The organism is Paenibacillus sp. 01T47 (genome assembly GCF_056398245.1).
In genome coordinates, this window is record NZ_JBFTPA010000029.1 from 1 (window position 1) to 46,091 (window position 46,091).

At 44.3% G+C, this 46,091-nt stretch carries 45 protein-coding genes and 12 tRNA genes; 11 read left to right on the forward strand and 46 right to left on the reverse strand.

Going from position 1 to position 46,091, the window contains the following annotated elements:
• Positions 1–190 precede the first annotated feature (190 nt).
• The 3 genes from AC1DOV_RS31470 to AC1DOV_RS31480 form a co-directional block, all read right to left on the reverse strand.
• On the reverse strand, positions 191–1,042 hold the full coding sequence (locus AC1DOV_RS31470; RefSeq protein WP_477551940.1) for an alpha/beta hydrolase: 852 nt from the start codon (positions 1,040–1,042) through the stop codon (positions 191–193).
• Positions 1,043–1,320: 278 nt separating this feature from the next.
• A complete protein-coding gene (abc-f, locus tag AC1DOV_RS31475; RefSeq protein WP_477551918.1) occupies positions 1,321–3,237 on the reverse strand; it encodes a ribosomal protection-like ABC-F family protein in 1,917 nt (638 codons plus the stop codon).
• 106 nt (positions 3,238–3,343) lie between these two features.
• Positions 3,344–3,487 (reverse strand): hypothetical protein, encoded by a 144-nt coding sequence (locus AC1DOV_RS31480; RefSeq protein ID WP_179089924.1) that lies wholly within the window; start codon positions 3,485–3,487, stop codon positions 3,344–3,346.
• A 173-nt stretch (positions 3,488–3,660) separates the two neighbouring features.
• On the opposite strand from AC1DOV_RS31480, the gene AC1DOV_RS31485 reads away from it, so the two are divergent.
• On the forward strand, positions 3,661–4,044 hold the full coding sequence (locus AC1DOV_RS31485; protein ID WP_477551919.1) for an NUDIX domain-containing protein: 384 nt from the start codon (positions 3,661–3,663) through the stop codon (positions 4,042–4,044).
• A 40-nt stretch (positions 4,045–4,084) separates the two neighbouring features.
• Positions 4,085–4,579, forward strand: a complete 495-nt coding sequence (locus tag AC1DOV_RS31490) for a hypothetical protein (RefSeq protein ID WP_477551920.1) — start codon at positions 4,085–4,087, stop codon at positions 4,577–4,579.
• 23 nt (positions 4,580–4,602) lie between these two features.
• On the opposite strand, the gene AC1DOV_RS31495 is transcribed toward AC1DOV_RS31490, so the two are convergent.
• On the reverse strand, positions 4,603–5,073 hold the full coding sequence (locus AC1DOV_RS31495; protein WP_477551921.1) for a GNAT family N-acetyltransferase: 471 nt from the start codon (positions 5,071–5,073) through the stop codon (positions 4,603–4,605).
• Positions 5,074–5,186: 113 nt separating this feature from the next.
• On the opposite strand from AC1DOV_RS31495, the gene AC1DOV_RS31500 reads away from it, so the two are divergent.
• Positions 5,187–5,723, forward strand: a complete 537-nt coding sequence (locus AC1DOV_RS31500) for a superoxide dismutase family protein (RefSeq protein WP_477551922.1) — start codon at positions 5,187–5,189, stop codon at positions 5,721–5,723.
• A 69-nt stretch (positions 5,724–5,792) separates the two neighbouring features.
• Here AC1DOV_RS31500 and AC1DOV_RS31505 read toward each other — a convergent pair whose 3' ends face one another.
• Both AC1DOV_RS31505 and AC1DOV_RS31510 read right to left on the reverse strand, forming a co-directional pair.
• Positions 5,793–6,617 carry a TrmH family RNA methyltransferase gene (locus tag AC1DOV_RS31505; protein WP_477511583.1) on the reverse strand — a complete coding sequence of 275 codons (825 nt, stop codon included), beginning with the start codon at positions 6,615–6,617 and terminating at the stop codon, positions 5,793–5,795.
• Positions 6,618–6,625: 8 nt separating this feature from the next.
• On the reverse strand, positions 6,626–7,348 hold the full coding sequence (locus AC1DOV_RS31510; protein WP_076271060.1) for a potassium channel family protein: 723 nt from the start codon (positions 7,346–7,348) through the stop codon (positions 6,626–6,628).
• Between the two features lie 79 nt (positions 7,349–7,427).
• On the opposite strand from AC1DOV_RS31510, the gene sspI reads away from it, so the two are divergent.
• Positions 7,428–7,661 carry a small acid-soluble spore protein SspI gene (gene sspI / locus AC1DOV_RS31515; protein WP_477551923.1) on the forward strand — a complete coding sequence of 78 codons (234 nt, stop codon included), beginning with the start codon at positions 7,428–7,430 and terminating at the stop codon, positions 7,659–7,661.
• On the opposite strand, the gene AC1DOV_RS31520 is transcribed toward sspI, so the two are convergent.
• Both AC1DOV_RS31520 and AC1DOV_RS31525 read right to left on the reverse strand, forming a co-directional pair.
• On the reverse strand, positions 7,655–8,860 hold the full coding sequence (locus AC1DOV_RS31520; protein ID WP_477551924.1) for an alpha-D-ribose 1-methylphosphonate 5-triphosphate diphosphatase: 1,206 nt from the start codon (positions 8,858–8,860) through the stop codon (positions 7,655–7,657). The genes sspI and AC1DOV_RS31520 overlap by 7 nt on opposite strands.
• Before the next feature lie 233 nt (positions 8,861–9,093).
• Positions 9,094–9,651, reverse strand: a complete 558-nt coding sequence (locus AC1DOV_RS31525) for a GbsR/MarR family transcriptional regulator (protein ID WP_477551925.1) — start codon at positions 9,649–9,651, stop codon at positions 9,094–9,096.
• Between the two features lie 240 nt (positions 9,652–9,891).
• Here AC1DOV_RS31525 and AC1DOV_RS31530 point away from each other — a divergent pair, with 240 nt between their 5' ends.
• From AC1DOV_RS31530 to AC1DOV_RS31540, 3 genes are all read left to right on the forward strand, one after another.
• On the forward strand, positions 9,892–11,100 hold the full coding sequence (locus AC1DOV_RS31530; protein ID WP_441879374.1) for a quaternary amine ABC transporter ATP-binding protein: 1,209 nt from the start codon (positions 9,892–9,894) through the stop codon (positions 11,098–11,100).
• Positions 11,087–11,923: an ABC transporter permease gene (locus tag AC1DOV_RS31535; RefSeq protein WP_076270998.1), complete on the forward strand. Its 837-nt coding sequence runs from the start codon at positions 11,087–11,089 to the stop codon at positions 11,921–11,923. The genes AC1DOV_RS31530 and AC1DOV_RS31535 overlap by 14 nt, the downstream gene beginning before the upstream one ends.
• A gap of 183 nt (positions 11,924–12,106) precedes the next feature.
• Positions 12,107–12,973: a glycine betaine ABC transporter substrate-binding protein gene (locus tag AC1DOV_RS31540; RefSeq protein ID WP_477551926.1), complete on the forward strand. Its 867-nt coding sequence runs from the start codon at positions 12,107–12,109 to the stop codon at positions 12,971–12,973.
• A gap of 512 nt (positions 12,974–13,485) precedes the next feature.
• On the opposite strand, the gene AC1DOV_RS31545 is transcribed toward AC1DOV_RS31540, so the two are convergent.
• The 8 genes from AC1DOV_RS31545 to AC1DOV_RS31580 all read right to left on the reverse strand — a co-directional run bounded on the left by AC1DOV_RS31545 (position 13,486) and on the right by AC1DOV_RS31580 (position 23,304).
• On the reverse strand, positions 13,486–14,586 hold the full coding sequence (locus tag AC1DOV_RS31545; RefSeq protein ID WP_477551927.1) for a Gfo/Idh/MocA family protein: 1,101 nt from the start codon (positions 14,584–14,586) through the stop codon (positions 13,486–13,488).
• Positions 14,587–14,633: 47 nt separating this feature from the next.
• Positions 14,634–15,356: a ThuA domain-containing protein gene (locus AC1DOV_RS31550; protein ID WP_076270996.1), complete on the reverse strand. Its 723-nt coding sequence runs from the start codon at positions 15,354–15,356 to the stop codon at positions 14,634–14,636.
• Between the two features lie 60 nt (positions 15,357–15,416).
• Positions 15,417–16,580, reverse strand: coding sequence for a Gfo/Idh/MocA family protein (locus AC1DOV_RS31555; protein ID WP_441879379.1), 1,164 nt, complete (start codon positions 16,578–16,580; stop codon positions 15,417–15,419).
• A 104-nt stretch (positions 16,581–16,684) separates the two neighbouring features.
• Positions 16,685–17,719 (reverse strand): LacI family DNA-binding transcriptional regulator, encoded by a 1,035-nt coding sequence (locus tag AC1DOV_RS31560; protein ID WP_477551928.1) that lies wholly within the window; start codon positions 17,717–17,719, stop codon positions 16,685–16,687.
• 195 nt (positions 17,720–17,914) lie between these two features.
• On the reverse strand, positions 17,915–18,982 hold the full coding sequence (locus AC1DOV_RS31565) for an undecaprenyldiphospho-muramoylpentapeptide beta-N-acetylglucosaminyltransferase (protein WP_477551929.1): 1,068 nt from the start codon (positions 18,980–18,982) through the stop codon (positions 17,915–17,917).
• Positions 18,983–19,141: 159 nt separating this feature from the next.
• Positions 19,142–20,728, reverse strand: coding sequence for a peptide chain release factor 3 (locus AC1DOV_RS31570; RefSeq protein ID WP_477551930.1), 1,587 nt, complete (start codon positions 20,726–20,728; stop codon positions 19,142–19,144).
• A 39-nt stretch (positions 20,729–20,767) separates the two neighbouring features.
• Positions 20,768–22,324: a glucose-6-phosphate dehydrogenase gene (zwf, locus tag AC1DOV_RS31575; protein ID WP_477551931.1), complete on the reverse strand. Its 1,557-nt coding sequence runs from the start codon at positions 22,322–22,324 to the stop codon at positions 20,768–20,770.
• Between the two features lie 140 nt (positions 22,325–22,464).
• Positions 22,465–23,304: a YwmB family TATA-box binding protein gene (locus AC1DOV_RS31580; RefSeq protein WP_477551932.1), complete on the reverse strand. Its 840-nt coding sequence runs from the start codon at positions 23,302–23,304 to the stop codon at positions 22,465–22,467.
• A 180-nt stretch (positions 23,305–23,484) separates the two neighbouring features.
• On the opposite strand from AC1DOV_RS31580, the gene AC1DOV_RS31585 reads away from it, so the two are divergent.
• Together AC1DOV_RS31585 and AC1DOV_RS31590 are read left to right on the forward strand one after the other, a co-directional pair.
• Entirely contained in the window at positions 23,485–23,853 is a 369-nt protein-coding gene (locus AC1DOV_RS31585) for a hypothetical protein (protein WP_477551933.1), read from the forward strand.
• Positions 23,854–23,992: 139 nt separating this feature from the next.
• A complete protein-coding gene (locus tag AC1DOV_RS31590) occupies positions 23,993–24,769 on the forward strand; it encodes a hypothetical protein (RefSeq protein ID WP_477551934.1) in 777 nt (258 codons plus the stop codon).
• Between the two features lie 135 nt (positions 24,770–24,904).
• On the opposite strand, the gene AC1DOV_RS31595 is transcribed toward AC1DOV_RS31590, so the two are convergent.
• Positions 24,905–26,368, reverse strand: coding sequence for a molybdopterin molybdotransferase MoeA (locus AC1DOV_RS31595; protein ID WP_477551935.1), 1,464 nt, complete (start codon positions 26,366–26,368; stop codon positions 24,905–24,907).
• A gap of 121 nt (positions 26,369–26,489) precedes the next feature.
• On the opposite strand from AC1DOV_RS31595, the gene mobB reads away from it, so the two are divergent.
• Positions 26,490–26,990: a molybdopterin-guanine dinucleotide biosynthesis protein B gene (gene mobB, locus AC1DOV_RS31600; RefSeq protein ID WP_441879397.1), complete on the forward strand. Its 501-nt coding sequence runs from the start codon at positions 26,490–26,492 to the stop codon at positions 26,988–26,990.
• 8 nt (positions 26,991–26,998) lie between these two features.
• On the opposite strand, the gene AC1DOV_RS31605 is transcribed toward mobB, so the two are convergent.
• From AC1DOV_RS31605 to AC1DOV_RS31630, 6 genes are all read right to left on the reverse strand, one after another.
• Positions 26,999–27,649, reverse strand: coding sequence for a response regulator (locus AC1DOV_RS31605; RefSeq protein WP_477551941.1), 651 nt, complete (start codon positions 27,647–27,649; stop codon positions 26,999–27,001).
• Between the two features lie 80 nt (positions 27,650–27,729).
• On the reverse strand, positions 27,730–28,716 hold the full coding sequence (locus tag AC1DOV_RS31610) for a sensor histidine kinase (RefSeq protein WP_076270986.1): 987 nt from the start codon (positions 28,714–28,716) through the stop codon (positions 27,730–27,732).
• Between the two features lie 101 nt (positions 28,717–28,817).
• Positions 28,818–29,525 carry a PspA/IM30 family protein gene (locus AC1DOV_RS31615; protein ID WP_076270985.1) on the reverse strand — a complete coding sequence of 236 codons (708 nt, stop codon included), beginning with the start codon at positions 29,523–29,525 and terminating at the stop codon, positions 28,818–28,820.
• A gap of 1 nt (position 29,526) precedes the next feature.
• A complete protein-coding gene (locus tag AC1DOV_RS31620; protein WP_477551936.1) occupies positions 29,527–30,006 on the reverse strand; it encodes a PspC domain-containing protein in 480 nt (159 codons plus the stop codon).
• Entirely contained in the window at positions 29,994–30,680 is a 687-nt protein-coding gene (locus tag AC1DOV_RS31625; protein WP_441879403.1) for a PspA/IM30 family protein, read from the reverse strand. Before AC1DOV_RS31625 ends, AC1DOV_RS31620 begins: the two co-directional genes overlap by 13 nt.
• Before the next feature lie 75 nt (positions 30,681–30,755).
• Positions 30,756–31,052 (reverse strand): LiaF transmembrane domain-containing protein, encoded by a 297-nt coding sequence (locus AC1DOV_RS31630; RefSeq protein ID WP_076271055.1) that lies wholly within the window; start codon positions 31,050–31,052, stop codon positions 30,756–30,758.
• Between the two features lie 262 nt (positions 31,053–31,314).
• On the opposite strand from AC1DOV_RS31630, the gene AC1DOV_RS31635 reads away from it, so the two are divergent.
• Positions 31,315–31,863 (forward strand): C40 family peptidase, encoded by a 549-nt coding sequence (locus AC1DOV_RS31635; RefSeq protein WP_076270982.1) that lies wholly within the window; start codon positions 31,315–31,317, stop codon positions 31,861–31,863.
• A 75-nt stretch (positions 31,864–31,938) separates the two neighbouring features.
• Here AC1DOV_RS31635 and AC1DOV_RS31640 read toward each other — a convergent pair whose 3' ends face one another.
• The 23 genes from AC1DOV_RS31640 to AC1DOV_RS31750 all read right to left on the reverse strand — a co-directional run bounded on the left by AC1DOV_RS31640 (position 31,939) and on the right by AC1DOV_RS31750 (position 45,921).
• Positions 31,939–33,522: an ABC transporter substrate-binding protein gene (locus AC1DOV_RS31640; protein WP_477511594.1), complete on the reverse strand. Its 1,584-nt coding sequence runs from the start codon at positions 33,520–33,522 to the stop codon at positions 31,939–31,941.
• 134 nt (positions 33,523–33,656) lie between these two features.
• Positions 33,657–35,204, reverse strand: a complete 1,548-nt coding sequence (locus AC1DOV_RS31645; protein ID WP_339207456.1) for an ABC transporter substrate-binding protein — start codon at positions 35,202–35,204, stop codon at positions 33,657–33,659.
• Positions 35,205–35,290: 86 nt separating this feature from the next.
• Entirely contained in the window at positions 35,291–36,229 is a 939-nt protein-coding gene (locus AC1DOV_RS31650; RefSeq protein ID WP_076270979.1) for a carbohydrate ABC transporter permease, read from the reverse strand.
• A 50-nt stretch (positions 36,230–36,279) separates the two neighbouring features.
• A complete protein-coding gene (locus AC1DOV_RS31655; protein WP_076271054.1) occupies positions 36,280–37,203 on the reverse strand; it encodes an ABC transporter permease in 924 nt (307 codons plus the stop codon).
• A 174-nt stretch (positions 37,204–37,377) separates the two neighbouring features.
• Positions 37,378–38,991, reverse strand: coding sequence for a helix-turn-helix domain-containing protein (locus AC1DOV_RS31660; RefSeq protein WP_477511596.1), 1,614 nt, complete (start codon positions 38,989–38,991; stop codon positions 37,378–37,380).
• Positions 38,984–40,735 carry a sensor histidine kinase gene (locus AC1DOV_RS31665; RefSeq protein WP_477511597.1) on the reverse strand — a complete coding sequence of 584 codons (1,752 nt, stop codon included), beginning with the start codon at positions 40,733–40,735 and terminating at the stop codon, positions 38,984–38,986. The genes AC1DOV_RS31660 and AC1DOV_RS31665 overlap by 8 nt, the downstream gene beginning before the upstream one ends.
• 165 nt (positions 40,736–40,900) lie before the next feature.
• A complete protein-coding gene (locus AC1DOV_RS31670) occupies positions 40,901–41,656 on the reverse strand; it encodes a hypothetical protein (protein WP_477511598.1) in 756 nt (251 codons plus the stop codon).
• On the reverse strand, positions 41,653–42,351 hold the full coding sequence (locus AC1DOV_RS31675; RefSeq protein WP_477551937.1) for an ABC transporter ATP-binding protein: 699 nt from the start codon (positions 42,349–42,351) through the stop codon (positions 41,653–41,655). Before AC1DOV_RS31675 ends, AC1DOV_RS31670 begins: the two co-directional genes overlap by 4 nt.
• 7 nt (positions 42,352–42,358) lie before the next feature.
• A complete protein-coding gene (locus tag AC1DOV_RS31680) occupies positions 42,359–42,739 on the reverse strand; it encodes a GntR family transcriptional regulator (protein ID WP_339207450.1) in 381 nt (126 codons plus the stop codon).
• Positions 42,740–42,784: 45 nt separating this feature from the next.
• Positions 42,785–43,540 (reverse strand): ABC transporter permease, encoded by a 756-nt coding sequence (locus AC1DOV_RS31685; RefSeq protein ID WP_477551938.1) that lies wholly within the window; start codon positions 43,538–43,540, stop codon positions 42,785–42,787.
• Positions 43,533–44,489 carry an ABC transporter ATP-binding protein gene (locus AC1DOV_RS31690; RefSeq protein ID WP_477551939.1) on the reverse strand — a complete coding sequence of 319 codons (957 nt, stop codon included), beginning with the start codon at positions 44,487–44,489 and terminating at the stop codon, positions 43,533–43,535. The genes AC1DOV_RS31685 and AC1DOV_RS31690 overlap by 8 nt, the downstream gene beginning before the upstream one ends.
• Before the next feature lie 158 nt (positions 44,490–44,647).
• Positions 44,648–44,729, reverse strand: a tRNA-Leu gene (locus AC1DOV_RS31695).
• Between the two features lie 13 nt (positions 44,730–44,742).
• Positions 44,743–44,819: transfer RNA gene (locus tag AC1DOV_RS31700), tRNA-Arg, on the reverse strand.
• A gap of 27 nt (positions 44,820–44,846) precedes the next feature.
• Positions 44,847–44,920: transfer RNA gene (locus AC1DOV_RS31705), tRNA-Cys, on the reverse strand.
• A 7-nt stretch (positions 44,921–44,927) separates the two neighbouring features.
• Positions 44,928–45,002, reverse strand: a tRNA-Gly gene (locus tag AC1DOV_RS31710).
• A gap of 116 nt (positions 45,003–45,118) precedes the next feature.
• Positions 45,119–45,194: transfer RNA gene (locus AC1DOV_RS31715), tRNA-Thr, on the reverse strand.
• A 31-nt stretch (positions 45,195–45,225) separates the two neighbouring features.
• Positions 45,226–45,301 (reverse strand) — tRNA-Phe (locus AC1DOV_RS31720).
• Positions 45,302–45,317: 16 nt separating this feature from the next.
• Positions 45,318–45,394, reverse strand: a tRNA-Asp gene (locus tag AC1DOV_RS31725).
• 38 nt (positions 45,395–45,432) lie between these two features.
• A tRNA-Met gene (locus AC1DOV_RS31730) sits at positions 45,433–45,509 on the reverse strand.
• Positions 45,510–45,527: 18 nt separating this feature from the next.
• Positions 45,528–45,603, reverse strand: a tRNA-Val gene (locus AC1DOV_RS31735).
• 68 nt (positions 45,604–45,671) lie between these two features.
• Positions 45,672–45,746: transfer RNA gene (locus tag AC1DOV_RS31740), tRNA-Glu, on the reverse strand.
• Between the two features lie 4 nt (positions 45,747–45,750).
• Positions 45,751–45,841 (reverse strand) — tRNA-Ser (locus AC1DOV_RS31745).
• Positions 45,842–45,845: 4 nt separating this feature from the next.
• Positions 45,846–45,921: transfer RNA gene (locus tag AC1DOV_RS31750), tRNA-Asn, on the reverse strand.
• Positions 45,922–46,091: the final 170 nt, after the last annotated feature.

Sequence of the window (46,091 nt, forward strand, 5' to 3'; positions counted from 1 at the left end):
ATACGATATGATTTCGCAACCGTATTAAGGCTTTCCACTCCATTTAAATAACGCGTGACTGCTTGTATTTTTGTATCTGGACTGAATTTTTTCATAGAAAAACTGCACCTCCAATGTTAGATGGTGTCTAACAATTGGGGTGCAGTTCATATCGGTTGGCTTTTTCAAAATCAAGTCCTGTACAGCTATCTTAAAATCCAGCATAAAACATTAAATATTGATCTGTATTCGCTTTCCAATAATTACGATCATGGCCGCCAGATGAGGTATGAAATTGTACATCAATGCCCTTTGCTTTAAGCTTTGCATATAATTGATCGGTAGAATTAATAACATGCATCATATCTTTATTACCATAATCCAAATAAACCTTTAGATTTTTCAATTCCAGCTGATCTACAAGATAAAGCGGATCTGTCTGCTTTCTCATTTCTTCATCTTTGAATAACCAGCCTAACTTCTCTGTAGAGTCCATAAACATGGCTGGACTATGTCCACCACTTTTGCTGAATAAATCCGGGTGCGTAAATGCTAAAAACAACGCTGCAAAACCGCCCATAGAGAGTCCTCCAATATATCGACCTTCTCTATCGGCGATCGTACTGTAATGGGAATCCACATAACCGATCAAATCCTTGGTCAAGTAATCCTCATATCGCCCGTATTGACGTCCATCCTTGGAATACGTTTGATCAGCGTAATTCGTACCGTAACTGTTGTCATACTGAGGCATAACTATAATTAATGGCTTGATTTTCTGGAGCTTGATCAATTGAGTCGCCTTATCGGACAAGCTCATATCTTTATTCCACGTTTTCTCATTACCTCCTCGACCATGCAGCAAATAAAGGACAGGATAGTCAACGGTTTCCGTATATCCAGCAGGTAAATAAACTTGCAGTTTCATATCTTTATGTAATGCTTCACTATTCATCGTCATTTTTTCCACACGCGCTGCTGGAAGAGCTTTCGAGGACAATGCTTTATTTTCGCTAGTGGCTGCAGTACAGCCGGAATTCGTTAAAACACTGCACAATATCATACTCACAAGTAATATATTCGAGATAAACCTTCTTTCCTTTATTACCATTTTCCACCTACTTATCCTTATTTATATAGCAAAATAATCATACAACCCGTAACTTTGATTAACAATACGTCTAGCGACTATAATCGTGAACGCAGCTAGCTGCACATAGAAAAAGAAATAACCCAAGGGAGATTCTCGTAAAATGGTGTACTACAACCATTACAAAACAAGAATCACACCATGGGTTACACATAACAGCATGTTATATTAGCATAACGGCATTTTATGAATTATAGTTCCAACCATACTTCCATTAGCTGATCCAGCTGCTTTTGGCGCTCCTCCTGCATATTCCAAATGGATTCAAGCGCAGCTGGATCACCCATTGCCGCGATTTGCTCCATTTCCATATTGCCCTCTAGCAGACTAGCTTCAAGCCTCGCGATCTCTTGTTCCAGCTGTTCCTTCGTACGCTCCACTCTTCCACCATGTTTCGGCTTGGTATGCTCAGCTAATTGCCTCGGATCTCGCACAACATGATCTGTTTTAACGGTAACATTGTTCTCGTTCGTTTTATAAGGCTTCCGCTTCGACTTAAAGTCATCGTAATTGCCCAAGTAAGTGTGAATGGCTCCCTCATTAAGCTCCCAAACTCGTTCAGCCAGCCGATTGATAAAATATCGATCATGCGAGATCGCCAGCACCGTTCCATCATAGTTTTCCAATGCTTCCTCCAGCGCCTCGCGGGAGCTGACATCAAGATGATTCGTTGGTTCATCCAGCAGCAATAAATTCGGTTTTTTGCGAATAAGCAGCGCGAGGCGAAGTCGTGACCATTCCCCGCCTGACAGCAAATGAAGTGGTTTAAATACATCCGTTCCATAAAACAAATAGCTGGCCAGTATATTCCTTGCCTCGCCTTCCTCTAAACCGCCCTCCGTTTTAAAAAATTCAAGTACGCTGAGCTGCTTATCGTCAACCTTCTCTTCTTGAGCCAAATAGCCGATATGAAGACGGGCTCCTAGGACTAGCTGTCCATCATCTGGCTGAAGCTCGCCAAGCAGCATCTTAAACAACGTCGTTTTGCCTGAGCCATTGTCCCCGACCAGCACAACCTTCTCACCATAGAATAAGCTGCCCTCAGCTTTATCCAAAATAACCCGATCACCGAATTGTTTAGTTACATTCTCAAAGGTAATCGCCTTACGTCCAGAGCGATCAAGCGCTGTAAGCTCGAAATCAGCGGTCTTCGGATCAAGAACCGGTCGTTTAATCATTTCCAACTTTTCCAAAGCTTTGCGCATGGAAGCGGCGCGTTTAAAAAACTTCTCATTGTCGCCGATACGCCCCCATTCCTCCAAGCGCTTAATCGTTTCCTTCATCTTCTTTATCTGTTTCTGCTGCTCTTGAAAATTCGCAAACTGCTGCAAGAGAAGCTCCTCTTTCTCCTTCACATATCCGCTATAGTTTGTAAGAAAGGTTTGTGCTGTACCATCCTCAAGCTCAATTATTTTGGAGCACACCTCATCAAGAAAATAACGATCATGCGATACGATGACACATGCGCCATCATACTGCTGAATAAATTGCTCCAGCCACTCCATCCCCCGCAAATCCAGATGATTCGTAGGTTCATCAAGCAGCAGCAAAGCCGGTCGGACAATCAACTGGGAGGCAAGTGCAATCCGCGTTTTCTCACCGCCGGACAGGCTGCCAAAGCTTCGTGAATAAACAGCTCGGTCGATACGCAAGCCCGTTGCGACCTGCTCAATTGCCGTATCCATCTCATAACCGCCGCTTCTCTCGAACCTTTCCTGAGCCAGCGAGTATGTTTTCAGCAAACGCTCTAAAGCAGCTGAATCAGCAAGCATTTGCGGACTCGACATCTCTATTTCCATCTGCGTCATCTGATGCTTGCACGCCATTAAGTCTTGATAGCCATAAGCCAAAACTTCATACACGGTCAGCTTATCAAATTCGGCAGGTGTCTGCGGCAAATATCCGATTACCAGCTCCTTCTGTACTGTAAGCATTCCCTCATCTACCTGATCATGACCTGAAATTAGGCGAAGCAATGTCGATTTTCCGCTTCCGTTGCGGCCAATCAACCCGATCTTTTCGCCTGCTTGTATTTGCAGCGTAAGTCCATCAAATATCAGATTCGCGGCGTGGTATTTCTTTATTTCCTGTATATTAACAATAATCATGTGAAGAGCCTCCTGTTAGATGAAGACCCTGACTCTTAAACACAACAAAAAAAGAGCCGCAGCAACAAGCCTGCGACCCTTCGGATGGTAAAGCTATCCGTAGTGGTTAAAGTAGGCGTCTTCTCGCGAATGGTTTAATCGTATGAGCATAATTGGACAGACCTCTCCCGTTCGCGGAAAATGTATGAACAATGCCAGCCATAGCAATCGGCAGCTGGCTAATACGGTTATTGACCATTTCGTGATTCACCTACTTCACCTCCCTTTCATTCATTCCTTTTAAAATAACATAAGGGCAAGTATTCTTGCAATAGCCAAACCAAATTTTGTATTTACAAGGAGTAAGCGTACATGATGTCGAAGATGACATTGTGAAGGAGGCTTATATATGGATAGATTTACACATCTTGGGGTTACGGCATCTTGAAGAAAGACGATAAAGTATTGCTCATCAAAAAAGGCAGAGGGCCGCATACAGGGAAGTGGGATTTCCCAGGAGGGTCGATTGAATTTGGAGAAGAGCCTTATCAAACACTCATTAGAGAGTTTGAAGAAGAGACAGGAATTTCAGCGTTAACTGGCACCATCAAAACGACATTGTCATATACGCTGATCTGGCCCTTTAAAGCGGATAAATTAGAAGAGATGCATCATATCGGCATTATTTATGATGTAAAACTAGTAGATGATACATTTAATTTAAGAACGGATGGCGATGGTCAAGACTCGTTAGGCGCAAAGTGGATTCCTATGCGTGATTTAATAGATATGCCCGTAACTCCGTTTGTAAAAAATATATTTGGCTAGCCGTACATTCCTTATTATTAAACGGAAAGGTGGTATTCAAGTGGAGCTTTATTTTAAAGGCAACTTCTTTAATGCTGGAGAAACAACGATTATGGATGCAAATGGAGCCTCTGCTGGAACTATAGACTTACAAAGCATGTTCAGTGCGATGCTTTCTGTTTATGAATCCGACCTTAGACTCCTCTACAGTGGAAAATTCCGTCTTTTCTCTAGTAAATGGGAAGTTCGTGACGCCGCAGATTCAATCATTGGTGTGCTGAGAACCAGATTTACTTTTTTCAGCAAACGATATGAATACGACGCTGGGGAGCGTGGTCTTTTTCAAATTGAATCTCCTGCCTTCTCTTATGTTTATTCGATCATGGATACGTCAGGGAAAGAGGTTGCTTCCTTTGAAAAAACGAGCACTTGGCTCCAGTCGGGAGCCTTCCGTCTCCACAATCTCTCAACCGTGCTTAATAGCTATGAGCTTATTGCAGTCGTGATGGGTGTTCATAGCATTCAGAAGGCTGCGACAAACGCAGCAGCTACATAGTATTCTTCTTCGTATGAGTAGTTTTACAGCTTTTTGATCATTTTAAAATTGTTTAATTTCACACCTCTCCGTTCCACAACTTGTGACTCGACTTCCCGGTATTCATGACGTTCAAAAAATGGTTTTGCTGTTATGCTCGCATCTGTTTTTATCTCATTTACCCCTAGTCGACCAGCTTCAGCTTCAATTTTTTTCAATAGGGCTGAAGCTACGCCTCTTCTCTGATAATCCTTATGGACATACATTCGATCCAGTTCCCCTCCATATGTCATATCAGCAAATCCTACAATTTGACCGCTGTTCTCAGCGATAAAAGTAATATTTCGAACCATGGATTCCTTCCAAGCTTCGATTTTTTGGTCTGTCTCATCTAGTGGAGCCCAAGCGTTAAGCTGATCTTTTGAATAATGTTGTTTGTTTACTTCATGCACCGTTTCATAGAATAGGGAAACAACCTCACTAATATCCTCTTCAAGGAACCTTCTAATATTCATACTCATTCCTCCAGCTGGATTTTTATGTATAAAAGTAATCGTTTTGCACACTATAAACATATTGCCGTTTTCTATGCGGTCAAAAACAAAAACATGATGAATGGGAGAATACGATGAGAAAAATATCTATGTTAGTCTGTTTGCTATTCCTGACCCAAACATTTGGAATTGTATTAGCACATCCAACTCCAAATGCTGAACCTGCTGGAGTACTTGTCACTATAATTAACAGCGAAGGCCAACATATTGGATCCGCTCAGCTCACCCAAAAAGCTGACAAAGTATATTTGCACATTGAAGCGGAGAAGCTTCCTCCAGGCAAGCATGGTATTCACTTTCACAGCGTGGGCAAATGTGATACTCCTGATTTCAAAACAGCTGAAGCTCATTTCAATCCAGTGAATAAGCAGCATGGCTTTAACAATCCAAAAGGCTACCATAACGGAGACCTCCCCAATATTACGGTAGATGCCGACGGCAAAGTAAAGGCTGATATCGTAAGCAGCGATGTGACGCTCTTGAAAGGCAAACCAAATTCCTTATTAAAGGACGGCGGCACATCCATTATCATCCATGAAAAAGAAGATGATTATGTTACCGATCCATCCGGAAATTCTGGCAATCGTATCGCTTGCGGAGTTATCCAATAAGCTAGCGTGAAAAACGAGAGGCTGTCACAAGGAAATAACCTTGTAACAGCCTTTTTTTGATCTCGATATTTATTTGTTGTAAGCCCGCTGACGCAAGCTTTCGTACAGCAAAACCGTTGCTGCCATCGCTACATTTAACGACTCTGCTTGTCCAACCATCGGAATAATGACCGTTTCATCCATGAGTGCGCGAACTTCAGGAGACAGCCCTTCTGATTCGCTGCCCATCAGCAGCCATGTTGACTGTGTCCAGTCGTAGCCATAGCAGGTATGCTCTGCTTGTAGGCTTGTCCCAATAAGCTTCATGCCTTTTTCTTTCGCTTCGGGCAGAAGTTCTTTTAAATCCGCTTCTATAATAGGCAGATGGAATAAAGAACCCATTGTAGATCTTACGGTTTTCGGATTGTAGAGGTCCACGCAGCCTTTGCCCAAAATAACAGCATCTGCGCCAACCGCATCCGCGCTGCGGATGATCGTTCCCGCATTTCCAGGATCTCGTACGCCGTCAAGCACAACGACAAGCCCGTTTTTGCGATATAATGCCTCTTTATGTACGGACAGCTTTGACAAAATAGCAAATACAGGCGGAGGCGTATCCGTTCCTGTGCATTTTGACATGACCGATCGTGAAGCTTGAACCCACTCCAAACCGAGTGTTGCCTCCGTATCATTCGTTTCTCGCTCCAGCTTAAGCTCTGCGGGAATACCACGTTCTGCATCATAAACAATCGTCGTTACTTTAGCTGTACCTCTCAGCGCTTCCAATACGAGATGAACGCCTTCAATCAGAAATTGGCCGCTGCGATCACGGTATTTTTTGTCTAGCAGCGATGCCCACTGCTTGACTCTGTCATTTTGTACAGATGATAGCAAAGAATCAAAATTTTCATTCATCGTTTGATTTAACCTTCCGAATATGCAATTTCTAAATTTGTTAGATCTGAGTTTTTACCTACAATAACAAGAATATCATCCCTGCCAATTAAATCGTCCGCATATGGAGCGATGTTCATGGTAGAGCCTGTTTTGATAGCCATAACATTACATTTATACTTCGCCCTAATATCGAGCTTCTTCAAGCTTTGTCCAATCATTGGCTCGGGAGCTTTAATTTCAATGATGCTGTAATCGTCTGATATCTCGATATAATCAAGAATGTTAGGCGACACAAGATGATGTGCAACGCGCAGCCCCATATCCCGTTCGGGGAAAACGACCTTATCGGCACCAATTTTGCCTACAACTTTACCATGAAGCTCGTTTTGAGCTTTGACGATTAACGTTTTTACTCCTAAATCCTTCAAAATGAGCGTCGTCAAAATGCTTGACTGAATGTCTTGTCCTATGGCAACGACGACAACATCAAAATTCCGAATACCGAGCGCTCGAAGCGCTTCCTCATCCGTTGAATCAGCGGATACTGCATGAGTTACAAAATTAACGACTTCTTGTACTCGCTGTTCGTTCGAGTCAATAGCTAATACCTCAAAGCCCATATCTGTCAAAGCTTTTGCAATGCTGGAGCCAAAACGCCCCATTCCAATTACTGCGTATTGCTTCTTTGCCATCGATACATAATCCTCCTTACGCGGATGATTGCTGCAGTTATTTAGACAGTATACCATAGCTTGCTCATTCGGATGAAAGAAGCATGCACTGGACATAGTAAATAAGTAAATCCCAATGGGCAGGAGGCTGTTTAGTTTGAAAGAAATTGATCTGCGTCAAGCAATCGTTATGCGTGTGCAGGATAACTCTGCGAAAGATCTATCAGAAGTCATTGAAGACTCAATTGGCTCGGATGAGCGTGCTTTGCCGGGGCTTGGTGTACTTTTTGAGATGATCTGGCAGCAATCCACTGAGCTAGAGCAAGAGCGAATGGTTGATTCCTTATATAGGCATCTTCATCATTCTGAGCATGCTAATCCGTCTCAGTAACGCACAGCTGCAGAATAAACAATTTGGCCTCCGATAATGGTAGCTGTTACCCAAGGCAGGCCATCATAACGATCCACAATAATTAAATCCGCTGCTTTGCCAAGCTCTATGGAACCAATGTCACCATCCACGCCCAATGCCTGCGCTGGATGTAATGAGACCATCCGTACCGCAGCTGGCAAAGCGGCAATCCCTTCATCTGCAAGCTTAAACACAGCTGCCAGCATAGAAGATGGATGGTAGTCTGAGCATAAAATATGGGCAGCACCAGCAGCAATTGCGTCAACCGCCTTTAAATTGTTGTCATGAGACGCGCCTCTTACAACATTAGGAGCACCTACACAAACATGAAGCCCTCGATTAGAAGCATATTTTGCCGTAACCATATTAATTGGAAACTCACAGACAGAAACCCCATAATCAAGCGACTCATCTACCTTCTCCACCGAATCATCGTCATGTGAGGCAACGGCTATGCCAGCTTTAGCTGCTAGTTTGCTCAAATTCTTCAAATGGCCACCGTTTACCAGTTGCCTTTGCTGAATGAGATTATCAACAATTGCACGTACCTCTACAACGCCTACACCCTGATTCTTCATTACATAACGCTCAAATGAGCCGGGTTCACGATATTGGCCTTGCCCGGGTGAATGATCCATAAACGATAAATAATCAATCGCTTTCTCATTCAAAAACCTTTCTACAATGGGCATACCTGCCAGATGTGAAACCTCAAAGCGCAAATGTATACGATTGCGAATCATCGATCGTTTATTGCGATAGCTGTTAATATGCTCAATCATCCCCGTTAGCAAATGATCTCCACGCAGACTAAGCCCTACCCCAAGCGATAATGAATGATACATCGTAGTTATGCCATGCACCGGAAGCTTCCGTTCAAACTCCAGCAATGCCATATCCAAAGGAAACAATGTATTGGGACGCGGCTGCACTTCTTTCTCAATCGCATCGCAATGAATGTCAATTAGACCTGGAAGTATGTATTGCTGCTTCGCATCTATGTTTATAGACTGGGGGTGCAGCTTTATCCAATTGCTGATTGCGAGTTCATCGTGCAGCACAGCAGTTATTCGCCCATCGTTAATAGCAATTGCCCCGTCAGCCATTTGGCCAGGCAAAACGATCTTTCCGTTCGTAATGATCATAGGCTCAGTGCTGGCTCTCAAGCGATTATCCATCGATATACACTTCCCCCGCTCTAAAATGATTGTAATGATTTTACCATATTTTACTTAGAAAAACATACCTAGGAGTTAGATCCTTGATATTTGTAAAAAATACATTAATTCCTCTTTTATACAGATCTAAAGCCTCTATATTATGCTCGAAACAAGCAAAAAAACCGCAAGAATAATTCCTCGCGGCTTTGAAGCATAATAAAGGCAAGAGTCGTCGCCTTTCGTTTCTCATTTTATTCTTCAAGAGGTATTAGCTTGTAAATATCTCCATTTTCAAAAGAATCGATTAAACGATCCAGCCATTTGTAATATTTTAAAGCCTCATCAATCTTTTGTGTATCATTATCAAGCACATCAAGGAAAGCTTGTTCGCTTTCGTATTGAAGCTTTAGAGCATCGATTTCCTTCATTGATCGGTTTAGGGCACTCATATTTTGCTCGACAGCTTTTCTCCATTTAATGGAGAAGTAGTCCGTAAAGTTTTGATGCCAGTTCAGCTCTACTTCATATAAGTCTTTTCTTGAGCCTTTACCCCATACTTTATTTATCATCTTCAGATCATGCAGCGTACGCATGCCAGTACTCATTGAAGTCTTGCTCATGCCCATCGTCTGGCTCATCTCATCAAGTGTAACTGGCTCACGATTAAAGTACATATTGCCGTACAAATGACCAATGGATAACGTAATGCCGTACAAATCCATGTTCTCACCAATTGATTCAATGACGCGGCGCCTTGCTTTATGCAGCTTGGTTAGCTGCTCATCTGTTAATGCTGCAAGCTCATTCATGTCGTTCCTCCTGAGGAGTGTCTTTCCCCCTATCATTCTTACATCAATTATTGTAATCAAATGACCATCCATATGTAAAGAACACGTTTGATACGAAAAAGGGAGTTATTCAGAGTATACAGTATATAAAGTTCGTAAAGTTATAACTGTACGTAGTATACAGAGTCTCACGCCTTTTGACCATAACAAACATAACCAACTAAACTTATGGGAGTCGAAATATTCCAAAGGGGGCACAACATGGCGATTATAGAAGCCAAGAGGCTGACCAAAATTTTCGGAACAGATCCGAAAAAGGCGATCCCGCTGCTGGATAAAGGATGGTCTAAAGAGAAAATTTTTGCAGAAACAAAGCTTACGGTTGGGGTGAACCAAGCCAATTTCTCGATTGAAGAGGGACAAATATTTGTTATTATGGGCTTGTCCGGTAGCGGCAAGTCGACACTTGTACGTCTACTCAATCGATTAATTGAACCTACTTTAGGTCAAGTCCTGTTTAACGGGACAGATGTACTTAAGATGTCACCAGAGCAGCTGCGGCAATTTAGAAGAAAAAATGTAGGTATGGTATTTCAGAAGTTCGCACTGTTTCCGCATCGCACCGTTATTCAAAACATTGAATATGGACTAGAGGTACAGGGCATCGATAAGAAAAAACGCAGAGAAATGGCGATGCATTCGCTAGAGCTTGTTGGATTGAAAGGATGGGCAGACAGCTATCCTGACCAATTAAGCGGCGGTATGCAGCAGCGCGTTGGTCTCGCAAGAGGACTTGCTAACGATCCGGATGTTCTGCTTATGGATGAAGCATTTGGCGCACTCGATCCTTTAATTCGGAAGGATATGCAGGATGAGCTGCTTGAGCTTCAATCCAAAATGAAGAAAACAATTGTTTTCATTACCCATGACTTAAACGAAGCACTGCGGATCGGTGATCAAATCGCTTTGATGAAGGACGGAAGCATCGTGCAAATTGGATCACCTGAAGAAATATTGATGCAGCCAGCGAACAAATATGTTGAGCGTTTCGTCGAGGACGTTGATTTATCCAAAGTATTTACAGCATCACATGTCATGATTAAACCTGAAACGATAACCATCGAGAAAGGTCCGCGTGTTGCTTTGCAATTTATGCGTGACCGCGGAGTATCGAGCCTTTACGTTGTCGACAAAGGTATGCGCCTGCTTGGCGTTATAACGGCAGAAGAAGCAGCGAATGCAATTAAAAACGGCCAAAAGCTTGAAGATGCAATGGAGCGAGAAGCACCATTCGCACAGCCGGATACGCTGCTTAATGAGTTGTTTGAATTAATGAGTAATTCGAAATTCCCCATTTCCATTATTGATGCAAACGGGCGCCTTAAAGGCATCGTCATCAAGGGCGCGGTTCTAGCCGCATTAGCTGGAAATTCCGTATTAGAGGCTGGTGAACGTATTGAATCTACCTAAAATCCCATTAGCTGACTGGATCGAATGGCTGGAAGCTTGGTTTGAAGCTCATTTCGACCCTTTTTTCAAATTAATACGCACAGTTGTCGGCGAAACTGTAAATGGCTTGGATGTCGCTCTCAATTGGTTTCCGGCGCTAGTGCTTATTTTGATATTCACTATTTTGGCTTGGCTTATCGGCAAGTGGAAAATGGGAATATTCACACTTATCGGATTGTTAATTATAGAAAACCTCGGCTTATGGAGCCAAACGATGCAGACACTAGCCCTCGTTTTGACTGCAGCTTTCATATCCGTGCTGATTGGTGTTCCTATTGGAATTTTGTGTGCTCGCTACACCAATTTCCAAAAAATCATTACACCATTGCTTGATCTTATGCAGACGATGCCAGCCTTCGTTTATTTGCTCCCAGCTGTAACGTTTTTCTCCTTGGGTGTTGTTCCTGGCGTGATTTCTTCGATTATTTTTGCAATCCCGCCAACGATACGATTAACGAATCTTGGCATTCGCCAAGTCCCTGCCGAATTAGTAGAAGCAGCAGATGCCTTCGGCTCTACGCCAACGCAAAAATTGTTCAAGCTGCAGCTTCCTATTGCCATGCCAACCATTATGGCCGGCATTAACCAGACCATTATGTTGTCACTATCGATGGTCGTCATTGCATCCATGATTGGTGCTCAAGGTGTAGGAGCTTATGTATATCGTGCAGTGACGCAAGGAAATACCGGCGTTGGGTTTGAAGCTGGTCTTGCTATTGTTATATTAGCCATTATTTTAGACCGACTGACCCAACAAATTATTCGTAAAAGCAAAACCACTTAAACTAATTTTTAAACGTTAAGCGCATGCTCAATGCTAGTTTGCTGCGTTAAATTTGAGCGTATGCTTTCGATGTTAGTTTGCTGCGCAAACTTTAAGCGTATGCTTTCGAAGTATTTTGCTGCGCAAAATTAAAGCGTATGCTTTCGATGTTAGTTTGCTGCGCAAACTTTAAGGAGTGATTTTTTGAAATTTAATAAAATGAGTGTAATTGTTGCTGCTGTTATGACCATGGCTTTAGTCGCTGGATGCTCTTCGAACAATGAAGGCGCAAAGAAAAAAGTAACGCTTGCTTACGTGGCTTGGGATTCTGAGATAGCGAGCACGTATGTTGTGAAGGAAGTACTTGAGCAGAAGCTTAATTACAAAGTTGATATGATGCAAGTTGATGCGGGGCCTATGTGGGCTGGTATTTCTGACGGCAGTGCAGATGCGATGGTAGCTGCATGGCTTCCTACCACACATGCATCGTACATCGAAAAATATAACGGTAAATTTGATGATCTAGGACCAAATCTTGAAGGAACAAAAATTGGTCTAGTCGTTCCTAAATATATGGATGTTAACAGCATTGATGAGCTTAACGATGCCGTTGGCGCTGAAGTAGATCATACGATTATCGGTATTGAGCCGGGTGCTGGTCTCATGATGTCGACAGAGAAAGTATTAGATCAATATAATCTGCGAGATAAATGGAAGCTGCTTGAGAGTTCCTCTGCAGCGATGACTCAGCAGCTTGAGAAGGCTTATGCTAACAAAGAGCCGATTGTTGTGACAGGCTGGACACCGCACTGGATGTTCGCCAAGATGGAGCTCAAATATTTGGCAGATCCTAAAAATGTATATGGCGGAGATGAACAAATTCATACAATCGCCCGTCAAGGACTAAAGGATGATCTGCCTGAAGCTTATGCATTCCTCGATCAGTTTAATTGGACGCCAGATGATATGGCTTCCGTTATGATCAAAATCCAAGAAGGCGAGACGCCAGAAGCAGCTGCCAAAGCATGGGTTGAGCAAAATCCTGACAAGATTGCAGCTTGGATAAAATAATAGCCAACATTCGAAAGAAGCTGTCTCAAAAGTATTCAGATCGATGGATCAATAGCTCACTTTGGACAAAATGTTGGAGAGCATGAAAAAATAGCGCATCAAAGGCTATTCCCGGCGGATTCAATTATTGGTCTCGCCGGCATTGCATAATACCTTAATCATTTCTCTAACGAGCCGTATCATGCTTATTATGCAGAAAACGACTCTTCTTTCATTTTAACGAACCTGATAAACGTTATATCATGATTTACATGGTGTTCCGAGCTGTTTTACTCGAAATAACGATTCTGGAGTTCGTTAAAATTTAAATCCATTACGAATCGTTTAAATAAGACCTACTAGGTTCGTAAGCAATACGTTGGATAAGGTGAGGACATCGTCCGGCCTAAGTTCCAACAAAAACAAAGCAAGAGCTGTTCCAATCGTAGATACATCTACTTTTGGGACAGCTCTTTTTTTAAGTTATTTATTAATGACTTTACATTCTAGCCGTTAATGCTCTTCAGCCTTTATTAATCCAAGCAGAATGGCTGCAAACCAAGCGGCAATGGCGCTGGGCGCTCACAAGTGCTCTTCATAACATAATGCATGCCTTGTTCTGACGCGTCATGGAAGCCATGCATAGCTTCGAGTACATGATAAGCAAGCTCGCCATTAGCGCGATGCTTACGACCGGTTTGAATCGCTTTGGCCATGTCTGCTGCACCGACACCACGAGCGTTCTCTGTGTATCCGTAAGCAAGCGGAATATCTGACCATTCATTTGAGCCCGCACGCCAAATTTTAATTTGTCCGCCAAACCCGTTAGGATCTGGAACAAGAAGTGTGCCCGCGCTGCCGTATATTTCGATTCGAGGAAGCGTTGAGCCGCCTTTCACATCAAAGCTCGTGAGCAATGTTCCGATTGGACCAGATGCAAAGTCCATCACTCCAGCGATATGAGTTGGTACTTCAACCTCTACCTGCTGGCCGTATTTCGGTTTGCTTGTAATCGTTCTCTCTGGGAAAGAGATACGTGCCGAACCCGTTACACGAGTGATTGGTCCAAGCAGCGCTACTAGCGCGGTTAAATAGTATGGCCCCATATCAAACATCGGGCCGCCGCCCTTTTGATAATAAAATTCAGGAGCCGGATGCCATGATTCATGCCCGCCGCACACCATGAATGCAGTCGCGCCAATCGGCGTACCGATCCATCCGTCCTCAAGCAGCTTAATGCTCGTTTGGATGCCGCCGCCAAGGAATGTATCCGGCGCGCTTCCAACATAAAGACCTTTTTTCTCAGCAAGCTCAAGTACCTGCTGCGCCTCTTCACGAGTAACTGCAAATGGCTTCTCAACATAAACATGTTTGCCTGCTTCAAGAGCTTGCAAGCACACCGAAGCATGCGCTTGTGGGATCGTCAAATTGATTATCATTTGAACTTCCGGATCAGCAAGCAGCTCCTCAACCGAACAACCGCGAACGCCAAACTGCTCGCCTTTTGCTTTGGCTCTCTCCACATCTAAATCTGCGCAAGCTACAACCTGCAAGGCATCAAAACGATTGCCGTTTTCAAAATAGATGCCGCTAATATTGCCTGTTCCTATAATGCCTGCTTTGATCTTTTCCATAATCTCTAGTCCCTCTTCTCATATCCTAAGATTATTATAATTGCGATTTACAACTGATTATCTGCCATACCGCTATAAGCAGAAGCTGTTTTGCCTGCTGCCAGCGCATTTGCTTTACCTTCCGCACACCACAAGAAGCCGCGTCTCATAAGCTCTTTCACCGCTTCAATCTCTATAATATTAGCTTGATGACCAAGCGAGTTGTAATATACGCGTCCAACACCCCAACGCTTCGTCCATACAACCGGCATATCGACTGCCTTGTTGAGTGAATGCGGTCCCGGTGTCAGCGGAAAACGTGTTGTCGCCAGCACTTCAACTGCCGGATCCACATGCAAATAATATTGCTCAGAGCTGACAACAAAATCTTCAATGCCTTCTGTCAGCTGACTGGATGAATTATTAATATTAACCGTGTATTCAACACCGTCATTGCCTGGGTGAGCTACCCATTGTCCGCCAGTCATAAACTGCCAGTCTACATTTTCACGGAACGCATCGCACATTCCGCCATGGCATCCTGCCAAGCCTACGCCGCTTTGAACAGCTGCAGATACATTATCGACAAGCTTCTGCTCGATCCGTGCCATCGTCCATACGGGTACGATAAGATCAAGTCCCAACAGTTTTTCTGCATCTGCAAATGCTTCCAATGTGTCGGACACCTCTACCTCAAAGTCCTCAGCTGCAAGCACCTCACGAAAAATTTCTGCTACCTCTTTCGGCTGATGTCCATCCCAGCCGCCCCATACGATTAGTGCTTTTTTCATTACCTTCTCCTGCCTCTCTCCAAGCGCTAAGTAATCTCCTAACTAATAACCCTATATGTCTTACGATAATTCGCTAATTGCTACCCAGCGGCGTTCTGCAATCGAACGATCTACCGCCTCCAGAACCTCTTGGCATTTCACGCCATCTACAAAGTTCGGAACGGGCTGACGATCTTCAGCAAAAGCTTGCATCAGCTCATGCATTTCATGTGTAAACGTGTGCTCGTATCCAATGGTATGTCCAGCTGGCCACCAAGCGTCCATATACGCATGCGATGGATCGGTTGCAAGTACGCGGCGGAAGCCTTGAACATCCTCGGCATCATCGGTGAAATAAACTTGAAGCTCATTCATCCGCTCAAAATCAAACTTGATGCTTCCTTTACTGCCGTTAATTTCAAAAGCGTTCGTACAGCGATGGCCGGCTGCGAAGCGAGTCGCCTCAAAGCTGCCCAGCGCGCCGTTAGCAAAGCGTGTCATAAACATAGTTGCATCATCCACTGTTACTTCTCCGAGCGGTCCACCCTCGCTTCCCTTTGCGCTAAGGCCTGTCATAGCTGAAGCAATCGGACGCTCTTTAACGAAAGTTTCGCTCATGCCGATAACCTCATTGAATTCTCCAACGAGAAAACGCGCCATATCTATCAAATGTGCTCCTAAATCACCATGGGAGCCGGAGCCTGCAATTTCCTTCTGAAGACGCCATACGAGCGGGAAGCTCGGATCGATAATCCAATCTTGCAAAAACACAGCACGGAAATGATAGATTTCGCCGAGCCTGCCATCTGACACCAATTTTTTGGCAAGCTGTACAGCAGGTGCAAATCGATAGTTAAAACCTACCATATGCTTCACGCCTGCTTTTTCTGCAGCATCAAGCATTTCACGAGAGTCTTCAAGCGTAAGCGCCAAAGGCTTCTCACAAAAGATATGTTTGCCAGCTGCCGCTGCTGCTAGAGCGATAGCTTTATGTGCATCACTTGGTGCATTAATATCGATTAAGTCGATATCCTCGCGATTAACGAGTGCATTCCAATCCGTTTCAGCACTTTCCCAGCCGAATTGTGACCGTGCTTGTTCAACGCCTTCTGGATCGCGACCACAAATGGCCGTCATCTCCGGTTTAATCGCATTCGGGAAAAACATCGGAAGCGCGCGGTATGCGTTGCTATGTGCCTTCCCCATAAACTTATAACCAACCATGCCAACTTTTACTTTATCCATAATAATCCGCCTCTCTTAAGCGTAAACGCCTTATGCTGCCTCTAGCGATAAGATCGCGTCCCGCAATTGAAATAGAATGGAGCAGAAAAACTCGTATTCAGGATTTAACGTTTGAGTCTTGACGTTTCTCTTGTGATCAAGCTGACTGGTAAAACATCTGTTTGTGAATCTGTCGTTTTCGTTTTCTGATCCGGGTCCAGCAATCTAGCAGCTGCAAGCTTACCCATTTCATAGAAAGGAACAGCAACGGTTGAAAGCCTTGGACTAATGATGCGCGAGCCGTCTGAGTCATCATATCCAACTAGCGCATAATGCTCGCCAGCTTCAACTCCCAGTTCCCGCAAGCGCTGCATCAGGCCGATTGCCATTCGATCATTAGCCGCAAATACCGCATCGATATTGCCTTCTTTAATTTGTTCCGCCAATTGCTCCGCGAGCTCCGCTCCGCTCTTTCGGCTGTAATTACCGTGATAGATTAGACTAGGCTCATAAGCAAGTCCCGCTTCCATTAGAGCCGCTTTGTAGCCTTCCTGCCTATCGGCACTATTGGAATATTGCAGCGGGCCGTTAACAAAAGCAATTCTGCGGCTGCCCTGACTCAACAAATGCGATACGGCCGCCTTGCTGCCTGAAACATGGTCAGCATCGACAGTACGATAATGCTCCGCATCAAACCGCTGATTCACAAGGCAGAAAGGAAAGTTTTCAGCCTTCAGCTCAGCAAGGGCGGCTCTTTCCTCAGGCACATTTTGTGAGCCTAAAACGATGCAAGCATCAATCTTATGCGTGCGAAATAGCTTAGCGTAATCTCTCGCCCCATCCGGTTCTCTAAAAATAAGAAGCAGGTCATAGCCGCAGCGCTTCGCTGTTTCACCGATTCCACTTAATATTTCCGAAAAATAGTAAGTGGAAAACAAATGAACCTTTGGCACGAATGGCAATATGACGCCAATATTCCCGCTTTTCCTTCGAGCAAATTGCTGAGCAAGCGCATTCGGTACGTATCCAAGCTCAGCCGCGGCTTGTAATACACGTTCACGCGTTTCCTCTTTGATAGGGCCGACGCTGTTCATCACTCTCGAAACAGTCGCCTCTGAAACACCAGCTAGTTTCGCAACTTCTTTCCTGCTAATAATCATTTTCCTCCTGAAAAACTAATATGCTAAGTTGTCATTTCATTTTAATGTACACGCGTACATTATTGCATGAAAACGTTTTAGCGTCAATAAACTTTTTGCATATTTTTCTATCGTTGCCCTCATTACAAAAAAAACGATCCAGAACGCTTGCATCGGCGTCCCAGATCGTTTTTTCTCGTTGTCTCTTATAGTTACCTACTTCTTCGCTATTTCATTAATCCATTCAAAAACAGCGGACAGCGCATTTGCTTCCTCGCTCAAGTTCATCCTATCGATATAGGATTTACGGTTTTGGTACAAACGCTCGACACTCTCAACAAGCGTGCTTGCCGTCAGCTTCTCTTCATACAATACGTCGGCATAACCCGATTTCTCAAAAGACTGGGCATTCAAAATTTGATCGCCTCGGCTCTGTTCCCTTGTTAGAGGAATAAGCAGCATCGGCTTCTTTAAGGATAAAAATTCAAAAATGGAATTAGAGCCTGCTCGTGAAATCACAAGGTCCGTCATCGCCAAAACATCCGGTAATTGCTCATTCACAAATTCGAATTGCTTATAGCCAGGCATAGCAAGCGACGGGTCAACTTGATTTTTACCGCAGAGATGAACGATTTGAAAGCTTTTGGTAAGGCTTGTTAATGACTGTCTGACCGCCTGATTAATTTTGCGTGCACCCAAGCTTCCACCCATAATTAAGATGACAGGCTTGTTTTTGGTAAATCCGCAAAAGGTTCTGCCTCTATCCGCGTTGCCCTGCTTCACTTCCTCACGTATAACTGCCCCTACATGCCTGCTTTTATCAGCCTTCAGCATGCTGCCTGTTTCAGGAAAAGTCGTACATACCCCTGTAGCAAAAGGGATCGATAACCGATTGGCGAGACCTGGCGTCAGATCGGATTCATGAATAAGCAGCGGCACCTTGTTTAGCCATGCGCCAATAACGACAGGTACGGATACAAATCCGCCTTTGGAGAAGATGACGTTCGGTTTATTTTGCTTAATGAGGCGATAAGCTTGATAAAGGCCTTTTACTACCTTGAACGGGTCCTTAATGTTCTGAATATCCATGTACCTTCTCAGCTTTCCCGTCGATATCGGAAAATACTTAACCTCTGGAATCGTTGCGATAAGCTGCCTTTCAATACCGCTCTCCGATCCGATATATTGGACTGACCAGCCCTCTTCCAAAAAATGCGGGATCAAGGCCATATTAACGGTAACGTGTCCGGCTGAGCCTCCCCCGGTGAACATGATTGTTTTCATGAATGACTAGCCACCTATCGTTTTTTATCCAATTATTATACGGGTAAAGATTCGTTTTAGCACTGAAATTCAAGGAGATGGATATAAAAAGCATCCCCAGCCGCAAGCGCTGCTGCGCGATTGGCCGAGGATGCTTTAAACGTGCCTATATCCCTACCCTTAAGGCGCAGTTTCCAGAAACTTAGACGTTGGATTCTTGTCTACTGCCGTACGCATCGCATATTCGTTCTCGAACAAGACGACAAAGTTGCCCTTCTTGTCCTTTACGAGCGTCGTATTGATTCGGAATTTGCTAGGGTCAATATTATCATCAACGATCCAGCGGGCAAATTGGAACTGCATCCGGTGCAATTGAATATCTACGCCGTACTCCGCTTTCATTCGATGCTCAAATACCTCAAATTGCAAGTGACCAACAACGCCGAGAATCGTCTCGTCGAAGTTGCCTGTGGAGTGGAACACTTGAATCGTGCCTTCCTCCGTAAGCTGATCAATGCCTTTTTGGTACTGCTTGTGCTTCAACGCATTTTTAACGGTTACTTTAGCAAAAATTTCAGGCGAGAACGTTGGAAGCTCATCGAACACAACTTCGCCGCCTTGTGATAATGAATCGCCTATTCGGAAAATGCCTGGATCAAACAAACCGATAATATCGCCCGGATACGCCGTATCCACGATATCACGGTCTTGCGCTAGAAACTGCTGCGGCTGCGCAAGCTTAATGTCCTTGCCATTACGCACATGACGAACGCTCATTCCGCGCTCAAATTTGCCGGAGCAAATCCGAAGAAAAGCAATTCGGTCACGATGGGCCGGGTTCATATTCGCTTGAATTTTGAAAACATATCCCGTAAATTTCTCATTCGTCGGATCAACCTGACCTGTCGTGCTGTTGCGCGACGTCGGCTTAGGAGCCAGCTGAAGGAAGTTTTCTAGAAAAGTTTGCACGCCAAAGTTATTAACCGCGCTTCCGAAGAAAAGAGGCGTCAATTCACCCGCTTGCACTTTCTCAAAATCAAATTGATCACCAGCGACATCCAGCAGCTCAAGATCACCAATAAGCTGATCTGTTAAATAATCTCCAGCCATCTCACGAATAACAGGATCATTATAATCGCTAACGGGACGAACCTCGATTGTCGAGTGGTCATTTCCTTGGAAAAGCTCGACCTGTGTTTTCATTCGGTCATAAACACCGCAAAGCTCACGTCCCATGCCAATTGGCCAGTTCATTGGAACAGCGCGAATGCCCAAGACACGCTCAAGCTCCTCCATTAATTCAAACGGACTTTGACCTTCACGGTCCAGCTTGTTAATAAAAGTGAAAATCGGAATGCCGCGTTTGCGGCAAACCTGGAACAGCTTGATCGTTTGTGCCTCGACACCTTTGGCAACGTCAATAAGCATGACGGCGCTGTCGGCTGCGGTAAGCGTACGATATGTGTCCTCACTGAAATCTTGGTGACCAGGCGTATCAAGAATGTTAACGCGATGTCCCAAATAATCGAACTGCATTACGCTGGACGTTACCGAGATACCACGCTGCTTCTCAATTTCCATCCAGTCGGATGTTGCATGACGGCTCGCTTTGCGCGCCTTAACTGACCCTGCAAGCCGAATGGCTCCTCCGAATAGGAGGAGCTTCTCAGTGAGGGTCGTTTTTCCTGCATCCGGGTGAGAGATAATCGCGAATGTGCGGCGCTTATCTACTTCCTGTTTAATTTCTTCACTTAACGATTGGCTCATGCTTGTCTTCCCTTCATTACGTAAGGTATGCGGCAGCGATTATTTTCCGCTGTTCGAAACCCAAATGACGTTATCTTCCTCTTGTCCGTTAACCGGCCACCAATGGAAACCATCTTCTTTTAGCATTTCATCCGCAGCTTCTGGACCCCATGATCCCGCTGGATACAGCTTCAAATCACTTTTCTCTTCACGCCAAGCTTGTGCAATACGATCCACGAAAGCCCAAGCTTGGGATACTTCATCCCAGCGCGTGAAGTAAGTGGAGTCGCCGCGTGCCGCATCATGAATGAGGCGTTCGTACGCTTCAGGCGTATTTAAGCCGATTTGGCAGCTTTGGCAGAACTCCATGGCAACTGGCTGTACCGAATTGTTTTGACCAGGTGTCTTTGCGTTTACTTTAATATATATGCCCTCAAGCGGGTTTACGCGAATAACGAGCAAATTCGGCGCCAAATCATGACGCTGGGCAAATAGAACATTTTGCGGCATCGATTTAAACTCGATGACGACCTCCGTTGTTTTTACAGGTAGACGTTTGCCCGTTCTAATATAGAAAGGCACGCCAGCCCAGCGGAAGTTGTCCACTAATACTTTGGCAGCAAAATAAGTTTCAGTCGTGGAGTCCTCGCCAACAGAATCCTCTTGGCGGTAACCCGTAAGTTCTTTGCCATGATGGCTGCCTTCGCTGTATTGCCCGCGTACGACGTGCGAGCGAACCTCATCACTGGACGTATAATTACGCAGTGAACGAAGCACCTTCACCTTCTCGTCACGAATATCTTCTCCGTGCAAGCGGCTTGGCGGCTCCATAGCAATCATCGTAAGCATTTGCAGCATATGGTTCTGACCCATGTCGCGCAAAGCTCCCGATTTGTCGTAATAGCCTCCGCGTTCCTCAACGCCAACCGTTTCGGATAATGTAATTTGAACATTGGCAATATGGTTATTATTCCACAAAGGCTCAAAAAAAGCATTAGCAAAACGAATAACTTGAATGTTTTGAACCATTTCCTTGCCTAGATAGTGATCGATACGGTATATTTCTTCTTCCTTAAACACTTGGTTAATCTGCTCATTCAGCTTCTGAGCCGATGGAAGATCGTAGCCAAATGGCTTCTCGATTACGACGCGATGCCAACCGTTTGATTCAAGCAATCCGCCGTCGCGCAAATTGAATGATACCGGACCGAAAAGTGAAGGCGCAAGGGCCAAGTAAAAAAGACGGTTGCCGGGAATGTTGAACTTCACGTCAAGCTGCTCAGACAATTTGCTAAGCTCGCGGAAGCCTTCTACATCGTTAATATCGAGTGACATATATACGAAATGTTCTGCAAAACGATTCCAAAGCTCAGCATCGTCCGCTTTGTAACGACAAAACTCTACAATAGATTCATAAAGGTCAGCACGAAATTGTTCATTCGTACGAGGACGTCTTGCTAGACCAACGACGGCAAAGTTTTCCGTAAGCTTGCCTTCTTTATATAAACTGAAAAGGGCTGGAAACAGCTTGCGCCGAGCCAAATCGCCCGTTGCTCCGAAGAGGTAATATACAGCACCTTCTGCAGAGACGGATTCAAGATTATTATTATATGTCATTTGCCTCATTCTTTCCCTATGTATTTTTATACAACTTTACATGATATGTAGTTTAGCATATTCAACTTTAATTCGCTATTCAACATGTCATAAAAAATACTGATAAGATCCGTTACTAATTCTAATCAAAGTATACCCATCTATGGGCTCGCCGTCGCATTGGCACTGTATTCACCCGTAATGACAGGCACACCGATCGTCAATGCCGTTTGATCTGAATTTGTCTCTTTATGCAAAGCGATTTGAAGATTGGCTGTTTTCCCATTTTCAACGGTGATGGCTGAATGCAGCTTTCGGGTATAAAACATGTCGCTTGTCGTGCCTTTATCTTCATAATGATCCACTGCTTTGGCATCTGTCAGCCTAACCAAACGCTGAATGGCTTGACTATTTTTCGTATAACCTTGTACTTTCATACTCGTCGTAAACGCAGGGGAAATACGTGCGATCTGTGCGGAAACTTCTGCTGTCACTTGCAGCAGCTTATTTTTTTTGGTCATTTCTGTTGGGTTAGTTTCTAATATAACCATAAGCTGCTCGCCATTGCTGTCGATCTGCGTGAGACTAATTGAAACTTGTCCGCCGTATGACGGGATAACGCCAGTGACTGTTTTGCCCTCATTCTGGTTCTGTACCAGTATGCTGCTAGCTTTTCCCGGTTCCTGTGAAAACATTTGCTGAGTAAGCTCCTCCATGGCTCCTTCCTTGCCCGTTACATTCCATCGAATCGACCACTGCGCTCCCTCAGAGCTGCTTTTCATTTGGTCGTCGCTCCATAACCACAGCTCTCCCAAATCATGCTGAAGAAGCTGTTCCGCTGAAGTTGCTTCCTTCGGTTCCCTGTCGGCCTGCCACATCGCCCATGCTGCACATATCAAAATCACAAGCATCGCTAGCATGATTCCAACCTTCGTTTGTTTGGCTCGCTGCTTTGCTGACATACGGTGGCGAGCGGGAGGTGTGTTTTTCGGAATATACATTATTATTCACTCCTGTCCTCTTCCAAATGGGTAAACATCCATACACGTTTGCCTGTAGGTGAATACACTGGTTGCAGGAATGCTGGAATAAATGCTTTGAGTCTAGCCTCTCATAGCAAAATGCCAATACAACACGCTCAAGCGCTTATTCCAATTACACTTTGGAGGTGTCATCAGCAAATGGAACGCATTTATCCATTGCACGAAGAAGTCGTCAGTCGTTTTTGCGGGTATCCAGTATGTGTGATTATGGATGACGGCATGCGCCACTTTGGCATACTTAGCTCCTGCGAAAGCGGCAGATTGCATTTAAACGCAGGCTCCGGCGAAACGGAAGCCGCGACCGCAAATGCAAAGCCGCAAGTTTCAAAAAACAAAAAAGGCGGTAAAGGTAAAAAAGAGATGGCTCATAAATCCGCTTCAACGCAAGTTCAAACGCAAGCTTACCCTTATGATCCTTACTATTATGGAGAACGGCCTTATTATCAATGGGGCGACGCGCTCGCTCTTGATTTGGCTTCAATCGCATTCTTGTTTCTATTGCTGTAAATGGCAAAGCGGCGAGCTCAGCGGAGATGCGCCGCTTATTTATTTTATTGATGCTGCTGACAGCTTTCGCCAGTTTTTTTAATCACCGTATAGTACGCTGACACAACATATACCAATGGAGTGAGAAAGGAGTTTTCTAATGAGCACATCGATACGTTCCATTCGAGGCATTGAACGATCCTATGCATACTCCACCGTACAAGCCATTAGCCCTTATGCTTATTATCCTTATCGGGATGGCGAAGCTCAGCAAGCCCCAGAATATAACAAGAGCTTAACGCGCGATTTCCAGCAAGCTGCTAACAGTGCTGCTTCTTGGCTTAATAAGGCTAAACAAGCGCAGTACGACATCGAGCAGATAAACAAGCAATTAAGTAACGAATTGTACACGGACAAGCCAATTGCAGGCAGTTTGCATCGACTTACTGCGATGCTCAATCAGTTGGAGGATCATTACAGAGCACATGCTGATGATTTGAAACCAGAGCTGTGGGAAAGTATTGAGCTGGCTTTGAGGCATCCCGCAGCAGAGGAGATCGGACTGCGACGCAGTACAACAGACGGCAAGTGGATTACGGATTCTACCTATACCATTTCTTCAGAAAATAGAGATCGAACAGCTAGCCTTATTTCTGTTCAGAACGAAATCAGCAAGAGTTTGCTGCCAACTTCCATCCATATGGAGCAAAAACAAAAGCTGTCGTACTCTTCCAGCCGTATGCAGAGGCTAATGCTTGGATCAGAAGGGATGCTTACTGGCATAAAATATGCACTTACCTATGCCGAGCAGCATAAGGCCGTTGATCTGCTCCAGTCACCTCTTACATCAACCCTTCCTTACGCTGCTTACTACAGTTCTATGCAAACCTACTCACCAATTCCATATGTTGGATTAGTCTTGAATCGGTTCCTTTAAAGTTAAATCCGAAAGGGCATGCCACGTTCGCAAAGCTGCTTCTTGTCACTCTATGTAAGTGATATATTCGGCTCCGTACCGAGTATATCCTCCCGTTTTATATAATAAAAACCTTTATTTTCACTAAATTCCATGTTAAGGGATGAGAACGACCTCAATTATATCACCCGCTTCCGCTCCTCTCGAGCCTGACGGAATGATTGCTAATCCTTCTGCATCCGCAATGGAAGCCATCATACTCGATTTGGAATAGGCTAGCGGGTCAGCATGCAAGCTTCCATCTTCCGTGCTGATGAGTGTTGTGCGCACAAAACGATCATGGGGACTTGGCTTATTCACAGCTGTCCGCAGTTTTGCTTTTACTTTACGAGGCAATGCTTCACTTGCTCCCTGCAATCGCAGCAGCACCGGACGAACGAATAATTCAAATCCGACAAAACAAGCACCGGGATTGCCCGACAAGGCGAGCAGCAGCTTGCCGTTGAGCATTGCCGCTGACGTTGGACTGCCCGGTCTCATCGCAACTTTGTCGAAGAACACTCGGCTTGCATCTTCGCTGCCAGATACACTATTGTTCTTTATCGACCTTATGATGTCTGACATGACATCAAAGTCCCCTACAGATACACCGCCTGTTGTGACAATCAAATCAACATCATCCCATACACTCGCCAAAGCAGCCTCAACAGCATCAGGCTTGTCTTCCAATGATCCGCACATAACCGCTACTCCGCCGCTCTGCTCCACCATAGCAGCGACCATAAAGCTGTTGCTGTCGCGGATCTGCCCCGCCGCCAGCGGAGCCTCGACCGCCAGCAACTCGCTGCCGGTCGCAAATATCGCTACGCGCGGGCGCTTGCCAACCGCCACCTCGGCATAGCCGAAGGTGGCTAGCAGCGCAACATGTCCCGGTCGCACAAGCGTTCCGGGACAAGCCAAAACGCCCCCAAGGCGAAACTCCTCGCCTTGGGGCGCAATGTGCTGGCCTGCCGCGCCGGCGTGCTTAATCAGCACCGCCGGCGAGCCATCGGCCAGCATCGCTTCCGCGGTCTGCTCAAGCATGACGACCGCGTCAGCCCCCATAGGCACAGCCGCGCCAGTCATGATGCGCACGGCAGTGCCCTTCTGCACGGTCGCAAGGGCGAGCTCGCCCGCTGCAACCGAATCAACCACGCGCAGCGTCGCCGGCTTACCTGGCGACGCTGACGCGATATCTGCCGCGCGCACGGCGTAGCCGTCGAGGCCCGAGCGCGCGAAGGGCGGCCAGTCGCTTGTCGCAGCTATCGTCTGCGCAAGCCATCGGCCGCCGCTAGCCCGCAGCGGCACAAGCTCGCTGCCGAGGGCTAGCCCATCCGCAGCAGCAAGCAGCCGCTGCTGCGCTTCTTCCACCTTCACAGCCTGCCGTTTGAACCGGCTCATCTGTTTCCTCCCACTCGCCTCACCGCGATCAGCCTTATCGATGCCCTCATTCGTCTCACCGCGATCAGCCTTATCCATGCCCTCACTCGCCTCACCGCGATTAGCCATATCTCTACTCCCGCTCACCTCACCACGATCAACCATATCCATACTTCCGCTCGCCTCGCCACTCTCAGTCATATTCAACCTCCGCTCATCTCGCCGCCTTACGTAACCTTCGGCAGCTTGTTCAGCATCCATTTTACAATGTATGTTAAACTATTGGCAATTACGGTCATCAAGCGCCATGAAGGAGAAGCCCATGCCATTAATCGTTCAAATCGTTGGATACAAAAATACCGGCAAAACCACATTGGTTTGCCGGCTAACAGAACGCTTCAAACAAGCAGGATATAAAGTTGGGACAATCAAACGCGACGCGCATGATTTTCAGATCGATACACCAGGAACGGATACATGGAGGCATCAAGAAGCAGGGGCTGATATAACAGCTATCACATCCTCAAAGCGTACAGCAATTATGAAACAGCATGCTGAACCGCTTCAGCTGTTAATTTCACAAATGACCGAGGCCGACGTTATTCTTATCGAAGGTTTCAAAGATGCCTCATACCCAAAAATCATTATGATCCGAACAGCGGTAGATTCCGAGCTGTTCCACAGTGTTTCAAACCCTCTTGCAGCCGCGGCTTGGGGTAATGCCAGCTCTGGAACAATAGTTCACCCGTCCATCCCAGTAATCGATGTAGATGATATCGAGCAGCTATACCAAAAAGTATTATCGATATCCGCTAAGCCATAGCTCTACACTTATTCGGCAATTCCTTGTCTATGTGCATAAATGGCTGCTTGCGTGCGATCATCCACATCAAGCTTATTAAAAATATTAGTAATATGAAACTTCACTGTTTTCACACCTATAAACAGCTCGTCGGCAATTTCTTGATTGGAGCGTCCCTGTGCAACCCGCTTCAATACATCCATCTCGCGCTCAGTCAGCTCATCATGCAGCGGAGCTTGCTCCTGCTGCTTTGGCTGCCGGAAGCGATTCATCATTTTAGCTGCTACCTGCGACTCCAGTACCGATTGTCCGCGAGCAGCGGCCCTTATCGCATCCGCGATCTCGGTCGCTCGCGAGGTCTTCAGCAAATAACTGAATGCGCCTGCTTCAATAACAGGGTAGAGCTTGCTATCATCCAAATAGCTCGTCAATACAATTACCTTGCATTCCGGGTACAGCTCGAGCAGTTTTGCTGTCGTCTCGACACCATCCATGCCATCCATAACTAAATCCATAAGTACAACGTCCGGTCTGTATGCCTGTGCTAATCGAATGCCGTCCAAGCCGTTGCTCGCTTCACCGACAACCTCAATTCCATCCTCGGTATCAAGCACCGCTGCAAGTCCGATGCGCACCATCTCATGATCATCTACAAGCAGAACCTTTATAGGCCGACTCAATTGCTGGGTTGCTTCCACACCTTACACCGCCCTCATTTTTTCGTAAAGCTCATCATTATCTCTAATTATATTACATTCTCTTATGAAACATCAGTGGGCACCCAAATTTCAATGACAGTTCCCTCGCCAGGTCTTGAAATCATCTGCAAGGAGCCGCCAATTTCAATTACCCGCTCTTCCATAGTTAGTAAGCCATAGGACGTTTGCTTCTTCGCCTCAAGATCGAATCCAACGCCGCTATCCTTCAGACTCATGTGTACTTGATTGCCGAATTGAAGCAATTTGATATCCATGCTTTCCGCTTTCGAATGCCTGAGCGTATTCGATAATGCCTCCTGAGCGATGCGGAATAAATGATCCTCAGCATTAGGAGGAAGCAGGATCGTATCATCAACCTCAAGTGTAATCTTCATCGGTACTTTCTGCTTCAGCTCATCCACTAGAACAGTAAGCGCCTGCCCCAGATTTTTTCCGTCCAAGTGGACGGGCCGAAGATGTAGCAGCAACGCACGCATTTCTGATTGAGCAACGGCAGCCATTTCCTCAATAAGCTGTACCTGACGTTTGGCTCGCTCCCAATCTCGCTCAATCGTTCGACTAACAGCAGTCGCTGTCATCGATATGGCGAATAACTGCTGGCTTACTGCATCATGCAGCTCGCGCGCAAGCCGCTGGCGCTCTTCGATTACTGCGGTGAACTTGACCTTCTTCGCCCAGTTAGGATCAACCTGCTCTTGTTCTGAAATTTCGTTTTCCGTCGTCTCCCCATTGCTTAGCGTAACTGTAAATCGACGTTTTTTTTGCTGCTCGGTCAGCCGCTTCAGCGATTCCTTTAGCTTGGAGTTTTGCAAATAACCGTTTAATGTAGCAGCCGCTAAACCTGCGCCAACGAAAGCTAGTCCGATAATTGCCCATTTCCCTTGAAGCGTGAAGAGATCAACATAACCGATTCCTTGCAATATGATAACAACCAAGCTGACAATGATCAGCAGCCACAATATCGTTTCCGTTACCAGACGCTTGCGGGCCGCATGATTCGAATGGTCGCTCTTATTGCCTTGCTCCATACGGCTCACTTCCTTCTCTTCGCTATTTTAACCACGATGAAGCAAAAAACATATGAAAGAGCAGACCGCAAAACGGTCCGCTTCCTTCATAGCCTATAGTCTTATTCTTCAGTCGGAGCCTTTGTTAATGAAGTTGTTGGGTTTAGCTTGTTTTTGAGTGCTTGCAGCTGCTCATCCACTTTATTTTTTTTCTCAGCATCTGCTGCATTAAAGCTGTTCGAAGAGCTGTTATAGGAGTAAGGCGTGCGCAATACATCTGCTTCAGCCTCTAGCTGCATAATTTTCTCTTCCATCCGGTAGAAGCCGCGTGATGCCGAACCGCTATCAATCGTGTTGTTTGTAGTCAATTGCGCCATTTGCTTTTGAGCTTTTGCTACTTGTGCACGGGAAGCAAGCTCATTGCGCTTGTTGCGAAGCTGGTAGAACTCTTCTTTCATTGCGTGCAGCTGTTGCATCAATTCCTCAGCCTGAGTCTTCGATTGTGCGTGCAAATCAGTATATTCTGTTACCTTTTGGTCAAAATAAAGCTTCTCTTCAAGCAGCTTGCGCGTATGTTCTTCTTGTCCAGCTCTTAGAGCCGCTTCTGCTTTTGATTCACGATCTGCCGCGCTGCGTACTGTTTCTTCCAAGCGCTGCTTCATCCGGCGCTCATTCGCCATTTGTTTAGCTACTGTTACTTCAGCTTGATGAATTTCAGATTCCATGTCACGCAAGTATTGATTCAACATAATAATCGGATCTTCAATTTTGTCCAATGCCTCATTTACCGATGCCTTAGTCATGTCTTTCATGCGTTTGAAAATTCCCATATTAAAAATCCCCCTTCTCGTATTTAGCAATTTTGGCTTTCAATTCTTCAATTTCACGACGTAGTGCTTTTTTCTCCAAATCATCCATCATGCTATCGAACTGTGACTGAGTTGTAGGCTGGGATGAAGGTGCCGGTGCACTCCAAGAGCCTGGCGCTTGCGGCGGGTTTTTGTAAGGACCGCCGAAAGGCGAATTTGTATGTTGATCGAATCCAGGGTTATAACCTCCGCCATAACCGTTTCCGTTTCCGTTACCAAAGCCGTTTGGACCAAAGCCGGAGTAGACTGGCGGTTCTTTAGGAACAACCAAGCCTGCAATAATATAGATCAGAATAACAGCTCCGCTTGTGAAGATCGTAACGACTATAAGTAGAATCCGCAGCAGCGTCGCATCCACATTCAACATTTCTGCTAATCCACCGCAAAGACCGAATAATTTTTTGTCTCGAGAAGATCGATACAGTTTTTTCAAGACGACCATCCCTCTTTCTCAAGCTTACGTTTCAGCTGCTCAAGCTCTCGTTCAATAACCGTTTGCAATGTATTGCCCGCTTCGGATACGAATTCTTGACCCATTTTGCGAATGTCGCGAAGACTCTTTGCTTCATGCTCCATGCCGCTTATACGATCCTCCAGCTTTCTAAACACTGAACCCGATTGAATGCCTTGATCACCGAAGCCGCTCGTATATCGAGCGTTCATTCGTTGTTGAAGCCTTAGTGATTCCATACGAGCTGCATAATATTCACGCTTGTCATATACCGATTGGTATTCGCTGCGCATCTCGCGCAGCTGTTCTTCAAGATCAAGCGTGTTTTGACGGCTTTGCTCGAACAGCTCACGGTATTGAATTGAACGCTCTTCGCAGCTAGCTTTCTCATGCAATGCGATTCTTGCCATTTGCTCCTCGCCAGCCTTCAGAGCTGTCAACGCTTGATTCTCACGGCGTTCCTTTTGCTCTTCAGCTTGCAGCCATTGTGCTTTCAGGTGATTGCTATGTCCTGCATACTGCTGATACAACTTCTCAGCTTGGATAATATCTTCTCTTGTCGACCAGAGGAATTGATCAATCAACCGTACTGGATCCTCTGATTTCTCAAGCCGTTCATTTAATGTAGCGACAGTAATGTCGCGAACTCGCTTCATAATGCTCATTCAATGTCCTCCTTAACGTTTTGCGGTGCAAAACCAGCTTCATCTATCTTTACATTTTATAATGATTCGCAGCAACTAGAATGCTCTGCGTTTGTCTTTCTTAAAGAGGCTCACACCAGCAACGATTAAGCCGATTGCTAGAAGCAGTAAGATGATACCGCCGAGTTTACCGAAAATCATCATGCCGCCGATTGCAATAAGTATTCCGCCAATCCATTTCTTATTGTTCGACCAACCGACAACCCCCAATCCGATTAGTATGAACGGGAGCAAAAATCCGAATATTGCACCAAAATGAACTCCGACAAAATTAAGTACCGCGATACTGCCGACGATGACAAGCAACACGCCCAAAGCGCTTTTTCCATTCATCTCCATTTCCAACTCCTTTCGACTATTAGAATTTATTCATTTTTCTTTTCTTGCCTTACGTGTGTTGCTCTTGCTTATGTACTTAGTTTAGATCAATTTCTCCTTTTATAAAACGGACTTTCGGCGGTTTTCTCACTAGACTTAGGTCGAGTGGGCAGCCCGCCTCTAGGGTCAAATGCGGGTTAATACCCATATTTTACAGCTTAAACTACTAATATCCCTGTGTTACGTTATTATCACACAGGAGGTGTATACGCTGCCAATGAAAAACTATTCCATTAAGAAACTCATTGTAGCTGGCTTTTTGACTACCGTATTATTAAATACTGGGACCATTCCTTTCCAAACAAATGGACATGTCTATGCAGCATCATCATCGGTGGAGAAAATAATTGCAACAGGAATGAAATACTTAGGGACACCCTATGAGTTCGGCTCTGATCGAAGCACAACGAAAACATTTGATTGTTCAGATTTCACCAAACACATATTTGAAAAAGCAGCGGGCGTAACGCTTCCTTCTACCTCTGCTCTGCAAGCAGCTTATATTAAGAAAAATTCAGCGATTCAAACAGACTGGAAAAACCTAAAGCGCGGTGACCTCATGTTCTTTATGTCCTATCACGGAAGCAGTACGGCAGGTTATTCGCGTTTAACGAAGTCAAAACAAACGATTACTCATGTAGGCGTTTATTTAGGCAACGGAAAAATGCTGGATACTTATTCTAAGGAAAGCGGCGGTGTACGAATCGACAACATCGACAATACGCATTGGGAGTACCGTTTTGTTTTTGGCGGAAGCGCTCTCTAGCCGTTTTCTTATCATTAAAAAGTGCCGGTCCAGCAACGAAAGCGCATGGCCGGCACAATTTATAAGCTTTGAAGCTTATTTGCTTGTAAGAAATTGATCGAATTGCTTTTGCTTCTCCGCTATTATTTTCTCGATACCTGCCGCTTTCAGCCTCTCGATATACTCGGGCAGTATTTTATCCACATCTACAGATCCTGTTTCAAGCGCAGTTTGGTACTGCCTATCCACATTGCCGACCGCAGCTACTTCAGCCCTTACCGTATCTCCATTAAATACGAAGCCAAGACCTGGTGAAATTTTTGCCTCTTGGTTAAATTGTTTGAAGCTATTCCACTTCATTGGGTCTTCACTTTCCCATACATAATTTAAAAACTGATTGCCGAACATCCAAGTGGTTCCTGGATTATAATTTTGCGTATACTCCGTAGGCCTAATCACATTCTCACTAACCTTTATATAATGCCTGCCTTCAATTCCGTAGTTCAATAAATTGTTTAAGTAAACATCCGTATGCAGCAGATTAATAAACATCATCGCTCGCGCTGGATCTTGTGAGGTCGAAGAGATAGCCAGCATGGCCCCCGCGGTCTCTGACGTTGCTATCGTCTTCACATTTAACGGCAGCTGTGCAAGCTTTCCAATCATACCCGTCTGAATCGCCAGCTCTTCACTTTTGCCGGGCTTCAATGCGCCAGTTATTGAAAAAACATCGCCGGATCTCAGCGCCTCGCTGTTCATCGTCTGATTCGTAGCCGCATCTTTATTAATGTACCCTTTTTGAAAAAACTTGCGTGTTATGTGCAGTGTATCTATATAACGTCCCACTTCATAGGCAGGCAAAACCTTAGTGCTTTCTCCATCCTTCAAAATGACCCCAGGAATCGATGTATCTCCTAATGCATCAAAATTCCCAATGTAATGTGTATTAAATGATTCCCCCATCTTCAGATAAAGGGGGGTGATCTCCGGCTTTTTCTCTCGGACAATCTGATAAACTTCATCTAAATCTTCTATACTTTTCACTTTAGTCATATCTATTCCAAGCTCTTCAGCTATATCCGCGCGATAGATAATGCCTCCCTGCGCAGCAAGCTCCTTGTTTGTTGGAACGGCATAATTATGTCCCTCAATCTTGGCGCCTGCCAGAAATACAGGGTCAAGCGATTGCAAAATGCCTTGGCCATACTGATCTAAAAGCTCATCAACGACTAAGAAAGCACCTTTTGACACATTAATCGCGTGTTTATTCCATTGCGCTGTAAATAAAATATCAATCTTTTCACGTGATGCGATCATCAGATTGACTTTATCGTCCCACGGTCCCCAGTCAATTGGAATAAGGTCTATTTTTGCATTTATTTTCGTTAATAAGTAGTCATTCATGGCCGCTTCTATTTCTTCTTCATCTTTCTGCGGTGCACCTGTATATACAAACTTAAGCGTATACGCTTTTAATTGATGAATGTCAGAGTTATCAGCTTCATCCATTTCTCCCGTATCTAATGAAACGCTTTCATTATTGATTTCAAGTTGGCTCTTGGATTCACTGTTGCTCCATTCCGGTTCTGTGCCTGATTCATTTGAACAAGCTATGACTAGAAAGAAGCAGGTCAGCAGGAGCATCCTTGCACGCATCAAATGGTACATCGATCGAGTCATACCCGCATAGCCCCCTACTGCATGGATGAATTGCATTTGTTAGCTTAATTGTAAGGAATACACAAAAAATTGCAAGCAAGAAAAACCCGCGCCTTTAGAAGGCGCGGGTTTCATTGATCGTAACAACAGGTTGTTTACTTACTGGCTAGGAACGCATCAAATTGCTTTTGTTTCTCCGCAACCACTTTATCAACGCCTGCTTCCTTCAATTTCTTATCATATTCAGCTAACGTTTTATCGACGTCGACCGAGCCTGTTTCAAGCGCTCTTTGATATTGACGGATTACGTTTGCCAATGCTCCAACTTCCGATTTCACTGGCTCGCTGTCGAATACGAAACCAAGGCCTGGAGAAACCTTCGCATTTTGGTTGAACTCTTTAAATTTGGCCCACTTATCTGGGTCCTCTGTATTCCAAACATAGTTCAAGAACTGACTGCCGAACATCCAAGCCGAGCCTGGGTTATAGTTAGCTGTATTTCCTGTAGCTGTTATGATTTCTCCACTGCGTGTATAATGGTCGCCTTCAATACCGAAGTTAAGCAAGTTATTGATTTCCTTGTCAGTATGAAGCAAATTAATTAACATCATCGCACGGTCTGGGTCCTTAGAAGTGGAAGAGATTCCTAGCATCGAACCAGCAGTTTCAGATGTGGCGACTGTTTTTTCTGTCATCATGATTTGAGCAAGCTTCCCAGTCAGGTTAGAAGCGCTTGCAATCTCTGCGTCCTTGCCTGGTTTCATTGGCTCAATTGTAGAGAATACGTTGCCTGCCTTCCAAGCGTCTGCTGAAGCAACTTGTGTAGTCGCAGCATCTGCGTTAATGTAACCTTTCTTGAAATAGTCACGAGTCAGATTTAAATATTGCTTGTAGCGGTCAAGCTGCTCCATAGGCATCACTTTAGTATCGTCTTTATCTTTAAGAATGGCGCCAGGAATCGTTGAATCGCCCAAGAAGTCGTAATTGGCGAAGAAGTGCGAGTTGAAAGCGCCTGCCGTTGTATACAGCGGAATTAATTCCGGCTTTTTCTCCTTAACGACGGCATATACAGCATCAAGATCTTCTGGTGTTTTCACATTGCTCATATCAATGCCGAGCTCATCGGTAACATCTTTGCGGTAGACGATTCCGCCAGCAGCCGCGAGTTCCTTGTTCGTTGGAACACCGTAGTTTTTGCCGCTAATTTTTGCCCCCTCCAGAAACGCAGGGTCTAATGAATCTTTAATGCCTTGACCGTATTTATCAATCAGGTCACCTAGATCCAGAAATGCGCCTTTGGCAACATATTTAGCATGACCATTCCACTGCGCCGTGAACACAATGTCCACTTCTTCCCTCGAAGCAACCATCAAATTGATTTTATCATCCCATGCACCCCAATCAATTGGCCTGAGATCAATCGTTGCGTTGATTTTTTCAGTAAGCAGCTTGTTGAGTGCTTCTTCTACTTTTTTCTCATCCGTTTGCGGTGTGCCAGGATATACGAGAGAAATCTGATATGGCTTCAAATCTGATGCTGGCGGCTCTTCATCCTTAGTGACTGGTTTATCTGTTTCGGCAGCTGGCGCTTTTGTTGGCTCTGCGTTGTTTTTCCCGTTGTTTCCTGAACATGCGGATACAATCAGTACGATGGACATCAGCATGAGAAGAAGCATCGATGTTTTTTGTTTAACTTGCTTCATAGCGGGTGGACCTCCCTCAAAAATTTGGATTATATGCTAAATCGGCGTTGCCGATTACAGCCGTATGATTGCTGATAGCCATGAATTCAACCTTTTACAGCGCCGACAGTCAGCCCTTTTACAAAATATTTTTGAAAGAACGGATATGCAAAAATGATAGGACCGATTCCAACAACAACCATTGCCATACGAACCGTCTCGCTCGGAAACTTAAAGGTGCCTCCAGCCGCAATAATAGCCGCCGCCGCCGTACTGTTATTAGCTAAAAACTGAATGTTCAGCATCGTCTTATACATGAGGTATTGAACAGTTATGTTCGATTCCTTCGTTATGAACACAAGGCTGAGGAACCAATCATTCCAATACGTTAACGTCTGGAAGAGTGCTACTGTGGCAAGTACCGGAAGCGATAACGGCAAAACAATTTTGAAAAAGATCGTCAGCTCTCCCGCTCCATCAATTTTTGCAGACTCCAGAATGGCAACAGGAATGGTCGTTTGGAAAAACGTTCGAATGATTAGAACAAAAAACGCAGCAACTAAAAGCGGTACAATAAGAGCCATTATCGTATCCTTCAAATCGAGCATTTGAACATATACGAGATACCAAGGAACTAAGCCCCCTGAGAAAAGCATCGTAAAAAATACGAAGAAGGTAAAAAACTTGGCATGAGGAAAGTCTGATCTGGATATTGGATAAGCGTACAGCGCCATGATCATTAAGCTAAGTGAAGTTCCGACAATCGTTACAAAGATAGAGATACCATAGGATCGAAAAATTTGGGTAGCATCCTTAAATAGGAACTGGTACGCTGCCAAATCAAACTTTGATGGAATAAATTGATACCCTTCCCTGACAACTGTACTTTCATCGGAGATCGAAACCATAATAATTAAAATGAGCGGTACGATACAAAGCAACGAATACACTATAAAAAATATATTGATGCCTAGAGAAGCCGGAAGTGATAATTGGTTTTTGATATTAGATCCGGAAGGTATTTTCTCAATCTCAGCTGCTTCCATAGGATCACCTCCAAACAAAATTTTCGTAAATATACTTCGATTGCACGACTCTAAAATAACGCATTATCTTTATTAATTCGGCGGACCACCCAATTCGAGAAAAATACTAATGCGAAGCCGATTACGGATTGCAGCAACCCTGCCGCTGAGGATAAGCCAATATCACCAACCGTTAGGAATGTGCGATAAACATAGGTGTCGATAACATTCGTTACCGGGAACAACACACCCGATTCTCTTGGCACTTGGAAAAACAAACCGAAATCCGCGTTAAATATTTTTCCGATCTGGAGCAGCGTCATAATCGTAATGATCGGCATGATGAGCGGGATCGTAATACTCGTCATTTGCTTCCACTTGCTTGCTCCGTCTATGGTTGCGGCTTCGTAATACTCATCATCTATGCCAATGATGGCTGCCATATAAATGACGGTAAAGTACCCCATGCTTTTCCAGGTGTTAACGATTGGCAAAATGTAAGGCCATACTTCCTGAGTGAAATACCATTGAACCTGTTCAAGTCCAAGCGCCGGCAGCAGCGAAGTGTTCAAATACCCATGCTGATCGCTCAAGAAGCCATAGACCAAATAACTAATGACGACCATCGATAAAAAGTAGGGCAGGAACATAATCGTTTGATGAAGCTTAGCGAGAAAACGGCTTCTGATTTCATTAAGCATGATTGCAAAAGAGAGCGGGAATACCAAGTTCAATACGATAAAACCTGAGTTGTACAGCAGCGTATTCCTTGTAATGATCCAAGCGTCTGACGTTTTGAACAAATACTCAAAATTTCTTAACCCGCTCCAGGCGCTTCCAAATATTCCATCCGCGTAATTAATGTTTTTGAACGCAATTATGATTCCGAACATCGGAATGTAATTGTTCAGCAGCAGCAATACGATGGCTGGCAGCATCATTAGGTAGAACATCCAATACTTGCGAAAAATACGGAGTTGAGACATTTTTTTCATTGAACTCTTCGGAATATAGGCAGCTGTTGTTATCGCTTCCGACGTATGTTTCGCCAACGCCTTCCCCCTCCTCTTTCTAAAACTCTTGTGTTTCATCTAGGTATAATTGTATAAAAAAAAGACGCCGACATCTGTCGGCGCCGTGACCATATTAACGGTACAGTGACTTTTCAATCATACATCCTGAAAGTTTTTACGATACTCTTGCGGTGTAAGCCCTGTCGTTTTCTTAAACAGCTTAGAAAAGTGCGAGAAATTACTATATCCCACGTTTATGGCAATATCACTTATTCGGTTATTTGTTTTTTCAAGCTCGATTCTCGCCTTAGCTATACGCATTCGAACCAAATAATCCGTTAAAGAGTAACCCGTTTCCCTTCGGAACAAACGAGATAAATAAGCTGGATTCAAATAAACAGACTCTGCCGCTTGCTCACGACTGAATTCCTCTCCCATATGCTCTTCCATGTAGCGCTGAACCTTCTCCACAACTTGTGACACGTCCTTGCCGTTTTGGTTGGCATAGTCCGTTATCTGCTGGCTCAATTGCTGTGTCCATGTTCGCATGCGCGGCAATGATTTGAGAATGTTCTCGCCTACCTCCCATTCTCTATGTACAAACACGTCCGTCATTTGTACCGACTTTTTATTCAACCATTGGAACACCATATTCATATATCCATAATAAAACGATGCCATATGGGTATAATCAACTTTCAGCTCTAACATCTGGTCGAAGCATTCATCTATTCGCAAGGACAACTCCGTCTGCTTGCCGGACTCCAGCAATAGTGCCCAGTCAGCGAAGGGGGCTTGCTGAAGTGTATTCAGTCCTTGCTTCTGTGTATGATCACGCTCCATTATAATCGCACAAGTATTGCTGACGTTGCTTCTCTCTAAGGTAAGCAGCGTTTGTATTGTAGTACGGAGCTGCTTCACTTCCGCTGCTTCACTTATATAACAGGATAACGAGCAATTCAGCATCGTTTTACATTGATCAATAAATGTTTTGCATCTGGCATGCAGATCATTATTGCCTTGCTTGTCATCGAACACTCCACTATAAAATATTGCATATAAAATCCCGCTGCCATCTTGAACAATATGGCCAGATTCACCTTGAAGCACGATCTCTTCAGCTGCATTCTTAATACCATATGTCATGATCTCCTCATCACGGGCCGACCATTCCTCCCGCCACTGCTCGATGCTGATAAGCACGACGCGAATCAAACTGTCCGATTCAAGCGGTAAACCATAGGTTTGCAATGAGAAATTGAGCTGCTGCGATGCCGCTGATAAACGATAGTGAATGATATCTTGCCAGAACCGCTCAATTAATATAGGCTGCTGCTTGCTCCATTGCTCATAAAATAAGTTGTAAGTCCCGCGAATTTTTGCCAGTTGCTCCAAATCACGAGCTTTTTCCAGCGCCTCATTCACACATGCTTTTAGAGCGTTATGATCAATCGGCTTGAGCAAGTAATCGAAGCAGTCAAGCTGAACCGCCTGCTGCGCATATTTAAAATCCGCATGACCGGTCAAAAAGATTGTTACGCTGGAAGGGGAATGCTCATTCGCCCACTCTAGCAATTCGATTCCGCTTTGATTTGGCATATCAATATCCGATATCATAATGTGAATCGTATGCGCAGTCAGCAACGCCTGGGCCTCTTCCGCATCTATAGCCGTATAAATACTCGCAATCGGCAGCGTTGACCAGTCTATGCCATTCACGATGCCTCGAATTGCTATCTCCTCATCATCTACAACCAATAAGTTATACAACTGCTTTCACTCCCTCCGTAAGCTTAGGAAATACGATAACGACAATTGCTCCAGTGCCCTCCGCTTGATTGCGGAAAGTAATTGATGTCCGCTCGCCATACAGCAGCTGTAGTCTATGAATAACATTCATGATGCCTAAGCTGCTCGATTCCCCTTCCTGCAGCGGTTCTTTGTTTTGCAGCTTCTCCAGCACCTCAGGACTAAAACCCGTACCATTGTCGCTGATCGATAACGTAAATCCATGCTCGGAGTCCATTTCCGCACATATTTTGATTTGGAAAAGCTGCCGCCTGTTTTTGAACCCATGAATGATGGAGTTTTCTACAAAAGGCTGAATGGTTAATGCAGCAATTGGATAATGCAAAATGTCATCGATTCCCTCATAGGTACATTGCAGCTTCTCAGGGAACCTAATCTTTTGAATCGTCATATAGTTTTCGATATGCATTAGTTCTTCCTTAAGTGTAATCGTGTCCCGATTGGCTTTCATAATAAATCGGAAATAATCAGCGAGATGCAGCGACATCTTTTTCACCGATTCCGTATCGCCTAATGCTGCTAAATTATAAATAATATTTAAGCTGTTCATATAAAAATGCGGATTAATTTGCGCTTGGAGCTGCTTAAGCTCTCCTTGTTTTACGCGGAGCTGCTCCTCGTAAACATCAATTTTCAAGGTTTTAATTTGTTCAGCCATGATGTTGAAGGTGTTTCCTAGAAACTCAAATTCAAGCGATTTGTTTTTCTTCAATCTAACATCCAGCATTCCTAAAGAGATTTTCTTCATTCCTAGAATAAGCTCATGCAGCGGCTTAAACAGCATATTCCTCATAAAGAACAAATAAATAAGCAAAATAGCTAGAAACCCAATTGGAGCAAACAACGTCGCATTTCTAAAAAATAATAAATTACGCAGCAGCGTCCGCTCTGGTATAACGACTCGATAAGCGATATCCACCATTTCGCTCATTCTATTCATAACAAGATAGGTTTCGCCTGTATTTCGATCAGTTAGCGATTCATACGGTTTCTTCGATATTTTATAGCTGAGTTCCAGCGGCGCTAAGTTTTCCGTCAATGACTGAACAAGTTGATCGCCAGCGCGTAAATAAATGCCGTTATGGCCGATATCTCCGTCACTCCATTGAATCGATAACATTCTGTTTATATCCTGTACTTTAATGATTGCGCCGACGTATAAATCATCTGACACCTTAATGAAATTAATCAAAAAAAACTTCCCTGGCAACCGCTCATCTGCTCTGACCTCCCATAAATGTTGATCATTCATAAGCAGATTTTCTTCCTTTGTCATTGAATCCATATGCGTCTTTATTATTTTTTTTGTATCGTTATATACGCTTTTTGTTCCAAAAATAATATCTTTATCGTGATATAGAAATACAGCATCAATCAGATTATAGACACCAACGTCGCGATTTAGCTTCCCATCAATTCTAATTTTCGTTAACGTATAACCGTCACTATCCATAGGGAAGGACATTAGCAAACCTACGTCGGTATCAAGCACTGACATTTTATAAAGATAATCATTAATCTGCAATAGATTTTGATCCGTTTGTCCCACGTAAATATCGAGTGTGTTTCGATAGGTCTCAGATACTTTCTCTCGAACGATCTCACGTGAGTAACTGTTGTTAATGAGCATATAAATAACTACCGGCAGCATAACTGCCATAAACCCAATAATAAGACGAGTTCTAATCGATTTACCGAACCTCACGCTCCGCTTCCCCCTAATATCGATTGAATCATAATCATATTACCATTTAAAGCGTTTTCTTGAAATCACTTAAAATCGATATGCCTACCCTTTTTTCAAATCTATTTAAAACATAAAAAAGCGCATATAGGATTTTCACCCCACATGCGCCAACGTCATTCTTTTTTAAATCTCGACTTTCTTTTTTAACAAATAAATCATTAGAAACAAGTAACCTAAAGTAAACGCTAAATCCAGTAAAAATGGTCCGAATAAAAAATCCACATTAAATGATGAACCAAAGGTTACTGATCCGCTATTCGATTGAGGTACATTGACTGAAACTATACCCATCATACCTTCTCTTTGGTCAAATAACTGATACGTTAACCAAGAAGCAATGCTTTGTACTCCAAAGAAAAAGACAATCCCGATCCATGTAGAATGCTTCACTCGGAAGCTGCGTGCCACTGTAATGGAACATAGAATCGAGAGCATAAAGGAGGTGTACATCCAAATATAGCTTATTACCATTCCGAATAAAGCGCCGTTCTCTAAAGAAACATGTTCTTTAAAATATTGAATATCCATATCCGAAAAAGCAATGAAGATCGCGATATGAATAGCTGCTATAATCAAAACGAGCAGCATGATGATCCAGCCTAGAAGGATAGCAGCACCTATTCCATTGATTGGGTGCAGCGGCAGTAAGCGCCGGCTGTAGGATTTAATGTTTCGTTCAAACGTCCGACAGCAATGGATGAACAACAAGATAAAGACCATTACATAGCCGAAAATACTAAACGCAGTAATAAGACCTTCATCCCAGTTGCGCGTCAATCCCGTAATACTGAACGCTGCTTCTAGTATGATAAAGATTGCAAGCGTGCTGAGGATACCATCGTTGCTTCGCTTCCAATCGTATTTCAACAGCTTAATCATTCCCCAAACACCGCCTTAAACATTTCATCAACGCTTTTACCGTGAGTCAGTCGTATATTTTCTACCTCATCCTGCAATACAATCTTACCCTCGCGTATGAAAACAACTTCATCGAAGATCCGCTCAATATCGCGTACAAGATGGGTTGAAATGATTAAGCTGCTTTCTTCGTTATAGTAGTTAACAATCGCATCCAAAATTTTCGTTCTTGCTACTGGATCTACGCCTCCGATTGGCTCATCAAGCAAATACAGCCTCGCATTTCGTGATAATACCAGTGTAAGCTGAAGACGTTCATTCATCCCTTTAGATAACGCGCTTACCCGATCGCGTTTATTCAAATTCATGAAAGCAAGCATTTCATCTGCTTTCTTATGATCAAAATCGGCATAAAAATCCTTATAAAAATCTATTGCGTCCTCTACGCGCATCCAACTCTCTGTGAGCGGTTGATCTGGCATAAAAGATGTAATTGCTTTTGTCTCGTTGCTTACAAGTTGCCCGTTAATCGTTACCATGCCCGAACCTGGATGAATGAGTCCTGCAGCTATTTTCATCAATGTGCTTTTGCCACTGCCATTGCTTCCTAACAGACCAACAATCTTGCCAGGCGCCAACGTGAGTGATACTTGGTCTAGCGCCTTCTTACCGGCGAATGACTTTGATACCTCAGTCAGCTTCAAAATGCTTTCCACAGTCCTATCACTCCTTTTCTTTATCTTCTTCTTTTACCGCTTGTGAAACGATTGTTACGATATCGTTATTTGCAAAGCCCAGCTCCTGCATCCCTTGAATAAAGCGACCGAGCAAATCTCCTGCCATTTCTTTTTTGATATCCATTATTTTCGACTCCTCACTAGTGACATATCGGCCAAGCCCGCGCTTCGTTTCAACGATTTGTTCTCGCTCAAGCTCCTGAAAGGTTCGTTGTATCGTATTCGGGTTGATTTGTAGTTCTAATGCAAGTTCTCGTACCGCCGGTATTTTATCACCAGCCTTCAACTTGCCAATGACAATTTCTTTCTTAATATAATTCATGATCTGCAAGTAGATTGGCAAATTATTATCAAATTCTATGCTCACAATATGTCCTTCTCCCCTCAACTGCCCACTCGAAAACGTTGCATGTTAGGCAATATCCCGTTTTTTAAACGTAACAAAGCTAATGACCAAAAACAAACACACATATGCTGCACACACAACACCAGGGAATAACATTCCGCCAGATGACGATTCATTTCCTGTAAATAACGATAGATCTGTATTCATAAAGAGTAGATATTTGGAGAAATCGTAGCTTGATAATAACATTTTCATTAAGCCTTCCAATAAGACAGCAGTCATGCCTATTCCTATTGTCGCTCCAGATGATCTTGTTAAAATGCCGAACATAAACGTTAAAGTTACATAGATGGTTGTGTAAACCGTTTGAAATAACATTGATTTCGCAACATCCAACCAGGATACTTCCCCTGTCGCTTCAAATCCAAATGCGATTCCTCCTGCTGCAAGAGCAGCAGCTATTGTGAAAATGATGAGCGAACAAACAAAAAATATAACTGCTGTATATTTTGATGCTAAAATTTTGCTTCTACCATGAGCTCGTATGAGCAAAAACTTAACGGTTCCTAATTGATGTTCCTTTGCGACGATACCAGCTGTGAAAATAATGGCTACAATCGTTACGATCTGTCCGACTCCATTTGTTGCCATGATCGATCCAGCAAATTCTAGCATAGTTGGATATTGATCGCCAGACATTTTCCAGATTAAATAGGTGAAACCTACAATCGTAAGGAGCATTACTGCGTATGCAATGAAGAAGCTGCGTTTCTTTGACATTTTCAACCATTCATTTAATACTAGTCCGTTAAAATTAAGCAATGCGACTACCTCCAGTCCATTTCAAAAACTCGTCTTCCAGTGATATCTTCGTTTCAGTGATTCGATAAATTTTAATATTGTCTTCCCCTAGCTTGCTTACAACCTGAGGAATAAGTTCATTCTGAAGAGCTAATACAAGCTCGTTGCTATCTTTTAAAAGCTGAATAACTTCAACCCCATCTATACTTGTAGAAATCTGGCTTGCTCGCTCAATATCATCTACACGAACAACAACGGATAGTTGCTTGGATTGCTCTTCCTTATCGCTTAGTGAACGATGAGTCACATATTTACCTTCTTGAATAACAACGACTCGGCTGCACATGAGCTCCATTTCTGAGAGCAGATGACTCGATACAAGAATCGATATCCCTTCTTGGACTGCTATTCTTTGCAAATATTGCCTCATTTCACGAATGCCTGCTGGATCTAAGCCATTAGTTGGTTCATCCAGTATTAACAACGATGGATTGTCTAATAGTGCTTGTGCAATGCCTAGACGCTGCCTCATTCCAAGAGAGTATGCTTTTACTTTCTTGTTCATTGCTGCCTCTAAACCTACCAGCTCCGTAACTGCTTTTATCCGTTCTTCCGTAATGCCTGATGACATTCTCTGATATTGCTTTAGATTATCATACCCTGTCATATATGGATAAAACTCGGGATTTTCTATAATAGCTCCGATATGCCTAATGGCTCCTGTAAAATCATTACGTATGCTTTTTCCTTGAATAAGCACATCACCCTCGGACATTTGAATCAAACCAACAATCATTCGGATTGTCGTTGTTTTGCCTGCACCATTTGGCCCAAGCAACCCTACGATTTCTCCCTTGTGAATATCAAATGACATTCGATCTACGATTGCTTTGCCTCCAATACGTTTGGTTACATTTTTTAAAGAAAGTACGGGGATTGTTCCCTTTATTTCAGAAGATGATTTCATCATTTCCTTACCTCCATCGTCTTAGTGTTCTAGTTAAATAGTACACTAGGTCTAAACAGATGTAAAGGGGCAATTTTCAGGTCGATTTTACCTATTATAAAACTAAAACACAAAAAAACTCTTAAGATCATAATGATCTTAAGAGTTTGTGTTAGAAAAGTTGGTGCCGATGAGAGGACTCGAACCTCCACGGTTTCCCTCACGATTTTGAGTCGCGCGCGTCTGCCATTCCGCCACATCGGCATTTCAGTAAAGATGGCGTGCCCTAAGAGATTCGAACTCCTGGCCTTTTGATTCGTAGTCAAACGCTCTATCCAGCTGAGCTAAGGGCACATATTTTTTTTTGCAAAAAGAAATCTGTGGAGGCGCCACCCAGACTCGAACTGGGGGTAGAGCTTTTGCAGAGCTCTGCCTTACCACTTGGCTATGGCGCCAAATAAATGGAGCGGAAGACGGGAATCGAACCCGCGACCCTCGCCTTGGCAAGGCGATGCTCTACCGCTGAGCCACTTCCGCATATAAATGGCTGGGGATTCAGGGATCGAACCTGAGAATGACGGAGTCAAAGTCCGTTGCCTTACCGCTTGGCTTTTACAGTCTGCCGTGTTTAGCCACTTCACTAATCCTCCATGTGGTGCCGTCGAGAGGACTTGAACCCCCAACCTACTGATTACAAGTCAGTTGCTCTACCAGTTGAGCTACAACGGCATATTCACTTGTGTTGCTTGTACTGCATCAATGGTGGCTCGGGACGGAATCGAACCGCCGACACGAGGATTTTCAGTCCTCTGCTCTACCGACTGAGCTACCGAGCCTGATGTTGTTTTTAAGTGGCGGAGCTGACGGGATTCGAACCCGCGGTCTCCTGCGTGACAGGCAGGCATGTTGGGCCACTACACCACAGCTCCACATCATGTTCTCGGAAAGTTCCGAAAGGTAAAGAATTTGGTTGCGGGGGCAGGATTTGAACCTGCGGCCTTCGGGTTATGAGCCCGACGAGCTACCGGGCTGCTCCACCCCGCGTCATTATTATTGATTAAATGGTGGAGGATGACGGGATCGAACCGCCGACCCTCTGCTTGTAAGGCAGATGCTCTCCCAGCTGAGCTAATCCTCCATGTTGAGCGACCTTTATATCTTATCATAGGTCATTCTTTTTTGTCAATCTTTTTTTAAAAGAAAAGTTGGTGACCCGTAGGGGACTCGAACCCCTGTTACCTCCGTGAAAGGGAGGTGTCTTAACCACTTGACCAACGGGCCTTGCTGGCAGAGAGGAAGGGATTCGAACCCTCGAGACCCGGTTAGAGCCTACACGATTTCCAATCGTGCTCCTTCGACCACTCGGACACCTCTCTACAATGGCTCCCCGAACAGGACTCGAACCTGTGACAACTCGATTAACAGTCGAGTGCTCTACCAACTGAGCTATCAGGGAATATTAAGCATTCAAAGCAAATTGCGCCCTGAAAACTGGATACGAAAGATTAGGCTTGCTGAAGCCTTTTTAGCTGCTGTCTACTGGATGTATGGGTCACAGTAAACGTGTTTAGGATAAGCCCTCGACCGATTAGTATTCGTCAGCTACACACATTGCTGTGCTTCCAC

Excerpts from the sequence above, each read along its gene's own strand:
- AC1DOV_RS31565 (WP_477551929.1), bottom strand. The coding sequence starts at position 18,982 with ATGAAAACAATCATGTTCACCGGGGGAGGCTCAGCCGGACACGTTACC.
- AC1DOV_RS31640 (WP_477511594.1), bottom strand. The coding sequence starts at position 33,522 with ATGACTCGATCGATGTACCATTTGATGCGTGCAAGGATGCTCCTGCTG.
- AC1DOV_RS31670 (WP_477511598.1), bottom strand. The coding sequence starts at position 41,656 with ATGATTAAGCTGTTGAAATACGATTGGAAGCGAAGCAACGATGGTATC.
- AC1DOV_RS31615 (WP_076270985.1), bottom strand. The coding sequence starts at position 29,525 with ATGGGAATTTTCAAACGCATGAAAGACATGACTAAGGCATCGGTAAAT.
- AC1DOV_RS31510 (WP_076271060.1), bottom strand. The coding sequence starts at position 7,348 with ATGGTATACTGTCTAAATAACTGCAGCAATCATCCGCGTAAGGAGGAT.
- AC1DOV_RS31630 (WP_076271055.1), bottom strand. The coding sequence starts at position 31,052 with ATGAATGGAAAAAGCGCTTTGGGCGTGTTGCTTGTCATCGTCGGCAGT.
- AC1DOV_RS31495 (WP_477551921.1), bottom strand. The coding sequence starts at position 5,073 with ATGAATATTAGAAGGTTCCTTGAAGAGGATATTAGTGAGGTTGTTTCC.
- AC1DOV_RS31525 (WP_477551925.1), bottom strand. The coding sequence starts at position 9,651 with ATGAATGAGCTTGCAGCATTAACAGATGAGCAGCTAACCAAGCTGCAT.
- abc-f (WP_477551918.1), bottom strand. The coding sequence starts at position 3,237 with ATGATTATTGTTAATATACAGGAAATAAAGAAATACCACGCCGCGAAT.
- AC1DOV_RS31650 (WP_076270979.1), bottom strand. The coding sequence starts at position 36,229 with ATGGAAGCAGCTGAGATTGAGAAAATACCTTCCGGATCTAATATCAAA.
- AC1DOV_RS31585 (WP_477551933.1), top strand. The coding sequence starts at position 23,485 with ATGGAACGCATTTATCCATTGCACGAAGAAGTCGTCAGTCGTTTTTGC.
- AC1DOV_RS31500 (WP_477551922.1), top strand. The coding sequence starts at position 5,187 with ATGAGAAAAATATCTATGTTAGTCTGTTTGCTATTCCTGACCCAAACA.
- AC1DOV_RS31555 (WP_441879379.1), bottom strand. The coding sequence starts at position 16,580 with ATGGATAAAGTAAAAGTTGGCATGGTTGGTTATAAGTTTATGGGGAAG.
- AC1DOV_RS31590 (WP_477551934.1), top strand. The coding sequence starts at position 23,993 with ATGAGCACATCGATACGTTCCATTCGAGGCATTGAACGATCCTATGCA.
- AC1DOV_RS31620 (WP_477551936.1), bottom strand. The coding sequence starts at position 30,006 with ATGGTCGTCTTGAAAAAACTGTATCGATCTTCTCGAGACAAAAAATTA.
- AC1DOV_RS31570 (WP_477551930.1), bottom strand. The coding sequence starts at position 20,728 with ATGAGCCAATCGTTAAGTGAAGAAATTAAACAGGAAGTAGATAAGCGC.
- AC1DOV_RS31635 (WP_076270982.1), top strand. The coding sequence starts at position 31,315 with ATGAAAAACTATTCCATTAAGAAACTCATTGTAGCTGGCTTTTTGACT.
- AC1DOV_RS31610 (WP_076270986.1), bottom strand. The coding sequence starts at position 28,716 with ATGGAGCAAGGCAATAAGAGCGACCATTCGAATCATGCGGCCCGCAAG.
- AC1DOV_RS31520 (WP_477551924.1), bottom strand. The coding sequence starts at position 8,860 with ATGGATAATCGCTTGAGAGCCAGCACTGAGCCTATGATCATTACGAAC.
- AC1DOV_RS31645 (WP_339207456.1), bottom strand. The coding sequence starts at position 35,204 with ATGAAGCAAGTTAAACAAAAAACATCGATGCTTCTTCTCATGCTGATG.
- AC1DOV_RS31470 (WP_477551940.1), bottom strand. The coding sequence starts at position 1,042 with ATGATATTGTGCAGTGTTTTAACGAATTCCGGCTGTACTGCAGCCACT.
- AC1DOV_RS31505 (WP_477511583.1), bottom strand. The coding sequence starts at position 6,617 with ATGAATGAAAATTTTGATTCTTTGCTATCATCTGTACAAAATGACAGA.
- mobB (WP_441879397.1), top strand. The coding sequence starts at position 26,490 with ATGCCATTAATCGTTCAAATCGTTGGATACAAAAATACCGGCAAAACC.
- AC1DOV_RS31530 (WP_441879374.1), top strand. The coding sequence starts at position 9,892 with ATGGCGATTATAGAAGCCAAGAGGCTGACCAAAATTTTCGGAACAGAT.
- AC1DOV_RS31690 (WP_477551939.1), bottom strand. The coding sequence starts at position 44,489 with ATGATGAAATCATCTTCTGAAATAAAGGGAACAATCCCCGTACTTTCT.
- AC1DOV_RS31545 (WP_477551927.1), bottom strand. The coding sequence starts at position 14,586 with ATGGAAAAGATCAAAGCAGGCATTATAGGAACAGGCAATATTAGCGGC.
- AC1DOV_RS31550 (WP_076270996.1), bottom strand. The coding sequence starts at position 15,356 with ATGAAAAAAGCACTAATCGTATGGGGCGGCTGGGATGGACATCAGCCG.
- AC1DOV_RS31655 (WP_076271054.1), bottom strand. The coding sequence starts at position 37,203 with ATGAAAAAAATGTCTCAACTCCGTATTTTTCGCAAGTATTGGATGTTC.
- zwf (WP_477551931.1), bottom strand. The coding sequence starts at position 22,324 with ATGACATATAATAATAATCTTGAATCCGTCTCTGCAGAAGGTGCTGTA.
- AC1DOV_RS31560 (WP_477551928.1), bottom strand. The coding sequence starts at position 17,719 with ATGATTATTAGCAGGAAAGAAGTTGCGAAACTAGCTGGTGTTTCAGAG.
- AC1DOV_RS31625 (WP_441879403.1), bottom strand. The coding sequence starts at position 30,680 with ATGAGCATTATGAAGCGAGTTCGCGACATTACTGTCGCTACATTAAAT.
- AC1DOV_RS31580 (WP_477551932.1), bottom strand. The coding sequence starts at position 23,304 with ATGTATATTCCGAAAAACACACCTCCCGCTCGCCACCGTATGTCAGCA.
- AC1DOV_RS31595 (WP_477551935.1), bottom strand. The coding sequence starts at position 26,368 with ATGACTGAGAGTGGCGAGGCGAGCGGAAGTATGGATATGGTTGATCGT.